General features: G+C 65.1%; 60 protein-coding genes (1 of these 60 running past the window's edge). 29 read left to right on the top strand and 31 right to left on the bottom strand.

What is annotated here, in order from left to right; genetic code table 11:
• Positions 1-734 carry the 5' portion of a LysR family transcriptional regulator gene (locus AUL31_RS07980; protein WP_060604147.1) on the bottom strand. The gene continues 223 nt to the left of window position 1, outside the view, so 734 of the gene's 957 nt are visible here — the first part of the coding sequence; the start codon lies at positions 732-734; the stop codon falls past the left edge of the window.
• 173 nt (positions 735-907) lie between these two features.
• On the opposite strand from AUL31_RS07980, the gene AUL31_RS07975 reads away from it, so the two are divergent.
• Positions 908-1,174, top strand: coding sequence for a DUF1127 domain-containing protein (locus AUL31_RS07975; protein WP_060604144.1), 267 nt, complete (start codon positions 908-910; stop codon positions 1,172-1,174).
• Positions 1,175-1,255: 81 nt separating this feature from the next.
• Here AUL31_RS07975 and AUL31_RS07970 read toward each other — a convergent pair whose 3' ends face one another.
• The 10 genes from AUL31_RS07970 to AUL31_RS07925 all read right to left on the bottom strand — a co-directional run bounded on the left by AUL31_RS07970 (position 1,256) and on the right by AUL31_RS07925 (position 11,720).
• Positions 1,256-2,293, bottom strand: coding sequence for an ABC transporter substrate-binding protein (locus tag AUL31_RS07970; RefSeq protein WP_060604141.1), 1,038 nt, complete (start codon positions 2,291-2,293; stop codon positions 1,256-1,258).
• A 25-nt stretch (positions 2,294-2,318) separates the two neighbouring features.
• Positions 2,319-3,110: an ABC transporter permease gene (locus tag AUL31_RS07965; RefSeq protein ID WP_060604137.1), complete on the bottom strand. Its 792-nt coding sequence runs from the start codon at positions 3,108-3,110 to the stop codon at positions 2,319-2,321.
• A complete protein-coding gene (locus tag AUL31_RS07960; protein ID WP_060605228.1) occupies positions 3,107-3,952 on the bottom strand; it encodes an ABC transporter ATP-binding protein in 846 nt (281 codons plus the stop codon). The genes AUL31_RS07965 and AUL31_RS07960 overlap by 4 nt, the downstream gene beginning before the upstream one ends.
• A gap of 108 nt (positions 3,953-4,060) precedes the next feature.
• Positions 4,061-4,993, bottom strand: coding sequence for a hydroxymethylglutaryl-CoA lyase (locus tag AUL31_RS07955; RefSeq protein ID WP_082646849.1), 933 nt, complete (start codon positions 4,991-4,993; stop codon positions 4,061-4,063).
• Entirely contained in the window at positions 4,990-6,210 is a 1,221-nt protein-coding gene (locus AUL31_RS07950; protein ID WP_060604134.1) for a CaiB/BaiF CoA transferase family protein, read from the bottom strand. The genes AUL31_RS07955 and AUL31_RS07950 overlap by 4 nt, the downstream gene beginning before the upstream one ends.
• A gap of 109 nt (positions 6,211-6,319) precedes the next feature.
• Positions 6,320-7,228, bottom strand: coding sequence for a LysR family transcriptional regulator (locus AUL31_RS07945; protein WP_060604132.1), 909 nt, complete (start codon positions 7,226-7,228; stop codon positions 6,320-6,322).
• 7 nt (positions 7,229-7,235) lie between these two features.
• Positions 7,236-8,552: a hemolysin family protein gene (locus AUL31_RS07940; protein ID WP_060604130.1), complete on the bottom strand. Its 1,317-nt coding sequence runs from the start codon at positions 8,550-8,552 to the stop codon at positions 7,236-7,238.
• Positions 8,553-8,659: 107 nt separating this feature from the next.
• Positions 8,660-9,433 (bottom strand): hypothetical protein, encoded by a 774-nt coding sequence (locus AUL31_RS07935; protein ID WP_060604127.1) that lies wholly within the window; start codon positions 9,431-9,433, stop codon positions 8,660-8,662.
• A gap of 68 nt (positions 9,434-9,501) precedes the next feature.
• Positions 9,502-10,875, bottom strand: coding sequence for a glutamate--cysteine ligase (locus AUL31_RS07930; protein WP_060604124.1), 1,374 nt, complete (start codon positions 10,873-10,875; stop codon positions 9,502-9,504).
• 101 nt (positions 10,876-10,976) lie between these two features.
• The gene (locus tag AUL31_RS07925; protein WP_060604121.1) at positions 10,977-11,720 is read right to left on the bottom strand and encodes a 16S rRNA (uracil(1498)-N(3))-methyltransferase; all 744 of its coding nucleotides are present in this window, start codon (positions 11,718-11,720) and stop codon (positions 10,977-10,979) included.
• 141 nt (positions 11,721-11,861) lie between these two features.
• On the opposite strand from AUL31_RS07925, the gene AUL31_RS07920 reads away from it, so the two are divergent.
• The gene (locus AUL31_RS07920) at positions 11,862-12,659 is read left to right on the top strand and encodes an SDR family oxidoreductase (RefSeq protein WP_060604117.1); all 798 of its coding nucleotides are present in this window, start codon (positions 11,862-11,864) and stop codon (positions 12,657-12,659) included.
• A 3-nt stretch (positions 12,660-12,662) separates the two neighbouring features.
• On the opposite strand, the gene AUL31_RS07915 is transcribed toward AUL31_RS07920, so the two are convergent.
• The 3 genes from AUL31_RS07915 to AUL31_RS07910 all read right to left on the bottom strand — a co-directional run bounded on the left by AUL31_RS07915 (position 12,663) and on the right by AUL31_RS07910 (position 13,869).
• Positions 12,663-12,971 (bottom strand): HigA family addiction module antitoxin, encoded by a 309-nt coding sequence (locus AUL31_RS07915; protein WP_060604113.1) that lies wholly within the window; start codon positions 12,969-12,971, stop codon positions 12,663-12,665.
• 142 nt (positions 12,972-13,113) lie between these two features.
• A complete protein-coding gene (locus tag AUL31_RS20475) occupies positions 13,114-13,290 on the bottom strand; it encodes a hypothetical protein (protein ID WP_192842516.1) in 177 nt (58 codons plus the stop codon).
• 30 nt (positions 13,291-13,320) lie between these two features.
• Positions 13,321-13,869 carry an O-acetyl-ADP-ribose deacetylase gene (locus AUL31_RS07910; RefSeq protein ID WP_060604108.1) on the bottom strand — a complete coding sequence of 183 codons (549 nt, stop codon included), beginning with the start codon at positions 13,867-13,869 and terminating at the stop codon, positions 13,321-13,323.
• 115 nt (positions 13,870-13,984) lie between these two features.
• Here AUL31_RS07910 and AUL31_RS07905 point away from each other — a divergent pair, with 115 nt between their 5' ends.
• The 3 genes from AUL31_RS07905 to glcF are packed head-to-tail and all read left to right on the top strand — an operon-like array spanning position 13,985 to position 18,049.
• Positions 13,985-15,478, top strand: coding sequence for an FAD-linked oxidase C-terminal domain-containing protein (locus AUL31_RS07905; protein WP_060604105.1), 1,494 nt, complete (start codon positions 13,985-13,987; stop codon positions 15,476-15,478).
• An 8-nt stretch (positions 15,479-15,486) separates the two neighbouring features.
• Positions 15,487-16,704, top strand: coding sequence for a glycolate oxidase subunit GlcE (glcE, locus tag AUL31_RS07900; RefSeq protein WP_060604101.1), 1,218 nt, complete (start codon positions 15,487-15,489; stop codon positions 16,702-16,704).
• Between the two features lie 4 nt (positions 16,705-16,708).
• A complete protein-coding gene (glcF, locus tag AUL31_RS07895) occupies positions 16,709-18,049 on the top strand; it encodes a glycolate oxidase subunit GlcF (protein WP_060604097.1) in 1,341 nt (446 codons plus the stop codon).
• A gap of 24 nt (positions 18,050-18,073) precedes the next feature.
• On the opposite strand, the gene AUL31_RS07890 is transcribed toward glcF, so the two are convergent.
• Both AUL31_RS07890 and AUL31_RS07885 read right to left on the bottom strand, forming a co-directional pair.
• A complete protein-coding gene (locus tag AUL31_RS07890) occupies positions 18,074-18,787 on the bottom strand; it encodes a L,D-transpeptidase (RefSeq protein WP_060604094.1) in 714 nt (237 codons plus the stop codon).
• Between the two features lie 199 nt (positions 18,788-18,986).
• Entirely contained in the window at positions 18,987-19,259 is a 273-nt protein-coding gene (locus AUL31_RS07885; protein ID WP_060604092.1) for a hypothetical protein, read from the bottom strand.
• 297 nt (positions 19,260-19,556) lie between these two features.
• Between AUL31_RS07885 and AUL31_RS07880 the strand changes: the two genes are divergently transcribed.
• The 5 genes from AUL31_RS07880 to AUL31_RS07865 all read left to right on the top strand — a co-directional run bounded on the left by AUL31_RS07880 (position 19,557) and on the right by AUL31_RS07865 (position 21,551).
• Positions 19,557-19,952, top strand: coding sequence for a hypothetical protein (locus AUL31_RS07880; protein WP_060604087.1), 396 nt, complete (start codon positions 19,557-19,559; stop codon positions 19,950-19,952).
• Complete coding sequence (locus AUL31_RS07875; protein WP_073469171.1) at positions 19,949-20,344, top strand: DoxX family protein; 396 nt, start codon at positions 19,949-19,951, stop codon at positions 20,342-20,344. Before AUL31_RS07880 ends, AUL31_RS07875 begins: the two co-directional genes overlap by 4 nt.
• Before the next feature lie 77 nt (positions 20,345-20,421).
• Positions 20,422-20,679 carry a type II toxin-antitoxin system Phd/YefM family antitoxin gene (locus AUL31_RS19960; RefSeq protein ID WP_073469173.1) on the top strand — a complete coding sequence of 86 codons (258 nt, stop codon included), beginning with the start codon at positions 20,422-20,424 and terminating at the stop codon, positions 20,677-20,679.
• Positions 20,676-21,056, top strand: a complete 381-nt coding sequence (locus AUL31_RS07870) for a type II toxin-antitoxin system VapC family toxin (RefSeq protein WP_060604081.1) — start codon at positions 20,676-20,678, stop codon at positions 21,054-21,056. The genes AUL31_RS19960 and AUL31_RS07870 overlap by 4 nt, the downstream gene beginning before the upstream one ends.
• Before the next feature lie 195 nt (positions 21,057-21,251).
• On the top strand, positions 21,252-21,551 hold the full coding sequence (locus tag AUL31_RS07865) for a hypothetical protein (protein ID WP_060604078.1): 300 nt from the start codon (positions 21,252-21,254) through the stop codon (positions 21,549-21,551).
• 34 nt (positions 21,552-21,585) lie between these two features.
• Here AUL31_RS07865 and AUL31_RS07860 read toward each other — a convergent pair whose 3' ends face one another.
• The 3 genes from AUL31_RS07860 to AUL31_RS07850 form a co-directional block, all read right to left on the bottom strand.
• Complete coding sequence (locus AUL31_RS07860) at positions 21,586-22,899, bottom strand: PQQ-dependent sugar dehydrogenase (protein ID WP_060604075.1); 1,314 nt, start codon at positions 22,897-22,899, stop codon at positions 21,586-21,588.
• Positions 22,896-23,333, bottom strand: coding sequence for a DUF2231 domain-containing protein (locus AUL31_RS07855; protein ID WP_060605222.1), 438 nt, complete (start codon positions 23,331-23,333; stop codon positions 22,896-22,898). Before AUL31_RS07855 ends, AUL31_RS07860 begins: the two co-directional genes overlap by 4 nt.
• A 144-nt stretch (positions 23,334-23,477) precedes the next feature.
• Complete coding sequence (locus AUL31_RS07850; RefSeq protein WP_060605219.1) at positions 23,478-24,410, bottom strand: AraC family transcriptional regulator; 933 nt, start codon at positions 24,408-24,410, stop codon at positions 23,478-23,480.
• Positions 24,411-24,513: 103 nt separating this feature from the next.
• On the opposite strand from AUL31_RS07850, the gene AUL31_RS07845 reads away from it, so the two are divergent.
• The 5 genes from AUL31_RS07845 to AUL31_RS20270 all read left to right on the top strand — a co-directional run bounded on the left by AUL31_RS07845 (position 24,514) and on the right by AUL31_RS20270 (position 30,583).
• Positions 24,514-25,269 carry an SDR family oxidoreductase gene (locus AUL31_RS07845; RefSeq protein ID WP_060604072.1) on the top strand — a complete coding sequence of 252 codons (756 nt, stop codon included), beginning with the start codon at positions 24,514-24,516 and terminating at the stop codon, positions 25,267-25,269.
• 72 nt (positions 25,270-25,341) lie between these two features.
• Positions 25,342-26,130 (top strand): DUF3667 domain-containing protein, encoded by a 789-nt coding sequence (locus tag AUL31_RS07840; protein ID WP_143190187.1) that lies wholly within the window; start codon positions 25,342-25,344, stop codon positions 26,128-26,130.
• Positions 26,131-26,159: 29 nt separating this feature from the next.
• Entirely contained in the window at positions 26,160-27,935 is a 1,776-nt protein-coding gene (locus AUL31_RS07835; protein ID WP_060604067.1) for a TPM domain-containing protein, read from the top strand.
• 126 nt (positions 27,936-28,061) lie between these two features.
• The gene (locus AUL31_RS07830; RefSeq protein ID WP_060604064.1) at positions 28,062-30,272 is read left to right on the top strand and encodes a TonB-dependent receptor; all 2,211 of its coding nucleotides are present in this window, start codon (positions 28,062-28,064) and stop codon (positions 30,270-30,272) included.
• 134 nt (positions 30,273-30,406) lie between these two features.
• Positions 30,407-30,583: a hypothetical protein gene (locus tag AUL31_RS20270; RefSeq protein ID WP_156417288.1), complete on the top strand. Its 177-nt coding sequence runs from the start codon at positions 30,407-30,409 to the stop codon at positions 30,581-30,583.
• A gap of 42 nt (positions 30,584-30,625) precedes the next feature.
• Here AUL31_RS20270 and AUL31_RS07825 read toward each other — a convergent pair whose 3' ends face one another.
• Complete coding sequence (locus tag AUL31_RS07825; protein ID WP_060604061.1) at positions 30,626-31,336, bottom strand: DUF1428 domain-containing protein; 711 nt, start codon at positions 31,334-31,336, stop codon at positions 30,626-30,628.
• A gap of 146 nt (positions 31,337-31,482) precedes the next feature.
• Here AUL31_RS07825 and AUL31_RS07820 point away from each other — a divergent pair, with 146 nt between their 5' ends.
• A complete protein-coding gene (locus AUL31_RS07820) occupies positions 31,483-32,307 on the top strand; it encodes a VOC family protein (RefSeq protein ID WP_060604058.1) in 825 nt (274 codons plus the stop codon).
• Here AUL31_RS07820 and AUL31_RS07815 read toward each other — a convergent pair.
• The 3 genes from AUL31_RS07815 to AUL31_RS07805 are packed head-to-tail and all read right to left on the bottom strand — an operon-like array spanning position 32,271 to position 34,103.
• Positions 32,271-32,846, bottom strand: a complete 576-nt coding sequence (locus AUL31_RS07815) for an AAA family ATPase (RefSeq protein WP_060604056.1) — start codon at positions 32,844-32,846, stop codon at positions 32,271-32,273. The two genes, AUL31_RS07820 and AUL31_RS07815, sit on opposite strands and share 37 nt — an antisense overlap.
• Positions 32,843-33,202 carry a YciI family protein gene (locus tag AUL31_RS07810; protein ID WP_060604053.1) on the bottom strand — a complete coding sequence of 120 codons (360 nt, stop codon included), beginning with the start codon at positions 33,200-33,202 and terminating at the stop codon, positions 32,843-32,845. Before AUL31_RS07810 ends, AUL31_RS07815 begins: the two co-directional genes overlap by 4 nt.
• A 28-nt stretch (positions 33,203-33,230) precedes the next feature.
• Positions 33,231-34,103, bottom strand: a complete 873-nt coding sequence (locus AUL31_RS07805; protein WP_060604050.1) for an alpha/beta hydrolase — start codon at positions 34,101-34,103, stop codon at positions 33,231-33,233.
• 318 nt (positions 34,104-34,421) lie between these two features.
• Here AUL31_RS07805 and AUL31_RS07800 point away from each other — a divergent pair, with 318 nt between their 5' ends.
• From AUL31_RS07800 to AUL31_RS07775, 6 genes are all read left to right on the top strand, one after another.
• A complete protein-coding gene (locus AUL31_RS07800; RefSeq protein ID WP_060605216.1) occupies positions 34,422-35,174 on the top strand; it encodes a GntR family transcriptional regulator in 753 nt (250 codons plus the stop codon).
• Positions 35,175-35,317: 143 nt separating this feature from the next.
• Complete coding sequence (locus AUL31_RS07795; protein ID WP_060604046.1) at positions 35,318-36,100, top strand: transporter substrate-binding domain-containing protein; 783 nt, start codon at positions 35,318-35,320, stop codon at positions 36,098-36,100.
• A gap of 67 nt (positions 36,101-36,167) precedes the next feature.
• Positions 36,168-36,842, top strand: coding sequence for an amino acid ABC transporter permease (locus AUL31_RS07790; protein ID WP_060604044.1), 675 nt, complete (start codon positions 36,168-36,170; stop codon positions 36,840-36,842).
• 19 nt (positions 36,843-36,861) lie between these two features.
• A complete protein-coding gene (locus AUL31_RS20265) occupies positions 36,862-38,079 on the top strand; it encodes a cysteine desulfurase-like protein (RefSeq protein WP_060604041.1) in 1,218 nt (405 codons plus the stop codon).
• A complete protein-coding gene (gene hydA, locus AUL31_RS07780) occupies positions 38,076-39,524 on the top strand; it encodes a dihydropyrimidinase (protein ID WP_060604038.1) in 1,449 nt (482 codons plus the stop codon). Before AUL31_RS20265 ends, hydA begins: the two co-directional genes overlap by 4 nt.
• A gap of 44 nt (positions 39,525-39,568) precedes the next feature.
• Entirely contained in the window at positions 39,569-41,104 is a 1,536-nt protein-coding gene (locus tag AUL31_RS07775; protein WP_060604034.1) for a cryptochrome/photolyase family protein, read from the top strand.
• Here the strand turns inward: AUL31_RS07775 and AUL31_RS07770 are convergent.
• Positions 41,098-41,670, bottom strand: a complete 573-nt coding sequence (locus tag AUL31_RS07770; RefSeq protein WP_060604030.1) for a TetR/AcrR family transcriptional regulator — start codon at positions 41,668-41,670, stop codon at positions 41,098-41,100. The genes AUL31_RS07775 and AUL31_RS07770 overlap by 7 nt on opposite strands.
• Positions 41,671-41,824: 154 nt before the next feature.
• Between AUL31_RS07770 and AUL31_RS07765 the strand changes: the two genes are divergently transcribed.
• Positions 41,825-42,223 carry a RidA family protein gene (locus AUL31_RS07765; protein WP_060604027.1) on the top strand — a complete coding sequence of 133 codons (399 nt, stop codon included), beginning with the start codon at positions 41,825-41,827 and terminating at the stop codon, positions 42,221-42,223.
• Positions 42,224-42,227: 4 nt separating this feature from the next.
• On the opposite strand, the gene AUL31_RS07760 is transcribed toward AUL31_RS07765, so the two are convergent.
• Together AUL31_RS07760 and AUL31_RS07755 are read right to left on the bottom strand one after the other, a co-directional pair.
• The gene (locus tag AUL31_RS07760) at positions 42,228-42,548 is read right to left on the bottom strand and encodes a hypothetical protein (protein ID WP_060604024.1); all 321 of its coding nucleotides are present in this window, start codon (positions 42,546-42,548) and stop codon (positions 42,228-42,230) included.
• Positions 42,549-42,591: 43 nt separating this feature from the next.
• Positions 42,592-43,305: a DUF2927 domain-containing protein gene (locus tag AUL31_RS07755; RefSeq protein ID WP_060604020.1), complete on the bottom strand. Its 714-nt coding sequence runs from the start codon at positions 43,303-43,305 to the stop codon at positions 42,592-42,594.
• Positions 43,306-43,490: 185 nt separating this feature from the next.
• Between AUL31_RS07755 and AUL31_RS07750 the strand changes: the two genes are divergently transcribed.
• From AUL31_RS07750 to hisG, 5 genes are all read left to right on the top strand, one after another.
• On the top strand, positions 43,491-44,144 hold the full coding sequence (locus tag AUL31_RS07750) for a DNA-3-methyladenine glycosylase I (RefSeq protein ID WP_060605212.1): 654 nt from the start codon (positions 43,491-43,493) through the stop codon (positions 44,142-44,144).
• Positions 44,145-44,219: 75 nt separating this feature from the next.
• Positions 44,220-44,522 carry an I78 family peptidase inhibitor gene (locus AUL31_RS07745; RefSeq protein WP_060604017.1) on the top strand — a complete coding sequence of 101 codons (303 nt, stop codon included), beginning with the start codon at positions 44,220-44,222 and terminating at the stop codon, positions 44,520-44,522.
• A gap of 109 nt (positions 44,523-44,631) precedes the next feature.
• Positions 44,632-46,155, top strand: a complete 1,524-nt coding sequence (gene hisS / locus AUL31_RS07740; RefSeq protein WP_060604014.1) for a histidine--tRNA ligase — start codon at positions 44,632-44,634, stop codon at positions 46,153-46,155.
• Positions 46,152-47,288: an ATP phosphoribosyltransferase regulatory subunit gene (locus tag AUL31_RS07735; protein WP_060604009.1), complete on the top strand. Its 1,137-nt coding sequence runs from the start codon at positions 46,152-46,154 to the stop codon at positions 47,286-47,288. The genes hisS and AUL31_RS07735 overlap by 4 nt, the downstream gene beginning before the upstream one ends.
• Positions 47,285-47,980: an ATP phosphoribosyltransferase gene (hisG, locus tag AUL31_RS07730; RefSeq protein ID WP_060605208.1), complete on the top strand. Its 696-nt coding sequence runs from the start codon at positions 47,285-47,287 to the stop codon at positions 47,978-47,980. The genes AUL31_RS07735 and hisG overlap by 4 nt, the downstream gene beginning before the upstream one ends.
• Before the next feature lie 669 nt (positions 47,981-48,649).
• On the opposite strand, the gene AUL31_RS07725 is transcribed toward hisG, so the two are convergent.
• From AUL31_RS07725 to groES, 5 genes are all read right to left on the bottom strand, one after another.
• Positions 48,650-49,021: a DoxX family protein gene (locus AUL31_RS07725; protein ID WP_060604006.1), complete on the bottom strand. Its 372-nt coding sequence runs from the start codon at positions 49,019-49,021 to the stop codon at positions 48,650-48,652.
• Between the two features lie 138 nt (positions 49,022-49,159).
• A complete protein-coding gene (fumC, locus tag AUL31_RS07720; RefSeq protein ID WP_060604003.1) occupies positions 49,160-50,554 on the bottom strand; it encodes a class II fumarate hydratase in 1,395 nt (464 codons plus the stop codon).
• Positions 50,555-50,725: 171 nt separating this feature from the next.
• On the bottom strand, positions 50,726-50,911 hold the full coding sequence (locus AUL31_RS07715; protein WP_060604000.1) for a CsbD family protein: 186 nt from the start codon (positions 50,909-50,911) through the stop codon (positions 50,726-50,728).
• A 168-nt stretch (positions 50,912-51,079) separates the two neighbouring features.
• Positions 51,080-52,717: a chaperonin GroEL gene (gene groL / locus AUL31_RS07710; RefSeq protein ID WP_060603997.1), complete on the bottom strand. Its 1,638-nt coding sequence runs from the start codon at positions 52,715-52,717 to the stop codon at positions 51,080-51,082.
• A gap of 73 nt (positions 52,718-52,790) precedes the next feature.
• Positions 52,791-53,087, bottom strand: a complete 297-nt coding sequence (gene groES, locus AUL31_RS07705) for a co-chaperone GroES (protein WP_060603993.1) — start codon at positions 53,085-53,087, stop codon at positions 52,791-52,793.
• Between the two features lie 311 nt (positions 53,088-53,398).
• Here groES and AUL31_RS07700 point away from each other — a divergent pair, with 311 nt between their 5' ends.
• The gene (locus AUL31_RS07700; protein WP_073469235.1) at positions 53,399-54,232 is read left to right on the top strand and encodes a TIGR01459 family HAD-type hydrolase; all 834 of its coding nucleotides are present in this window, start codon (positions 53,399-53,401) and stop codon (positions 54,230-54,232) included.
• The last annotated feature ends 13 nt before the right edge of the window (positions 54,233-54,245 follow it).

Here is a 54,245-nt window from a genome sequence, read left to right as displayed (position 1 = left end):
GTCAGAACGCGCATTCCGGGCCGCAAGGCGCATTCGGGCAGGACGCTGATTGCGAGTCCCGCCAGCACGGCCGACGTGACGATGGTTGCCGACCAGCTTGTAAACAGCACGCGGTGCTGCCGCCCCGCCTGCCGCAGGGCCTCGATGCCCTGCTTTCGCCAGACGCAGTCGGCGCGACCGATGGCCAGCGGCAGAACCTCTTCCAGGTGCACCGTATGGCAGGCCGACGTCACGAAGTGCAGCGGCTCGCGCCGGACGATCTCGGACCAGGCATGTGTCTTGGACGGGCAGACCAGCGCAACGTCCAGATGACCCTTTTCGACATGCTCGACGAGGCTGTTGGTCGTCTCGCAGGCGATCTGCAGTTCCACGCGCGGATTGGTCCGCACGAAGCGGCCCATGATCTCGGGCAAGAACCGCTCGGCGTAATCGTCCGGCAGGCCGATGCGGACATGGCCGGAGATGTGCTCTTCGTCGAAGGCGGTCAGCGTTTCCTGGCTCAGCGCCAGCATGCGCCGCGCATAGCTGAGAAGGCGTGCGCCATCGTCCGTCAGCTTCACGCTGCGGCCATTGCGCTCGAACAGCTCCTTTCCGAGACGGTCTTCCAGTCGGCGAACCTGCATCGATACGGCCGACTGCGTCTTGAAGACATCTTCGGCGGCGCGCGTGAAACTGCCGGTGTCGACGACGGCGATGAAGGTTCTTAGCTGGTCCAGATCGAGAGGCGTGGCCATGAACTCAACCCATCATTGATGATGATGGGTAGCATTACAAACATTCGTTGGCCTAATCAATGAGCCAGCCTTATCTCCAGATTGTCAGCCAGCGTAATCAGGCTCTGAACGGCGGGGAAAGCCCCTTTGCCGAACGGCTTCGGCTGGCTTCTCGACAGCGAAAGGGAACGAGAATGTCTATCACCCTGAAGGGTAGCGGCCGCGGCGAGTTCGTCGGTATCGCCTCCTCCGTGCGGGTTGGCTTCGCGGCCATCCCGGCCATACTGCGCTCCTGGCGCAACCGTCGGCACGCCTACCGGCTGTCCGAGATGCCGGACTATCTCCTCAGCGATCTCGGCATTCGCCGCGATGACGTGCATGAGGCATTGGGCGCGACCTGGCGGGAAGATCCGACCTTCAAACTCGCGGTAAAGGCGGCCCGGCGCCGGCGCGGACTTTGATGCAAAAACCACCGCCGGACACCGGCATCGCTACCGTAAGATGACCGCCACGGATCGACGAGATTCGTGGCGGTTCTGCGTTCAGGCCTTGAAGGCTTCCACGAACTGCGGAACGAAGGTCTGCTGGAAGGTGACGTCGGCGTTCGCCAGTTCCGGATCCAGCGTCTTCAACATCTCGAACAGGCTGTCGAAACCGTCCTGGCCGATGATGCCGTCCGGGCTGTACATGGCGCGCGAGTTCTCGAAAGCGGTCTTGTAGAATTCGCGATCACCGAACAGGTAATCCTCGGGCACGGTGTCGGCGACGTCGTCCGGGCTGGCGTCCCGCAGCCAGTGCAGCGACTTGACGAAAGCATTGACGATGCGCTGCGTGGTCACCGGGTTGGCGTCGATGAAGCTCTGCTGCAGGTAGACGGTGGCAGCCGGGTTGGTGCCGCCGAACAAGGCGCGAGTGCCTTCCTCGGTGCGCGTGTCCAACAGGATCTCGATATCGCCGTCCGCTTCCAGCCGTGCGATGACCGGGTCGAGATGCGACAGGCCGGCGATTTCGCCGCGCTTGACGGCCGCGACGCCGCTGGCTCCGCCGCCGATGCCGATGATGGACACGTCATTGGCCGTCAGCCCGTTCTTGATGAGGGCGTATTGCAGCAGCAGCGCGGTGGAAGAGCCGGGCGCCGTCACGCCCATCGCGCGTCCCTTCAGGTCTGCGATGCTCTTGACCTCTTCCGCAAGATCCTTGCGGATGCCGATGCAGATGCCGGGGAAGCGGCCGAGCTCGCACACGGCCTTGATGTCCTGGCCCTTGTCCTGCATGCGGATCGTATGCTCGTAGGCGCCCGTAACCACGTCGACCGAGCCGCCGACAAGCGCCTGCAGCGATTTGGCGCCGCCGCCGAAATCGTTGATGGAAACCGTCAGGCCTTCTTCCTCGAAGAAGCCGCGCCGTTCGGCGATGGTGAGCGGCAGATAATACAGCAGCGGCTTGCCGCCGACGCCCAGGGCCAGGCTGGCCTTTTCCGGTGTTGCGGAGGCATCCTGCGCATAGGCCGGCAGGCGCCCGAGAATGGATGTCAGGCCAAGTGCGGCGCTGCCCATCAGGACCGTTCTGCGTGTCGTCATGAAGAGTTCCTCCCTTTGTCGTTTGTTATGCGGTGGCAGAGGTTGCGGCCTGCGGACGCCAGACGAGAAGCCGATCCTCGACAAGGGTCACCAGCCAGTCGATCACCAGCACGAAAGCCATCAGCACGAACATTCCGGCGAAGACGCCCGTCACGTCGAAGACGCCTTCCGCCTGATGGATCAGGTAGCCGAGGCCGGCCGCCGAGCCGAGATATTCGCCGACGACCGCGCCCACCACGGCGAAACCGACGGCGGTATGCAGGCTGGAGAAGGTCCACGACAGGGCGGAGGGCAGATAGATGTGGCGCAGGAGCTGGCGCTCGTTCATGCCAAGCATGCGGGCATTGGCAAGCACGGTCTGGTTCACTTCCTTGACGCCCTGGTAGACGTTGAAGAACACGATGAAGAACACCAGCGTTACGCCGAGGGCCACCTTCGACCAGATGCCGAGGCCCAGCCACAGCATGAAGATCGGCGCCAGCACCACGCGGGGCAGGGCGTTGGCAGCCTTGACATAGGGGTCGAAGACGGCGGCCAGCATCGGCTTGCGGGCAAACCAGAAGCCGATGGCGATGCCGCCGACCGAGCCGATGATGAAGGCCAGCGTCGCTTCCAGAAGCGTGATGCCGAGGTGGTACCAGATGGTGCCGGCCGCGAACCACTCATAGATGCGCACCGCGACATCCACCGGCGTGGAAAAGAAGAAGCGCGCATTGGCCGGGTTGCCGAGGAGGGTGGTTGCGGTGAACAGGTGCCACACCAGGATGACCACCAGCGCAACGCCCACCTGTGCCGGCAGGAGCATGTATTTTTTCATGACCGAACCCCGCTCGTCTGCCGATAGCCCTTCAGCACCTCTTCCTTCAGCGCGTGCCAGATCTCGCGATGAATTTCGTGGAAGTTCTTGTCCAGCTTGATCTCGGAAATCTCGCGCGGGCGGGAAAGGGTGATGTCGTAGGAGCCCATGATGTGGGACTTCGGCCCGGCCGACATGATGACGACGCGGTCGGACAAGGCGATCGCTTCTTCCAGATCGTGCGTCACGAACAGCACGGCCTTGCGGTCCTGCGACCAGAGGTCCAGCAGGAGGTCGCCCATGATGACGCGCGTCTGCGCGTCGAGAGGGCCGAAGGGCTCGTCCATCAGCAGGAATTTGGGATTGCGGATCAGCACCTGCGCCAGGCCGACGCGCTTGCGCTGGCCACCGGACAGCATATGCGGATAACGGTCGGCGAAGGCCGCAAGGCCGACGCGCCCAAGCCACTGCGATGCCCGCTCGCGCGCTTCCTTGCGCGATGTGCCTGCGACTTCCAGCCCGATGGCGATATTGTCCAGCACCGTCTTCCACGGCATCAGCGAATCCTGCTGGAACAGGTAGCCGGCCCTGCCGTTCAAACCTTCCAGCGGGCGCCCGTCGATGCGCACCGTACCGGCCGAGGGCTTGAGAAGGCCGGCGACAGCGTTGAGCAGGGTGGACTTGCCGCAACCGGTGGGCCCGACGATGGACACGAATTCGCCGTCGCGCACGGAAAGGTCCGTGGCCGCCACCGCGTCGAACTTCAATCCATTGGCCAGCCTGAAGGAAATTTCGACTTTGTCCAGGTCGATGGCCGCATTGGCGGCCTTGACGGCTGGCGCGGCGCCAGGAACCGCGCTCACGGGCGCTGGCCCGCCGACGCGTGGGCGCGCCCGAACGTTTGGCATGCTTGCATTCTCTCCTCCCATTGCGAGCGCAACCTAAGATTTTTATGCGTTTCGCGGAATACGTCAGCCGGGAATGGTCGTTTCCATTTGGCGAACGACATGGCGGACCTGTCCGCCGGCCTGCGCGCCCGGTAGGGCAGCCGCGCGGTTGGCCAGCGGCACGAGTGCATCCAGCGTCACGCCAGTCGACACGCCCATGCGATCGAACATCGACACGAGATCTTCAGTTGCGACGTTGCCGGTGGCGCCGGGGGCAAAGGGGCAGCCGCCGAGGCCGCCCATGGCCGCATCGAACACCCGTACGCCCTCCTCGAAGGCGGCGAACACGTTGGCGACGCCGCGCCCGTAGGTGTCGTGGGCATGCAGGGCCCAGTGCCGGACATCCGGAAAGGCCGATCGCGCCTGCGCGAAAAGCTGGCGTACCTCGGCAGGCGCGGCGCGCCCGGTCGTATCGCACAGGCAGACTTCCGCGTCCGGCCGCATCGGCACCAGGCGTTCCAGCAGGGCCAGCACCTCGTCCGGCGCGACACGCCCATCGAAGGGGCAGTCCAGGCTGGTTGCGAGGTTGAGCCTGACAGGAATGTGCGCGGGCGTCGCCTGCATCAGCTCGGCGTAGGCATCGGCGGATTCCCCCGGGGACTGGCGTACATTGTTGCGATTATGCGCTTCCGATACCGAAAGCACGAAAGCGATCATCGGCGCTCCGGCTGCCAGCGCCTCAACCCCGCGCTTGTATGTCGGCACCAGAACCTGCGGCAAAAGCCCGCCAGCCGTCCCGATGCGTTGCAGAACCTCGGGCGTGTCGGCCATCTGCGGAACGGCCTTGGCGCTGACGAAGGAGCCGATCTCGATGCGGCGCAGGCCGGCCTTCGCCGCACCATCCACGAAGCCCAGCTTCTGCTCCGTGGGAATGAAGGGCCCGATGGGCTGGAACCCGTCGCGCGGTCCGACTTCGACGATCTCGACCTCGTGGATCGGTGCAAGAGCCTGTGTCACACGACTTTCCTTTCACGAAGGCCGGTTATTTCGTCGGCTGCAAAGCCGGCTTCAGCCAAAACCTCTTCGGTGTGCGCGCCGATGGCCGGGCCGGGCCAGCGGATGTCTCCCGGCGCTTCCGGAACATGCGGAACGATTCCGGCATGGAGCGTTGGCCCGATCAGCGGGTCGTCGACGCTGCGGACCATGCCGCGCGCCCGGTATTGCGGGTCTTCCGCAATGTCCGCCGCCGTATAGGCAAGGCTTGCGGGAATGTCGGCGGCGTCGAGCTCGGCCGCGGCGTCGGTGGCGTTGCGCGCCGATGTCCAGTTGGCGATGATGGCATCCAGCGCGTCGACATGCGCCAGGCGCGCCGAATTGTCGACGAAGCGTGGGTCGGCGGCCAGCTCCGGGCGGCCGATCGTGGTGGCAAGCCGGCGGAAGAGCGGGTCCGAATTCGCGGCGATCAGCAGCCATCCGCCATCCGCCGTCGGGTAGGCGCTGGTGGGCGCTGCCGTCTTGATGCGCGCGCCCTGCGGCTCGCGGATGGTGCCGAAGCTGCCATAGTCTGGCAGCATGCCCTCCATCATCGACAGGACCGATTCCGTCAGCGCCACGTCCAGCGTCAGGGATTGCGGCCTGGTGCGGCCGGCATCGCGCTGCCACAGCGCGGCCATCAGCCCGAATGCCGCATACAGGCCGGCAATGGAATCGCCGATGGAAATTCCGACGCGCGAGGGCGGCAGGTCGGTCTTTTCGGGCGGATGGTTGGTCAGATAGCGCAGGCCGCCCATCGCCTCGCCGATGACGCCGAACGACGCCTTGTCGCGGAACGGCCCTGTCTGGCCGAAGCCGGAAATGCGCGCGATGACGAGATTGGGGCGTACGGCGCGCAGGCTGGCCGCGTCGAGCCCGAACCGGTCGAGCTGGCCTGCCCGGAAATTTTCCACCAGGGCGTCCGAGCCGGCGGCCAGGCGCAGGACCACGTCGCGCGCTTCCGGCTTCTTCAGATCCAGCGTGATGCAGCGCTTGTTGCGCCCATGCATGGACCACCAGGGCGAATGCCCGTTCTTGTGCTGGCCCCACTGGCGGACCGGGTCGCCGCCCGGCGGCTCGATCTTGATGATGTCGGCGCCAAGATCCCCCAAGAGGCGGGTGCAGAAAGGCGCGGCGACGAAATGGCCAAGCTCGATCACTTTCAGCCCGGTCAGCGGACCGTGCCTCGGCGTATCTTCCATGATGTCCTCCCCGGCCCGTTGGGGCCGGAGGCAGGTTTGCAAGCTCGGCTGCCTGCGTTCCAGTCGCCTTGCGTCAACACGCGTTCGTCCCGCGCGAAGAAACGTCGGCTTACGCCCCGGCCAGGAGATGCTCGCGAAACAGGCGGACGGCGGGCGTCGCCTCGGCCGGGTCGCGGCAGACGAGCTTTAGTTCCCGGTGCGCCCATTCATCCGTCAGCGGAATGGCCTTCAGCCGCATGCCGGGGCCGATGACGGCGAAGACCCCGTCGGGGATGAGGCCGATGCCGATGCCGCTTTCCACCATGCGCAGCACGGCATCGAAGCCCGGTACGTGGAAACGCAGCTTCACGTCGCGCCCCGCCATCGCCGCGGCGATCTCGGAGCGGCGATAGATGGCGCTGTCCTGATGCAGCCCGATATGCTCGTATTCGAGCGTATCGGCAAAGCCGATTTCGGTGCGCCGCGCCAGCGGATGGTCGGCCCGCACGGCCAGCACCAGCCGGTCGCGGCGATAGGGGGCCGAATACAGGTCGCGGCTGTTCATCGTGGCGACGCAGAGGCCGATATCGCCGACGCCCTCTTCCACGCCGCGGATGACGGCGGCGCTGGTGCGCTCTTCCAGTTCGATGCGGATGCCCGGATGCGCCTTGTAGAAGCTCGACAGATCCTCGGGCAGGAACTCCACGATGGTGGAGATGTTGGCGAGTATCCGAACCTGACCCAGCATTCCGCCGGCGTGGTCCGCAAGCTCGGCCCCCATGCGCTCGACATTGGCAAGGATGGCGCGGGCGTGCCCCAGAAGGGCCTCTCCCGCCACGGTTGCGCTCATGCCGCGGGGATGGCGGGTAAACAGCACCGCGCCAAGAACCGCCTCAAGCTCGGCCAGCCGCTTGGACAGGGCGGATGGCGCGATGTTCTCGCGCTCGGCGGCGCGCGTCAGATGCTGCTCGTCACACACGGTCACGAACAGCCGAAGACTGGTCAGGTCGATGCGGCGGATAAGGTCGAGGGGAGCCAAGGCCGGCTCAGAATTCCGACATCTCGCCGCCCAGGGGATGCGCCGGCGCGTGCGTCGCCAGCACCTTGTCGATGCGGCGCCCGTCCATGTCGACGATCTCGAAGGTCCAGTCCTCATAGGACAGCACTTCGCCGACTTCGGGAATATGCCCGATTTCGTCCAGGATAAAGCCGGCCAGCGTCTCGTAGTCGCGATCCTTCGGGAAGGTAAGCTGCACCAGGGCGCGCTCGACATTGTCGACCGTCATGCCGGCGTCCACCAGCCACGAGCCGTCGGACCGCCGCGTCACGCCGTGCTCTTCCTCGATGCCCTCCGGCAGCGCGCCGGCGATGGAAGCGAGGATGTCGGTGGGCGTGACGACGCCTTCGAAGGAGCCGTACTCGTCCAGCACGACCGCCATGTGCGTGGAGGCGGACTGGAACCTGTCCAGAAGCTTCAGCACCGGCATCGCCTCGTTGACGTAGAGCGGCTCGCGCAGCGCGGCCCGCACGTCGATGCCGCCGGATTCGCGGAACTGGTCCAGAAGGTCCTTGGCCTGCACAACGCCGATGATGTCATCGGGGTTTTCCCCCGCCACCGGTATGCGGGAATGGCCGCTTGTCCGGATTTCGTCCAGCACGGCGTTCGGCTCGTCCTCGATGGACACCCAGAACACGTCGGGACGCGGCACCATGACGGAGCGGGCCGTCCTGTCGGCGATGCGCAGCACGCCCTCGATCATCTCCCGTTCCTTGGGTTCGAAGACGCCGCTCTGCGTGCCTTCGGCGATCATCGCCTTGACCTCTTCTTCCGTCACCGTGTTCTCGGCCATGCTGGACACGCCGACGAGGCGCGAGACGGTTTCGGTGGAAATGCGCAGGAACCAGACGATCGGCGCGCCGATCCGGGCCAGCAGCAGCATGAAGGGCGCGACGAAGGCGGCGATCCGCTCCGAATGGGTGAGGGCGAACCGCTTGGGGACCAGCTCGCCGAGGATCAACGACAGGTAGGTGATGATGACGACGACGACGGTGAAGGCCGTACCCTGCGCATAGGCGCCGACGACGGGCAGCGGATCCAGGATCTCGGCCAGCGGGCCGGCAAAGGCGGAGGCGCCGAAGGCGCCCGCGAAGATGCCGACGAGAGTGATGCCAACCTGCACCGTGGACAGGAAGCTCGTGGGATCGTCCACCAGCTTCAGGGCGCGGGCGGCGCCCTTGCTGCCCTCCTGCGCCATCTGCTGCAGGCGGCCGCGCCGTGCCGACACGACGGCCAGCTCGGACATGGCGAAAAAGCCATTCAGGAAAATAAGGAAGATGACGACGACTGCGTTGAAGACAAGCATTCGGCTCGGGGAACCTTTTCAGCGGGCGCGAGCGCCCAGGAGGGGCGCATGGCCCAGAGAAAGCGAAAGATGACACGCCGGCCGAACCGGCGTGGAAGGATAGGGGGTCATCGGCTCTTTCCCGGCCTGCGGGACGGCGGGTGCCGGTCGAAGACGGCCATCATGTCGCGCCAGTATCCGGCCTGCATCTCGCGGCCGTTGGCCATCATGTCGAAGGCCATGTCGATGGGTGTGCGCTGGCGCTCCGTCGCCGCCGGCTGCCGTGTCGCTTGCTCGGCCGCCGGGGCCTCGGCCGGCTGTGCGGCATCCACGGGGAAGGGCCATGGAAAGCCCTTGAACGCATCGGCGAAAAGACGCGTCATGGCGGCAGTGGGATCGGGGGCGGCGTCGCGGCCGGACGGGCGGCTGAAAGCCTCCATCGCATTGGCCGAGCGGCGCATCACCTCTGCCATCCAGACGCCGGCGGTATCGGAGGGCAGGGGCTGACGGTCGGGCCGGCCGGCGGCATTGTGCATGAACGCCTCGAGCGTCATGGCGGACAGCGTCGGCATCATCTTCATCAGCGTATCGGGCGCAAGCCCGCTGACCATGGACGCCTGGCGTGCGACCGCGTCGGCAAGCCCCGACGGCCCGAACAGGCCTTTCATGGCGGTGTTGCCGGCGGCGCGACTGTCGGTCGGCAGCAGGGAAACTTTCCCCATCATGTCGGCGAAAGCGGCCTGGTTGGCCTGCAGTCGGCGGAGGCCCAGCAGAAAGGCGGGCGCGAGGGCGTCCGTCGCCTCGCGCATTTCGTGCTCGCTCAGGCGAAACTGCGCCTGAAGCCCTTGCATCGCCTGCTGCATCTGGGCCGTGGCCGCAAGCCAGTCGGCAAAACCGTTCATCGTCCTTTTCCGCTCATCGGCCCTTAAGCATGGGGCCAAACGTCATCGCTGCCAAGAGGCAAGCGCACTCAATAGACCAAATGAGCGAAAACCTTGGCCATGGAGCGGTCCCATTGCGTTTCGTAAAGGCGCACCAGCTCCTCCGCCGATGTGGTGCCACGGGCCACGACTTCCTCAAGCGGCGCCAGGAAATGGCTTTCGTCGTTGCCTTCCTCGTTCATGCGGGCGCGGGCCTTGAGGCCCTTGCGCGCGATGGCCACCACCGCGCGCGAAAGCTCCAGCACGCTGGCGTCGCGGAACTCTGTCGCAAAGCCGGTTGTCGGCACCGCCTCGCGCAGGGCGGACACCTCTTCGAAGGTCCAGTCGGCGCACAGCGCCTCCGCCTCGGCCATGGCGGCCTCGTCGTAGAGAAGCCCCACCCACAGCGCCGGCAGGGCGCAGATGCGGCGCCACGGGCCGCCATCGGCCCCGCGCATTTCGATGAAGCGCTTCAGCCGGACATCCGGAAAGAGCGTCGAGAGATGGTTGGTCCAGTCGCCGAAATTGGGTGTCGCATCCGCGACGCGGCCCTTGAAGCCGCCGTCCAGGAATTGCCGGAAGGTAATGTCGGTGGCGTCGTGATAGACGCCGTCGCGCATGACGAAGTACATCGGCACATCGAGCGCCCATTCCACGTAGTGGCGATAGGTGAAGCCCGGCTCGAAGACGAAGGGCAGCAGGCCGGATCGCTGGTTGTCGACGTCGCGCCAGACATCCGAGCGCCAAGAGACGAGACCGTTGGGCTTTCCTTCGGTGAAGGGCGAATTGGCAAACAGCGCCGTGGCGACGGGTTGCAGCTTCATGCCGATCTGCATCTTGCGGCGCATGTCGGCTTCGTCGGCGAAGTCCAGATTGACCTGGATGGTGCAGGTGCGGAACATCATGTCCAGCCCGCGCGTGCCGACCTTCGGCATGTAGTTGCGCATGATGTCGTATCGCGACTTCGGCATGATGGGCGTTTCGGCCAGCGTCCAGGTGGGGCTGGACCCCATGCCGAGAAACTCGATGCCGAGATCCTTGGCCACCTTGCGCACATCCGATAGATGGGCATTCGATTCGCGGCAGGTCTGGTGGATGGTCTCCAGCGGCGCGCCCGACAGCTCGAACTGGCCGCCCGGCTCCAGCGAGATCGCCCCTTGGCCGGATGCGCCGGCAAGACCGATGATGCGGCCGTCGTCGGTGATGGCTTCCCAGCCGGACAGCGCCTGCATCCCCTCCAGAAGGCGCCGTATGCCGCGCTCTCCCTCATAGGGGACGGGGCCCAGAGTATCGGCATAGAAGCCGAACTTCTCGTGCTCGGTGCCGATGCGGAACTGCGCCTTGGGCTTTTCCCCGCCCTTCATATACAGGGTCAGGTCATCGACGCTGTCGATCGGCGTCAAATCGGTCGTGTCGCGCGCCATGGCTTTCCAGTCCGCTGTCCGCCGTCGGCGGTCGATGGTTACTCAGGCTGTCTATTGCCCGGACCGGCCCTGATGCAAGTACCCATCGCAACGCAGGGGCATCATGTCCGCCAGTCGCCCGCCGCCGCCTGCACCACGGCCATCGCCGCCACGGCCGCCGTATCGGCGCGCAGGATGCGCGGGCCAAGGGGGATGGCCGTCACGAAGGGCGCCTGCGTCAACATCGAACGCTCGTCGGCAGAGAAGCCGCCCTCGGGGCCGATCAGCAGCGCCAGCGGCTTGCCGGCCAGCGGCGACAGTATATCCAGCACCGCGGCCTCATCGGCCCGCTCGTCGCAGAAGATCAGCTGCCGGCCGGTGTCCCACTGTTCCAGGAGCTGGGGCAGCCGCACCATGTCGCGGCACTCTGCGACAGACAGGATGCCGCATTGCTCGGCCGCTTCGATGGCGTTGGCGCGCATGCGGTCGAGCTTGATGCGCGGTGCCTGGCAATGCTGCGTCATCACCGGTTGCAATACGCCGGCGCCCATCTCCACTGCCTTCTGCACCATGTAATCCAGGCGCGCGCTTTTCAGCGGCGCAAACAGATAGTGCAGGTCGGGCTTCGGCGTCTGCGGCCGGGTCAAGCGCTCCACCGCAAGCTCGAGTTTCTTCTTGGAAACGGGGGCCAGGCGGGCCAGCCATTCGCCGTCGCGGCCGTTGAACAGCAGCACCGTATCGCCCGCGCCGAGCCGCATGACGTTCATTAGATAGTTCGCGTGTTCCGGCGTCGCGGCCAGCACCGCGCCCTCGCCGAGGGCGTCTTCGACATGAAGGCGCGGAGCCCTGAAATCATAGTCCGGCATGGCCACCTCCAGAACTCTTGTCGCAGGCAGAAACCGAATCGCCGCCCGTCACGTTTCCATGCGCACATAAGGGCTGCGTCGGAACCGGTTCAATCGCAAACGCAGTCGCCTTCACGGTCGAGCCTCAAGGAGACGGATTTCATGGACCTCGGAATCAGTGGGCGGGTCGCCATCATCACCGGCGGCTCGGGTGGCATCGGCTTTGCCACGGCCAAGCTTCTGGCGCTCGAAGGGGTCAAGCTGGTCCTGTCCGACAGGCAGCAAGCCGATGTCGACGACGCGGCCGGCATTATCGGGGGCGATGCGATGGCCGTTGCGGCCGATGTTACCAGCCAGGCCGATGTGGACGCACTGGTGTCGCGGACCATCGAAACCTTCGGCACGGTCGACATCGTGGTTCATACGTCCGGCATCACCGGCGGCAAGGGCGATCCGCTGGAGTTGAGCGACGAGGAGTACCAGGAAGCCTGGGCGGTCGACTTCATGTCGGCCGTGCGCATCGGCCGGGCGGCGATCCCGCAGATGCGGCAGGGCGGTTGGGGCCGGTTCGTGTGCATCACCTCGGAAAATGCCGTCCAGCCCTATTGGGAAGAGGCCACCTACAACGCCGCCAAGGCCGCGCTGGCCGCCTTCATCAAGGGGCTGTCCTACAAGGAGGCCGCAAACGGTGTTCTGTGCAACACGGTTGCGCCCGCCTTCATCGAAACGCCGATGACCGACGGCATGATGAAGAAGCGCGCGGAAGAGATGAACATCACCTTCGACGAGGCGGTGCGCACCTTCCTGGACGAGGAGCGCCCCGGCATCGTCCAGAAGCGGCGTGGCAAGCCGGAAGAGGTGGCCGCAGCCATCGCCCTTCTGGTGTCGGACCGGGCGTCCTTCATCAACGGCGCCAATCTGCGTGTCGATGGCGGGTCGGTGCTGGCGGTCCAGAGCTAGCGGTTAACCCAGCAGCTCCCGGCCTTCGCCAGGGACACGCGTCGGAAGCGCCGCAATCTCGCTTCCGACGGCATTCTCGGCCACGCGGATATCATATGAGCTCTGCAGGTTGAGCCAGAATTGCGCGCTTGTCCCGAACCAATGTCCAAGTCGCAGTGCGGTATCACCGGAGATTCCGCGCTGCCCCTTGATGATCTGCGTAATCCGGTTTGTCGGAACATTGAGTTGCCGCGACAACTCACTCGCCGACACTCCGAGTTCGTTCAATTCGTCGGCGAGTATTTCGCCTGGGTGTATCGTTAGACGCGCCATAATGCTGTTTTCTGGTAATCGACAATCTCGATCCACGTCAGCCTGAATCGAGACAAGGTTCAAGCCCTGCTGCGACGCGATCGACCACTAAGCCGCGTCTCGACGATAGCTCCGCCCCGCCACAGGGGCAGGGGCGGGGTGGTTACTCGACGCTTTTGGGCGGTACAGGGTCGGATGCCGGAAAGGTATCGTCCAGCGCGTTGTCCAGGCAGGCTTCCTCGCCGTCGCTGACCTTGGATGGGGTTTCGCGCTCCACCTTGTCGCTGCGGAAGCGGTTTTCCTCTTCCGTCTCGCGCTCCACGCGGTTGACTTCGCTCATGTCGCACTCCCTCTGGAATAAGGCTTTGGGTCAGGAACGGCCGTTGGACGCGCCCGTTCCCGCCGCCAACGCCGCACCCAGCCTGTCGGCGTCCGCCTGCGAGAAGGCGCAGAGCACGATGCGGGTGAAGCCGCCGCTGTTCGCAGCTTCCAGGCAGGCCTCTACGGCAATCCCGGCAGCGTCGTCCTTGGGGTAGCCGTAAATGCCCGTCGAGATGGACGGAAACGCGATGCTGCGCACCCCGTTCTGCCGGGCCAGCGTAAAGGAGTTGCGATAGGCGTTGGCCAATAGTTGCGGCTCGCCTTGGCCGCCGCCATGCCAAACCGGCCCAACGGTGTGCACCACACGGCGCGCCGGCAGCCGATAGCCGAAGGTGATGCGGGCCTCGCCCGTGGGGCAGCCGCCGATGCTGCGGCATTCTTCCAGAAGCTCGGGCCCGGCGGCGCGGTGGATGGCGCCGTCCACCCCGCCGCCGCCCAGGAGGCTCTCATTCGCCGCGTTGACGATGGCATCCACCGAGAGTTGCGTAATATCCCCGATAAGGACCTCGATGTCGGTTCCGTTGCGTGTCGTCTTCATGACCTTCTCCCTTGTGCTTCCTCACATGCTCGGCACTGCGGCAAGCGTGGACTTGCTCTCGGTCCTTCTTTAGGTGCATTCCAGGGTAGTGGAGAAATGGGAGGTCGGGAGCGTCATGACCATAGCCATGCCGAAGCCGGACCGGGAGGTCCTGTCGCGACGGGAGGCCATCGTGGCCGCGCTGCGGGCCATCGTGCCGGGCGAGGGCGTCGTCGACGCGACCAACGAGATGCGCGTCTTCGAGACCGATGCGCTGACGGCCTATCGCCAGTTGCCGCTTGTGGTGGTGCTGCCGGACACGGTGGAGCAGGTGGCCGCCGTGCTGAAATATTGCCATGCGGAGGGCATCAAGGTTGTGCCGCGCGGCTCCGGCACCTCGCTGTCCGGCGGGGCGTTGCCGCTGGAAGACGGCGTGCTGCTGGTTCTGTCGCGGTTCAACCGCATCCTGGACGTGGATTTCGACAATCGCTGCGCCGTCGTGCAGCCGGGCGTCACCAATCTTGGCATTACCCGCGCGGTCGAGCATGCCGGCTTCTACTACGCGCCGGACCCGTCTTCGCAGATCGCCTGTTCCATCGGCGGCAATGTCGCCGAAAACTCGGGCGGGGTGCATTGCCTGAAATACGGGCTGACCGCCAACAACCTCCTGGGGATCGAGTTCGTGACCATCGAGGGCGAGGTGATCCGCCTTGGCGGCAAGCATCTCGACAGCGAGGGCTATGACCTGATCGGCCTGATGACGGGCTCCGAGGGCCTGTTGGGCGTGGTCACCGAAGTGACGGTGCGCATATTGCAGGCGCCGGAAACGGCGCGCGCCGTGCTGATCGGCTTTCCTACCAGCGAAGAGGCGGGCGCTGCCGTTGCCGCCATCATCGCCAAGGGCATCATCCCCGGCGGCATGGAGATGATGGACCGGCCGGCCATCCACGCGGCGGAAGATTTCGTCCATGCCGGCTATCCGCTGGACGTGGAGGCGCTGCTGATCGTCGAGTTGGATGGCCCCGAGGCGGAATGCAGCCACCTGCTGAAAGAGGTGGAAGCCATCGCCCGGGCCAATGGCGCCACCACGGCGCGCGTGTCGCAATCGGCGGAAGAGCGCGCCGCCTTCTGGGCCGGGCGCAAGGCGGCCTTCCCCGCCGTGGGGCGCATTTCGCCCGACTATCTGTGCATGGACGGCACCATCCCGCGCAAGGAACTGCCGCGCGTGCTGGCCGGCATGAAGGCGCTTTCGGAAAAGTACCGGCTGCGCGTCGCCAATGTGTTCCATGCCGGCGACGGCAATCTGCACCCGCTGATATTGTACGATGCATCCACGGACGACGAGTTGCAGCGCGCCGAGGATTTCGGCGCCGACATCCTGCGCCTGTGCGTGGAGGTGGGCGGCGTCCTGACGGGCGAGCATGGCGTGGGCATAGAAAAGCGCGACCTGATGCCCGAAATGTTCGGCGAAGACGATCTGCGCCACCAGCAGCGCGTCAAATGCGCCTTCGACGACAAGCATCTCCTTAACCCCGGCAAGGTCTTTCCCGTGCTGCACCGCTGCGCCGAACTGGGCCGCATGCATGTGCACCGGGGCCAGGTGCCCTTTCCCGACCTGCCGAGATTCTGACAGAGCCCATGCTGAACACGCAACGCAAGATCATTCGTCCCGACACGGCCGAAGCCGTGCGCGATGCCGTGCAGGCCGCCTTGGCCGATGCCGCGCCGCTGGCGGTGGAAGGCACCGGCAGCAAGGCCGCCATCGGCAAGCCGGTGCAGGCGGCGGCGACGCTGTCCACGGCCGCATTGTCCGGCATAACCCTTTACGAGCCGGAAGAGCTGGTCCTGTCGGCCAGGGCCGGCACGCCCATGGCCGAGATCGAGGCTGCCTTGCAGGCGCGCGGGCAGCGGCTGGAGTTCGAGCCCATCGATTACGGGCCGCTGCTGGGCCAGCCGGCCGGAGAGGGCACGCTGGGCGGCACCATTTCGTGCAACCTTTCGGGCCCGCGCCGCATCAAGCAGGGCGCGGCGCGCGACCATATATTGGGGATCGCCGCCGTTTCCGGCCGGGGCGAAATCTACCGCGCCGGCGGGCGCGTGGTGAAGAACGTGACGGGCTACGACCTGTCGAAGGGCATGACGGGGGCCTGGGGCACGCTCTCCATCCTGACCGACATAACCATCAAGGTGATGCCGGACGCGGAAACCGAAACGACGCTGGTTCTGCGCAACCTGCAGGACGATGAGGCCGCGGGCGCGCTGTCGGCTGCCATGGGCTCTTCGGCCGAGGCGTCCGGCGCGGCGCATCTGCCCTACGGGGTTGCGGCCGGCGTTCTGGATGGGCGCTTCGGCAAGCAGGCGGCGACATTGGTGCGGCTGGAAGGCTTCGGCCCATCCGTTGCAGCGCGCGCCGGGCACCTGGCCCAGGCGATGGGGCGTGTCGGCGCCGTGGAGCGGCTGGAGCGGGACGAATCCCGGTTGCTGTGGCGGCAGGTGCGCGATGTGGCGCCCTTTGCCGGGCCCGATCACCGCGCCGTGTGGCGGCTGTCCGTGACGCCGACGCGCGGACCGGAGATCGTCATGGCGCTGCGCATGCACATGGCGGCGGATGCATTGTACGATTGGCAATGCGGGCTGATTTTCCTGCGGCTCGAACATGGGGTGGAAGCGGAGCGGATCCGCGCCGTGATCGCGCAGCATGGCGGCGGCCATGCGACACTGGTGCGGGCCGGGCTGGACGAGCGCTTGTCCACGCCCGTCTTCCAGCCGCAGCCGCCGGCGCTTGCGGCGCTGTCGCAAAGGCTGCGCGCCCAGTTCGACCCGCAATCCATTCTCAACCCCGGCAGGATGGGCTGACGCCATGCAGACACATTTTTCTCTGTCGCAGCTTGCCAACCCCGATGTCGCGCATTCGGAAGAGATCATCCGCAAGTGCGTGCATTGCGGCTTCTGCACCGCGACGTGCCCCACCTATGTGACGCTGGGGAACGAGCTCGACAGTCCGCGCGGGCGCATCTACCTGATCAAGGATATGCTGGAAAACGGCCGCCCGGCCGATACGCAGATCGTCACCCATATCGACCGCTGCCTGTCCTGCCTGTCCTGCATGACGACCTGCCCTTCGGGCGTCAATTACATGCATCTGGTGGACCATGCCCGCGCCCATATCGAGGAAACCTACCGCCGCCCGCTGCCCGACAGGCTCATCCGCGCCATGCTGGCCAAGGTGCTGCCCTATCCCGCGCGCTTCCGCGCCGCGCTGAAGCTGGCCGCCCTTGGCCGGCCTTTTGCGCCGCTGCTGGACAAGGCGGGGCCGCTGCGCCCGCTGGCCGCCATGCTGCGCCTTGCGCCGACATCGGTGCCTGCTGCCGCGCCCGGCCAGGCCCCGGGCATGCGGGCCGAAGGTGTGGCCAGCGGCCCGGCGCACGGCAAGCGCGTGGCGCTGCTGTCGGGCTGCGCGCAATCGGTGCTGGACCCCGGCATCAACGCCGCCACCACGCGCCTTCTGAACCGGCTGGGCGTCGAGGTGGTGATACCGCGCGGCGAGGGCTGCTGCGGATCGCTGACGCACCATATGGGCCGCGAGGACGAGGCGCTGGCCTCCGCCCGCCGCAATGTGGATGCGTGGACGCGCGCCATGGACGAGGGCGGGCTGCACGCCATCATCGTGACCACATCGGGCTGCGGCACGACCATCAAGGATTACGGCCACATGCTGCGGCTGGACCCGGCCTATGCCGACAAGGCAAAGGCCGTTTCCGCACTGGCGAAGGACGTGACGGAGTTTCTATCCACGCTCGACCTGCCGGCCCCGGCGAGGCCCGGCGGCGCGGTGGTGGCCTATCACTCGGCCTGCTCGATGCAGCACGGCCAGCGCATCACCAGGGCGCCGAAAGAGCTGCTCGCCAAGGCCGGCTTTATCGTGCGCGATGTGCCGGAAGGGCATTTGTGCTGCGGCTCGGCCGGCACCTACAACATGCTCCAGCCGGAGATTTCGGCGCAGCTGCGCGAGCGCAAGGTGCGCAATATCGAAAGCGTCGCGCCGGACCTGATAGCAACCGGCAATATCGGCTGCATGACGCAGATCGGCTCGGGCACGGGCATCCCGATCCTGCATACGGTGGAATTGCTGGATTGGGCCTATGGCGGCGCGCGGCCGGCAAAGCTGGCCGGCCAGCCTGCGGCCGTGGCGGCGGAGTAGGCCCCGCCGCCTGATCTGCTTGCGTCAGCCGCCGAAGATGTTGGCCAGGAAGCCGGGCTGCTTGTACCGGCCCACGGCCTTTTCGGTGTAGACGGCGTCGCGGCCCGCGCCGCCGGGGCCGATCACCACCACCTTGGTGCCGGGCGATACGTTTTCGTAAAGGTGGCTGACATCCTCGTTCATCATGCGGATGCAGCCGGACGACATGTTCTGGCCGATGGTCCAGGGCTGGTTGGTGCCATGGATGCGGAACAGCGAATCCTTGCCGCCGCGATACAGGTACAGCGCCCGCGCGCCCAGCGGGTTGTTGGGGCCGCCTTCCATGTAGGCCGGCAGGATGCGGCCCTTGGCGCGCTCGCGCTCGCGCATGCGGGCAGGGGGCGTCCAGCCCGGCCACTCGGCCTTGCGGCCGACGCTCATCGCTCCGCCCCAGGAAAACCCTTCCTTGCCGACGCCCACGCCGTAGCGGGTGGCCTTGCCGTCGGCATGGACGTGGTAAAGGAACTTGCGGTCGGTATCGATGATGATCGTGCCGACCTTCTCACGCGTGGATATCAGCACCGGCGTGCGTGCAAAGCGCTTGTCCGGCGCGGGCATGGCGCGGGTTTCGCGCGTGCCCTGTGTCCAGCGCTGCTCGGTATGGTCGTAGTAACGGGTGGTCTGTGCTGCGGCCGGCAGGGCGCTGCCCAGGGCGGCAAGCGAAACCAGAACGGCCCCGGCAAGGCGAAGATTCTTCATCTGCAATCCCCCATGGAAGGGGCAGGCACGCCCCGTGAGGGACAAGAATAGGACGATCAACTTATAGTTGCTTTGCCGAGTTTGGATTTCGGCGGAATTGCGACAGGCTGTTGCCGGCAGGGCACATTGCGCCAAGGGGCCCGCGATATTTTTTGGCGAGGGGGCGGAAGCGCGGACGAAACCGCCCCACCGCCAACCTCTAGTAGTAGTTCACTTCCCAATCCGCGAGGGCGTGCTGGATGCACTCCCTTGCGAGCTCAAGCCGCATCCGGTTGAGTTGCGACTGGCGGATCTGCCAGCGCCGCTGAGCTGCTGTCTTCACCAGCTTGCGCGCGACGAAAAGCAGGTCTTCGGGAACGATTCTGTGGGCAATGCCCGTGAATGCATCCACCGGCAGGAGATAGCCGTCTTCCGTCTCGATGAGACGTCCGGGGATAAGCCTCCATTCGCCGGTTTTGAACCGGACGTGCATCAGCCTTCCGCAGGCGCAAGGATTGATGCAGACGGTGGAGGAAATATGTTAGAGGCTGGATTAGCCATGATGCTCTGAACTCCATGAATGAGCGTTATGGTTAGGCCCGGTGTGGGAGGGGCTAACTCCCCATCGGGCCGATTGATTTATAAAACATAAGATATCGTCTTGGAAAGCGAGAAGTTGCGATGACACCATGTCGCAACCCGTTGGCGGCTGCCGCGTTATGCGGTGGCCCCTGTTGGGGTGGCCTTTGTACGGGTCGGTGATTCGAGTTTTTCGGGGATGGAAGAACCAGTGAAGACGCTTCTGCCTTTTGCCTTGCTCGCAACGCTGGCGCTTGCCGCCTGCGGCGACGACCAGAACAACAACGCGGCCGGCACGCCGCCGCCCCCGCCTGCGGCCACCACGGAGACTGCGCCACCGCCGCCGGCACGGTCGGAAGCCGGACAGGAAGCGCGTGAGGCAGGCCAGGCGATCGAGGATGCGGCCCGGCAGTCGGGCGATGCCATCGGCGCGGCTGCCCGCGACCTGCAGGAGCGCGCCGGCCCGGCCATGGAGCGCGCCCGCCAGGAGGGTGCCGAGGCGCTTGAGAATGCCAAGCAGGGCATCAACAATCTGACGCGCAGCGCGGCGTGCCAGACGGCGCGCGCCGCCAATGACGCCGAGGGCATCGCGGCCAACTGCGGATGACGATGCTGCCGGAAACGGCATGGCGGAAGGCGGCGCGGCTTTTGCTCGCCGCCTTTTTCGCGTTGGCGGGCATCGCGCATTTCGCCTTCGCTGATGCGCTGGCGCGGATCGTCCCGCCGTTCATTCCTGCGCCTGTCCTGGTCGTGCAACTCACCGGGCTTGCCGAACTTGCCGGCGCCATCGGCCTTATGACGGGGCGCTTCCGCCGCGCGGCGGGCATCGCGCTTGCGCTTTATTGCCTGTGCGTCTGGCCGGCGAATTTCTACCACGCGCTTCTCGACTGGCGCAGCGGCACCGGCCTGCCGATGGCGTACCATGCCATCCGCTTACCTCTCCAACCGCTCCTCATCGCGTGGTGTCTTTGGGTTGGTGGGAGTGTGCGGGGGAGGTGATCTTGTTTTAGACCATCGGATAGTCTAAATTCGGATACAAACAAAAACACATCTGGTTTGGATCGGAGTGAAGTCACATGCTGGTATCTGTCACGGATGCGAAAGGGCAATTGACCGAGCTCGTTCGGCGTGCCGAAGCAGGAGTAGAGGTTGTCCTGACCCGGCATGGCCACCCAGCCGTGCGGCTGGTTCCTGTCACCGTAGCGGCGGACGGCGATACCCGACGCAAGTTGCTCGAAAGTGTTCGAGAATCCGCAGCCGCGAAGGCAGTCGGAGGCCCGAGCGCGGCTCGCAGCCAGGATTTTCTGTACGGCGATGATGGATTGCCAGAATGATCGCGGTCGATACCTCTGCTTTGATGGCCATCATTTTAAATGAGCCTGACGCGGATGGCTGTATTTCCGCGCTAAAGACTGATGGCGAACTGCTGATCTCAGCGGGCACGGTAGCCGAGGCTTTAATCGTCGCTGCTCGACGCAATGTCGGCGAAGAAATGCAGCGTCTCATCGATAGGCTTGGCTTCGAGGTTGTCGGCGTAACGTCGGCATCGGCGCGCCGAATCGCGAATGCTTATGGAGTATGGGGCAAAGGCGTTCACCCCGCAGGGCTGAATTTCGGCGACTGCTTCGCTTACGAAGTCGCAAAGGAGCATGGGTGCCCGTTGCTGTATGTCGGCGACGACTTTGCGCGTACCGATATCGATAAAGCGTAAGATGGCGTACCATGTCCTCGCTGACGATGGTCGTTAGGCGCGCGCGATGCTGCCGTGTCCCAGTTTTCTGCCGCTTTATCACCTGGTCCGCTTGAGACATACCTGAAGCCTTGCGGATTTCGCTTGCGATCGGATCACTTCCAGCCACAAATCTTCGTGGTGCCGAGTTCCACATCCATCGTGAGGCAGGGAACCATGAGCAAGCAAGAGAACCCCGAACTGGCTGGCCTGGTCCAGCGCGTTCAAGGTAGCCTGGACGCATTCCGCGAGGCAGCCAGCGACATCTACAATCGACGCAGTTCAAACGACGAGCCGCTACCGGTGCACGTCACCGTGCAGTCTCGCGTCACGCTGACGGAGCCTGACGAAGAGACGATGCGGATCCGGCCCTACTGCTACGCGCACCACTATGTGGGCGGCCATTTCATGGACGGCACGCCCTACTACGTCGTGGAGACCGTTTGCATCGAGGTGCAGGGAATGGCTGAAACATAAGAGACCTGCGCACGGCGGCGCGGAGAACTTCCCATCAGCGCGACGCCTGCTCCTGCGGGTTCTGAGACACACGCCAGATCGTGTTGGACAGGTCGTCGGCGATCAGCAAGATCCGCTTGGTCGGATCGAAGGTCACGCCCACCGGGCGGCCTCGCGTCTCGCCCCCTTCGATGTGGAAGCCGGTCGCGAAGTCCACAGGGTCGCCCGCCGGCTGGCCCTGTTCGAACGGCACCCACGTGACCTTGTATCCCGACGGGTCCTGACGGTTCCAGCTTCCATGTTCGCCGATGAAGGCACCCTGGGCGAAGTCTCCGCCAAAGCCGTTATCCGTCGTGAACGACAGTCCCAGCGCCGCAACGTGCGAGCCGAGCGCGTAATCCGGCGCAATGGCCGTATCGACAAGTTCGGGCTTCTGCGGATGAACGCGCGGATCGAGGTTCTTGCCCCAGTAGCTGTATGGCCAGCCATAGAACGCGCCATCGCGCACCGATGTCAGATAATCCGGCACCAATTGCGGCCCGAGCTCGTCGCGCTCGTTCACCACGGCCCATAGGCTGTTGGTCGTCGGCTCGATCGCCAATGCCGTCGGGTTGCGGATGCCACGGGCAATCGTGCGGGTTGCACCGGTCAGGCGATCGATCTCCCAGACGACGGCCCGTTCTTCCTCCACGTCCATGCCGCGCTCGCCGACATTGCTGTTGGAGCCGATACCGACATAAAGCTTCGAGCCGTCAGCACTGGCCGCGAGCGACTTCGTCCAATGGTGATTGATTGCCGAAGGCAGCTTGGCCACTTCCTCGCCCGGCGCGGTAATCTCCGTCTGCCCCTCCTGGTAGGGAAAGCGCATCAGCGCGTCCTGATTGGCTACGTAGACGGCACCGTCGACGAAGGCCAAACCGTAGGGCGCGTTGAGATTGTCGATGAAAACGGTTCTGATTTCCGGCGTGCCGTCATTATTGGCATCGCGCAGCAGGGTGATGCGGTTGCCGCTCTGAACCTGCGTATTGCCCTGCTTCTTGATGTAGCCGGCGATCACGTCCTTTGGCCGAAGCGCGGGCGCATTGCCGCCGCGCCCCTCTGCAACCAGAATGTCGCCATTGGGCAGAACGAGCATCTGCCTGGGGATCAGAAGGTCGCTCGCCAGTGCATTGATGGTGAACCCTTCCGGAACGGTCGGAACCTCTCCGTTCCACCCGGCGGGCTCGGCGATTTTCATCGGCGGGATCAGCGTTTCGTTCACCGCCGGCAGATCGGGCGTCGCGCCGACCTGGTTGAGGGAGGGGTCGCTTTCGCTGCAGCCCGTCAGCGCCAGTGCGGCAACGGCAGTCATCAGGAATGTACGGGTCATCGGGCTGCTTCCAAGCGTGCGGTTCGGGAAAAAAACATCCAGCCTGCAATGAGCGCGAGGATGGTGGTGGCAGCCGACAGGACAACGCCCATAGTGCCGACGGAGCTCCAAGCATCCCGGGCATGATGGAACGCGTTGACGAGGCCGAGAACCCACATGAGTGCGACGACTGCTAAGTAGAGAAGGCGGCTGCCGCTGTCAGCGCGGCGTAGCTTGAAGAGCCAGTCGACAAGCGCCCAGGCGGCTACCAGGCCACCGAACACGAGGGCCCCGGCAATCGCCCAGCTTGCAAAGTTGGTCCACTGGATTTCGGCGGTGTTGAGGTAGGCAATGTCCGCAGCGAGCGCCGTCGCGAAAAGGGCTACCGGGAAGCTGAGCAGGATGCCGTGTACGGCCCCCGAAAAGGACCTCCTGCCGTCGATAGTATGGGTCATGCGCAACTCCGGTGCTTTCGCCTGAAACAAACCGGCAATCGATCCGTTCCAAGGGGTGCGACGCTGCGCGGCACCGTTTGCGTGGCCGGATAAGCAATCGATGACGAATAGCCGACAGACGGGGCCGTGATATGGGGCGCGCCGCTAGCCCATGGGCTGGATGTCTGCGCCGTCTGCCATTCCATGCACGGTCCTGCGGGCGTAGGTTCTGGGCGTTGCGCCGACCTCCCGCGAAAAGGCCACGCTGAACGTGCTTTGCGAGCTGTAGCCGACGCGTTGGGCAACGTCGCCAACGGCCGGGCTGTCGGCGCCACGCAGCAGATCCTTGGCCAGCGCCATGCGCCATTTCAGCAGATAGTCCATCGGCGCAACGCCGACCTCGCGCCGGAAGCGGTCGTAGAAGCTGGATCGCGATAACGCCGCCTCGCGGGCCAGCTCGCCCACCGTCCAGGGCCGGGCAGGTTCGCCGTGCATCCGGCGCAGGGCCGGCGCCAGCCTTTCATCCGACAGGCCGCGCAGAAGGCCGGGGGCAGGGGATGACAGCTTCGTCGTCCGAAACGCTTCGATCAGCAGCACCTGCAGCAGATGCCCCAGAACCACCTCGCGGCCCGGCCTTTTGCCGCGCGCCTCCGCGTTCAACAGCTCGACCAGCATGGTCAGCCGCCGCTCTCCGCGCACGATGACCAGATCGGGAAGCAGCGAGACGAGCAGCGCCGAATCGTCGGAGCCGAAGGTGCAGGTGCCGACCAGCATGCGCGCGTCGGGCGTGCCCTCCGGCCCGATGCGGAACATGCCGGGGCCGAGTTCCAGCGGCTCTGTCGTGCGCCCGCTCTCGGGCGGAATGCGGCTGGTGACCTGCAACGCGTCCGTCGCGGGCAGAAGAACGAAATCGCCCGCATGCAGCCGCTCGGGCGCGCGGTCACCGGCCGTCAGGGTAACCTCGCCCTCCAGCAGGGCAGCATAAAACGGCTTGTCGTGCGGCGGGCGCACCGCCCAGCTACCGCGCGCCGTGACCATCTTGGCGTAGGACGCGGCCGGTTTGAGAAGGGCGATCACCTCGGCGAGCGGATCGATCACGGGTTGGACGATCTCCAATTTCTTGCGGACGATGGAACGTAGAACGTCCGGCGTGCAACGTCTATCTCCACCCTCAGTCAACGCAAGGACAGAGAGAAAGCCCATGCAAACCGTATTCATCACCGGTAGCTCCACCGGGTTCGGCCGCGAGATCGCCCTGCGCTTCCTGAACGAGGGCTGGAACGTCGTCGCCACGATGCGCAACCCTGCAGCCAGCACGCTGCCCGAATCCGACAGGCTGCGCGTCCTGCCGCTGGATGTGACGGATGCCGGCAGCATCCGCGATGCGGTGGCCAAGGCCGGCACGATCGACGTTCTCGTCAACAATGCCGGCATCGGCTGGCTGAATGCCGTTGAGGGCACGCCGCTGGACATGGCGCGCCACATTTTCGAAACCAACACCCTCGGAACCATCGCGACGATGCAGGCGGTGCTGCCCGCCATGCGCGAGCGGCGCTCCGGGGTGATCGTCAATGTCAGCTCCAGCACCACGCTTGCGCCGATGGCGCTTCTGTCGGTCTACGCCGCAAGCAAGGCGGCGGTGAATATGCTGACGCAATCGGCCGCGCTGGAGCTGGCCGAGTTCGGCATCCGGGCGCGCGTCGTGCTGCCGGGGGCGGCGCCCACCACCAGCTTCGGCAACAGCGCCCGGGCGCTGATCGGCCAGAATGGCGGTTTTCCGGAAGCGTATGGAGATTTCGTCGGCAAGACGATGGAGGCCATGCAGCAGCATGCGGCGGGCCCCGTCACCACGGCGGAGGATGTTGCAGAGGCCGTGCTGCGCGCCGCGACCGACCCCGATTGCCCCATGATGCTGCCGGCCGGTGCCGATGCGAAAGCGCTGGCAGCCAAGGGCTGACACTCATATCCAGCAGTACCACTGGCGCTTTCGCCTTGCCGCGCCCCGCCGGGCGCGGCATCTTTGCAACCTGTGAGCGATGAGTTGCCGGCGGGCGGTGCGCTGAAAGACAGTTATTTCGAGGCCGATGTCTGCCGCAATTGCGGGGCGGCATTGACGGGCCCCTATTGCCAGGCCTGCGGGCAGAAGAAGGCCGACCGCTTTGGCCGCGCCCATCTGAAGGACGAGATCTGGCAGAAGCTGCGCTGGTTCGAGGCGGAGATGCTGAAGGCCGCCTTCAACGTGTCGCTGCGGCCGGGCAAGGTCGCGCGGGATTATGTGCTGGGTCAGCGCAAGGCGCATGTGCACCCGCTGAAACTGCTTCTGGCCGCCATCGTCATCCTGCTCATTGTCATCGCGCAGACAGGCTATCTGGAATCCGGCGATACCCGCCTGTCCAGGGCGCTGGAGCTGGTGCGCGCCTGGTCGAAATGGTCGTTCTCGCTCGGCATCGTCGCGGTGCTGATCGCCTCCAACCTCGTCTTCTGGCGACGGCAGGGCTTCAACTTCTTCGAGCATCTGGTGCTGGCGACCTATGTGCAGTTCGTCATCATCGTCGCCAACATCATCAACCTGTCGCCCCTGTTGCTGCGCTCCGGGCCGGACCTGGTGGCGCGGCACCGTCAGTTGACGGGCCTCTACATGGATTGGGTGGAGGCGGGCATCGTCTTCCTGGCCTTCGGGCAGTTCTTTGCCGTCGACTGGCGGCGACAATGGTGGTGGCCGGCCATCGGCGCGGCCGTCTTCTATGTCGCCAAGGAAGGGCTGCTCTATCTGTATGCCCGCGCGGTGATCCGTATCGTCATCGCGCAACTTCGGTGATTGGTCGCTTTCGCGTGGGAGGACGCCTTATGAAGACCCTGTTTGCCTGCGGGCTCGTTGCCGGCCTAGCTGCCACGATGTCCAGCACAGAGGCCGCGCCGAGAAGCACCTTTCCGACGAAGGCGGACAGGGAAATCTGCGATCCCATCTTTGCCCGTCTGGCCGAAATGGAGCAGGGCGTGCTGATGGCACAAGCGCCGGAACCGGCGCCGCCGCAGCAATCCACCCCGGCCGGGGAAGACGATGCCGCCGGCTTGAGCGAGGGGGAACTGGCAACAGAGCTCAGCGCCATGCTGCAGGCTTGCTCGTACGAGGGCAAGGCACTGGCGGTCGACCCGAAGGCGCTGACCGCGCCGGAGCAGCCGGGCGGGGTAGAGGCCGTGGGCGCCATCATGCGCTTTACCGGCCTGCCGCAGAATTTCCGCATCATGGAGGGCGATGTGCCCAATGCGGCGGCGATGATCGTGCTGGGGCCGGACGGCATCCCGCAACGGGTGATCGCCTATAATGCCGGCTTCATGGAAGAGGTGCGCACCGCCACGCGCGACAATAACTGGTCGCCTTTGTCGATCATGGCGCATGAGATCGGCCATCATCTCTCGGGCCATACGATGGTGCCGGGCGGCAGCCAGCCGCCGACCGAGCTGGAGGCCGACACATTCTCCGGCTTCGTGCTGTTCAAGATGGGCGCGGCGCTGCCCGACGCGCAGATCGCCATCCGGGCGCTGATCCCCGAGGCGGACGGGCCGACCCATCCGGGCCGGGCCAAGCGGCTTGCCGCAATCGAGGCGGGGTGGACGCGCTCCTGCGAGCAGCAGGGCGGGCCGTGCGACGGTGCGGCCGATGTGGCAGTGGCCGCCGTGGAGGTTGCGCCGGCAGCGGCGTCGCCGAGCCCGGCGCCGCAGGCCGCACAGGCCGGCATGCCGGATATCCCCGGCGCGGGCCAGATCATGATGCCGGATGAGGCCCGCCGCATGCGCGAGGCCGATGCCGGCCGCCAGTCGCAGATAGACCGGATGCCGCGCCTGAGCGCGGAGGCGACGCCTGCCAAGTTCGACCGGTTCGTCTATGACGAGATCGGCATATTCGGGCCGTCCATCCGCGACAGGCTGCAGGATACGGCCTTCCGCTTTGCCGCTGCGGCCAATGTCGAAATCGTCACCATCGTGGCGCGCGATCTGCAGGGGCGCACGGCCGACGAGTATGCGCTGGATGCCATGCGGCAACTGCGCGTGGGCAAGCTGAATGTCGGCAACGGGGCCGTGCTGGTGGTGGCCCCGGAGGCGGGGCAGGCCGGCGTGGCGCTCGGCCCCGGCCTGCTGGTGCAGTACGATACGGTGGAGCCGCTGCGCACCTATCTGCAATCCTATATCGATCTCGTCGCCGCCGGTGCGCAGCCCCGTGCCGCCAGCCAGATGCTGGCGGATGCCGCATACCGCATCATGCGCGATGCCCGCGCGCTGGAATGGGACGTGCGCTATGGCACGCTGGATGCCATGACGGAGCAGGCCGGGTCCACCGCGCGCCGGCTGGTGGCCGTGGATGCCACCATCGTTTCGACCGCGCCGGACCGAAGCGACACGACGCTCGGCATCAACGAGCCGATGACGCGCCACACCGGCCCGGCGCTGCATGCGCGCACGCCAGGCGGGCAGGACCTTATCTTCTACGTCAACCCGAACGTGCCGGCCCTGATGCCGGTGCCGCTGCAGGAAGGGCAGCGCTACCGCTTCATCGCCCGCAACAGCCTGTTGATCCAGGATACGCCGCAGCTCGACCTGATCAGCTACGATCTTCTCCAATAGGAGTAGGAAAAGCCCTGATCACGAAAACATGAACGGACAAGTCATAATTTAGAGGCGTTCTTCGTTGAGCGCCGCAATCCCGCCATCGTAAGCCCGATCCGAAGGTTGGTCGCAGAGGGTTTGGCGATGTCGAAGCAAGGCGCATTTTTCCGCTATCTGGCGGGCGGGGCGTGCATCCTGGCGCTGGCGCATGGCACGTCCGCCCATGCACAGCAGATCGACTCCGTGCTGTTGGACGAGGTTGTCGTGCAGGGCGGCGGGCAGGGCGGCAACGGCCTGCCGGCTACCGGAACGGTGGGCCAGCCGCCCGCGCCCTATGCCGGCGGGCAGGTGGGGTCCGGCGCCCGGCTGGGCATGCTGGGCAACCGCAGCTTCATGGAAACGCCCTTCAACGTAACCGGCTACACCGACAAGCTGATCCGCGACCAGCAGGCGCGCACGCTGGCGGATGTGGTGTTGAACGACCCATCGGTGCGCAACGATGCCCCGGCCTTCAGCGAGCGCGACGCGTTCTTTATCCGCGGCTTCTCGGTCACCAATCTCGATACCGCCTATGACGGGTTGTTCTATATCGCCAATCCCCGGCGCAGCTATCTGGAGGGGATCGAGCGGGTCGAGATCCTGAAAGGCCCCTCCACCCTTCTCAACGGTGGCGTCGGCCGGGTGGGCGGCACCATCAACCTCGTGCCGAAGCGCGCGGGCGATACGCCGCTGACACGGCTCACCACCACCTATATCAGCGACTCGCAGATCTGGCCGCATTTCGATATCGGCCGGCGCTACGGCCCGACGGGAGAGTGGGGCATCCGCGTCAACGGATCGTACCGCGCGGGCGATACCACGCTGGATCGCAACGACATCCAGCTCGGCGTCGGCGCGGTGGGGCTGGACTATCGGGGCGAGCGCCTGCGCGCCTCTCTCGATCTCAATTATTCCAACCAGCAAATCGATGCACCGACATCGCTGTTCAACGGCGCGGTGCCGGGCATCACCATTCCGCGCGCGCCGGACGGCAGCATCAACACCGCCAACTCGTTCGAATATATCGACAGCGTGCACCAGATGGCGGCCGGGCGCATCGAATACGACATTTTCGACAACACAACGCTGTATATCGCCGGTGGCGCAAGCCGCTACCGGGAAGACTTCCTGACCTCGTCCTACCTGATCCAGGACGAGAACGGCGATGCCACCGCCACGCTGGCCATCCAGCCGCAGAAGATCCAGGGCTTCACCGGAGAGGTTGGGGCGCGGTCGGCGTTCGAAACCGGGGCCGTGGGCCACCAGTTGAACGTCTCGGCCTCGCAGGCGCTGAACGAAAACTACCGTGGCGGCTTTCCGCGCGTCGTGCTGCCGAGCTTCCCGACCAATATCTACGATCCGACCTTCTTCGTCGGCAGCCCCATCGATACGAGCGCATTCCCGCGCGCCAGCGGCCGGCCGAAATTTGCCGATCTGCAGCTCACCAGCATCGCGCTCACCGATACGCTGTCCATGTTCGACGACCGCTTCCAACTGACGCTGGGCGGGCGCTACCAGGATATCCGCTCGCGCGGCTTCTCCACCGTGCCGGGTCCGACGCTGGGCGAGCGCAACTATTACTACAGCGATTCCCGCCTGAGCCCGGCCGTAGCCGCGCTGGTGCGCGTAACCGACAGCCTGTCCGTCTACGGCAACTATGTGGAGTCGCTGACGGAAGGGCCCATCGCCCCGGCCACCGCCGCCAATGCCAACGAAATCTTCGCGCCGGTGGTGAACGACCAGAAGGAAGTGGGCGTCAAATACGATTTCGGCTTCATGGCCGTAACCGCATCGCTATTCGAGATTACCCAGGCCAGCGGCTTCACCGATCCGGTCACGCGGATCTTTTCGGTGGGGGGGCGGCAGGTCAATCGCGGGCTGGAGCTGAATGTCTTCGGCGAGGTGGCGGATGGCGTGCGGCTGCTGGGCGGCGTCACGCTGATCGAGGCCGAGCTGGAGCGCACTGCGGGCGGCCGCTTCGACGGCAACGACGTGCCGGGCGTCGCCAATGTCGCCATCAACCTCTACGGCGAATACGATATCGACTGGCTGACGCCGGGCCTGACGCTGACAGGCCGCGTCATCCATACCGGCAGCACCTGGTACGATCAGGCGAACACGCAGAAGATCGACGATTGGACACGCGTCGATGCCGGCCTGCGCTATGCCTTCACCGGCCCTTACGACAAGCCGGTGGAACTGCGCGCCAATGTGGAGAACCTGTTCGGCGAGGATTACTGGGCCTCGTCGGCGCGCGGCTTCCTGGCGGCGGGCGCATCGCGCACCTTCACGGTTTCAGCCGCAATCGAGTTCTAGTCGGGAACGCCGGAAAGTGGCATAAATAAGAGGCGTCAAGTCGTCGACCTGTAGCATTGTGGTTATCTGACAGTAAGCTACCTTCAGTCTCGTACTATTTGGAATTTATCGAGACAACTTTGTTGGAGGATACAATGCGTGAACTGACCTTGCAGGAATTCGAGATTGTCAGCGGCGGCGAAGGTGGCACCCTGCGTGAGCCGATTACCAACCCGCAGTCGGAACTCGGCAATTCGATCAATGACGTTGCACGCGGGCTCAACGATTTCGGCTCGTGGCTCGGCATCGCCGTTTACGAACTGATCCACTGATATTTACGGGCCGTCCGATACAGGGCGGCCCGCCTTTGCGTCTCAGCGGCTGACAACCTCGAAGCCGCCATAGATCATCCGCTTGCCGTCGAATGGCATGGGATTGTCGTCCCCGCTGTTTTCCATGTCGGCGAAGACAGCTTTCAAGCCGCTGTCCCGCGTGGCCTTGTCGGGCCACTCGATCCAGGAAAAGCAGACCGTCTCTTCCGGCTTCACCTGCACGGCACGCTGCAGGTCGGTCACCTTGCCGGCCGGCACGTCGAGGCCCCAGCATTCGACATGGCGTGTCGCGCCATTGTTCAAGAAAATCGGCGCGGCCTTGCGGCAATGGTCGATGAACTCCTCTTTGCGGTCGGTCGGCACCGCCAGCAGGAAGCCGTCGACATAGCCGAAATTGCCGCCGGGCCCTTCGTCCACCACCGGGTCGAAGCCGCCGAAGATCATCCGCTTGCCGTCGAAGGCCATGTCGGACATGTCCATGCGCGGGTCTTCCATCATCTTCGCTTCGCCGGCGTCACGCGTCGCCTTGTCGGGCCACTCGATCCAGCCGAAGCCAACAAGCTCGCCCTCCTTTGCATCCACCGACCGGTAAAAATCCGTCAGCTTGCCGTGGGGTACGTCGTCGCCGACCGCATCCACCACGGAATGCGCGCCGAATTCCCGGAAGAAGGGCGCCGCCTGGCGGGCCTGCTCGATGAAGCGTTCGCGCTTGCCGGCCATGACGGGCAGCACGCATCCGACGATATAGGGCATGGTCGTTTCCTCTTATGGTTGGGCATGTCCGGTAGCCTGTCGACGTTCGCGACCGTCAGCCGTTTTTATGTTGATATCAACTCATATTCGGCCTGTCAATCCGGATGCCGCCCGGCTATCCCCGTGGGTAGAGAAGGAGAGCATGGATGCCCCGCAGGATCGACCACCTCGTCGTCACCGTCCGCGATCTGGATGCGGCGGGCGATTTCTATCACCGGCTTGGCTTTATGGTGGGCGCGCGCAACCGGCATCCCTGGGGCACCGAGAACCGGCTGGTGCAGTTTCGCTCGTCCTTCATCGAGCTGATCACCGTGGGGACGGACGAAGGGGCGATCCCGCCGCATGCGCCCGGCCGGTTCAGCTTCGGCGCCTATGTGCGCGATGCGCTCCGGCAGCGGCAGGGGCTGGCGATGCTGGTGCTGGACAGCGCCGATGCGAAGGCCGATGCGGCCCGCTTCGCCAAGGCCGGTATCGGCGATTTCGAGCCGTTTTTCTTCGAGCGCAAGGGCAGGCGTCCGGATGGCAGCGAAACGCATGTCGCTTTCACGCTGGCCTTCGCGGTCGATGCGGCCGCACCCGATGCCGGCTTCTTCGTCTGCCAGCAGCATTATCCGGAAAACTTCTGGAACCCGCAGTTCCAGGCCCACCCCAATGGCGGGCGCAATATTGCAGGCGTAACGCTTGCCGCCGCCCATCCGCCTGCGCACGAAGCCTTCCTTGCCGCCTTTACCGGCGGCGTGCCGCAGGGCGATGGCGTCTTCCCGCTGGATGGCGGCCGGATCGATGTCGTGCCGGCCGAGCAGGGGGACGGTGCCCGCTTCACGGCATTTGCCGTTGCCGTGCCGGACATCGATGCGCAGGCAGACCGCCTCGGCGCGGCCGGTATCGCGTTCGAACGTGCGGGCGACAGGCTGACCATTCCGGCCGAGACCGCCTACGGCGTCGAAATCCGCTTCGAGCGGGCAGAGTAAGGTGACAGGCAGTCCAAGACAAAGTCGGCCCTGTCGGCGACGCCCGCTTTCGGCAGGATGATGGCCTCGTAGCCAAGGTCGACATAGGCGGCCAGGAGGCGGTCATACTCGGCGGTCGCATCGTCGAACCCGTGCCGACGCTCCGGGTCGTGGACATAGATCTCAGGCCAGGGCGGCGTCAGGAAAACCTGCGGATGGTAGCTCTCATGGTCGGCAAGGGTTTGCCTTGAAGGATACCCTGTCGCATGTTCCAGCGCCACGGCCGCATCGACAAGGCTGCGGTCAAAGAAGACCGGATCTGGCACATGCGCGGCGGCTTTGCGGTCCTCGGCCGCCAATGCCACAGCCTTGACAGCGAAGGCGGCAAGATCGACCCATGGCAGTGCCGCGCCGCTGCCTTGCGCTTCGCGCTGCACGATCCTGCGGCCGGGCTCCGGAACGGTGGCAAAACCGCGCTGCGACAGTTCCGCCAGCAGGCTGGACTTGCCGCCACCCGAACAGCCGGACAGGACGACATGCCGTCCGCCAGTATCGCTCACTCGAAATCCGCCATTTCGTAAAGCGGGCGGATTTCCAGATCGCTGGGCCCTGGCATCGGGTTGGGGCATCGCTGCGCCCATTCCATCGCCTCGTCCATATCGCGCACCTGCCACAGCCAGAAGCCGGCGACGAGTTCGTTTGTCTGGGCAAATGGCCCGTCGCTCACCGTACGCGCGGTGCCGTCGAAATGGATGCGCTTGCCCTGCGACGAGGGCTTGAGCCCGTCTCCCGTCACCATGATGCCGGCGGCGATCAATTGTCTGTTGAAGTCTTCCATCGCCTCCAGCAATTGCGCAGAGGGCATGGTGCCCGCTTCCGAGTCCGCACTGGCCTTTACGATCACCATCACGCGCATCGTTTCCTCCTGTCGGTCTTGCTTTGCCTTACTCGTGGTCCTGCAGGAATGTGAACACCGCTTCGCGCATTGCCTTGTCGGAAACGGGAAGTGCCGTAACAAAAGCCGAGATGGGACCGAGATGATCGACCCCATCGAAAAGGCGCAGCGTTACCGTGCCGCCCGCGCGCTTTATGGCGCGCGCCATCGAAACCGAATTGTCCGGCGCCACCGTAGTGTCGGCGGTGCCATGGATCAGGAGTGTCGGCGGTCCGTTGCCGTCGGCGTAGTTGACGGGCTGGCTGCGCTGGCGCAGCGCTGGCGGGAAGATGCGCTTGTAGCGCTCGTCCGTCAACGGCAGGAAGTCGTAAGGGCCGGCCAGGCCCACAAACGCGGAAATGCGCTCTCGCGATGAGCCCGCAGCCGCAAGGTAGCTTTGATCGAAAGCCAGCAGTGCCGCAATCTCGGCGCCGGCCGAGTGACCCATCAGCGCCATGGGATGCGGCCCGGCCGGCAGCCCGTCGGCGCCGGCCCGCACCCTGTCTTCGATGGCCGCGAATGCGCTTGCCGCATCCTCGACGAATGCAGGGAAGGTAACCTGCGGATACAGCCTGTATTCGGGGATGGCGACGACATATCCCTGCGCCGTCAGCGCCTGTCCGACGAAGCGGTAGATGTTCTTGGAACCGGTGTCCCACGATCCGCCATGGATGAATACCACCAGCGGCGTTGCCGCTGTTGCGCCGTCGGGCACATAGAGATCGTATGTCTGGCGTGGATCCGGCCCGTACGCGATGTCTTTCGAAACGCTGTAACCCGCCCGGCTGGTGATCAGGTCGACCACCTGGCTCGCGCAGCCTGTCAACAAGACGGCAATGCCCGCAACCAGGGAGGCCGCGCCGAAACGGCGGGCAAGTCTCATGCGCGGAAGGTCCGGTTACATGCGTCCGATCTGCCGTATCCCATCGCAGCACTCCGTTGAAATGCCGATGTCCAGGCCGGCGCCCGGGTGGAACTGGCGTAGCGCTGCGACTTTTCAAACGCGTGGCCGCGCGGCGATCCGTCGCCGCCGTTCTGCCGCACGGCTGGTAGCAAGAAAATAGGCCGTCCGAAATGTACGGGAAACAACTATCGGACTGCATGCGATTGATGCAGGAGCATGTATCTTGTGCAAACTGTGTCCGCCGGCTTCTATGGATGCTACAGAGCCTTATCCCGCCACCAAGCCGAACAGACGCCGATGGATGCTTCCAACCGTACACTCGTCATATGCCGCGCAATCCGCCGCGCGATCCTGGAACAGGCGCTCGCGCCGGGCGACAAGCTGCCGGAGGACACGCTCGGCGAACGTTTCGGCGTCAGTCGCACCATCGCGCGGCATGCGCTGGGGCAACTTGCTTCGGAGGGCCTGGTGGAGTTGCGGCGCAACCGCATCGCCATCGTGGCGACGCCGTCCTTCGAGGAGGCGCGAGACGAGTTCAACATCCGGCGGGAGCTGGAGCGGCTGGTGGTGCACGCTCTGTGCGGCAACCTGAACCCCGATCAGGTCGAGGCTCTGAAGGCCCATGTCCGCGAAGAGGAAAAGGCGCGCGGCGGACCGGAAGCCAACTCCATCCGCCTTGCGACGGAGTTTCACGTGATGCTGGCGGACATGACCGGAAAGCCCACCCTGACCCGGTTTGTCCGCGAGATCGCCTACCGATCCAGCCTGTCGCTGGCCACCTTCGGGCGGCCGCATTCTTCCGAGTGCGCCGTCTCGGAGCATCGCGCCATCATCGATGCGCTGGTGTCGGACGATGCGGATGCCGCCGCGCGGCTGATGGCGCACCATCTGGACGAGGTCGCGTCCAGGGCCTTTCTGAAGACGCCTGCCGCGCGCGTCAGCCTCATGGACGTGCTGCGGCCGTATGCCGAGGCCGAACGGGTGGCCGCGCCGGGCCGGAAGGCGCGTCGCGCGGACGAGCAAACCGACCGATCTTCGCCAGGCAGTTGAATTTTCGCTTGGACTTTCGCTCAACTCGACGTACAGATTGGTGTATGAAGTGCATGCAGTTAAAGTGCACGATTGTTGAGCATTCTGTGCCCAAGACTTAGGCGGATGCTCGGCGTCGTTCCTCAGCCACGCAAGGAGCCGTCATGATCCGCAAGTCAATCGCCGCATTTGCCCTTATCGCCGCCATCGCCAGCCCGGCCGTCGCCAAGACGCTGACGGTCGGCGCCAATGTCGGCAACGTGCCGTGGGAGTTCCAGAACGAGCAGTCCGAGGTCGTCGGCTTCGAAGTCGACCTGGTCCAGGAAGTGGCCCGGCGCCTTGGCTATGACGAGGTGAAGATCGAGAACATCCCCTTCAACGGCTTGTTCTCGGCCGTCCAGTCCGGCCGCATCGATGCGGCCATCTCGTCCATCACCATCACCGCCAAGCGGCTGGAATCGGTGTCCTTCGCACAGCCCTACTACGATAGCGACCAGTCGCTCTCGGTGCTGGAATCCTCGGGCATCACGGGCCTTTCCGGCCTGTCCGGCAAGGTGGTCGGGGTCGATACCGGCTCCACCGGCGACATGTGGGCAACGGAACACCAGGCCGAATACGGCATCTCCGACATCCGCCGTTTCGAGGGGCTTTCGCCGGCGATGCTCGATCTCGCGGCCGGCCGTATCGACGGCTACGTCTCCGATATTCCGGCGGTCGAATACTACATCAAGGACAAGCCGCAATACGCCGTCGTCGAGCGCATCCGTACGGGCGAGCAATATTCCATCATGTTCGCCAAGGATTCGCCGCTTGCCGCAGAGGCGACGAAGGCGATCGGCGAAATGAAGAGCGACGGCTTCATGGCCAAGCTGCACGAGACGTGGTTCGGCTCGGCGCCCGACGCCGCAACGTCGACCGTCGTGAATGCCGAGATGCCGAAGCTCTGAGGTTGCATTTCAACCCTGCCGGCAGCGCGCCGCGCTTCCGGCATCCCCGTCCAGCGGAAGACCGGTGATGGATCTCGTCAGCACATTCTTCAACATCGATGTCCTGATCCGGTATTTTCCGCTGCTGTTGCAGGGGCTGGGCCGTACGGTTCTGCTGGGGCTTCTGTCCATTGTGTTCGGCCTTATCGGCGGCCTGCTGCTGGCGCTGGTGCGCCTGTATGCGGCCCGGCCGTTTCGCATCCTGGCCATCGCTTACATAGACGTCTTCCGCGCCTTGCCTGTGCTGGTCTGGCTGGTGATCGTCTATTATGCGCTGCCATTCGTCGGCATCCGCTTTTCGCCCTTCGTCGCGGCCTGCTTTGCGCTGGCGACGGTGTCTGCCGCCTATGCGGCCGAAATCTTCCGCGCGGGTATCGAGGCGGTGCCGCGCGGCCAGTTCGAGGCGGCGGATGCCCTGGGGCTCCACGCCTATCGCCGGATGCGCCATGTCGTGCTGCCACAGGCGATCCGCGTCGTCATTCCGCCGCTGACCAACAATTCCATCAACGTCATGAAGGATACGGCGCTGGCCTCGGTGGTGGCACTGCCGGACCTTCTGAAGCAGGCGACACAGGCGCAGGCCCTTGCCGCCAATCCGACGCCGCTCATCGGCGCGGCCATCCTCTACCTCGTCATCCTGCTGCCCATGGTGCGGCTCGTCGCGAAATACGAGCAGCGCAGCGCACGGCAGGGGCGTCACTGACAGAAAGCCAGGCACTGCAATGTCCCTCGACATCGATTACGTCCGCGCGCAGTTTCCCGCTTTGGCGGGGGAGTGGGCATTCATGGACAATGCCGGCGGCAGCCAGGTGCCGCGCCGGGTAGCGGAGCGCGTATCCGACTATCTGCTGACCTCCAATGTGCAGACCGGCGCCAGCTATGCGCCGAGCCGACGGTCGATGGAGCGCGTGTCGCAGACGCGCGACGCCTTCGCCCGGTTCATGAACTGCGATCCCGGCGAGATCGTCGAGGGGCCGAACACCACGATCCTGCTGCGCTTCCTGTCCGAGGCGATGACGGGACGGCTGCAGCCGGGCGACGAGATCATCCTGACGAATGTCGACCACGAGGCCAATATCGGCCCATGGCTCAAGCATGCGGAACGGGGCGTGATCATCAAATGGTGGCGCTGCGACCCGGACACCTTCGAGCTGGACCTCGCGGCGCTGAAGGGCCTGATCGGCGAGCGGACACGGCTGGTCTGCGTCACCCATGCCTCCAACATCCTCGGCACGATCAACCCGATCGCCGAGATCGCCGACATCGTCCACGCGGCCGGGGCCGAGCTCGTCGTCGATGCGGTCGCCTATGCCCCGCACCGCGCCATCGACGTGAAAGCCCTGAAGGCGGATTACTATGTCTTCAGCGTCTACAAGGTATTCGGGCCCCATCATGCGGTGATGTACGGCCGGCGCGACCGGCTGGAGGCGCTGGACAACATCTACCACTACTTCTTCGACAAGAGCCGGGTGCCGCATAAGCTGGAGCCGGGCAACATCAATTACGAATGCGCCTGGGGTGCGATTGGCGCCGTGGATTATGTCGAGGAGATTGGCCGCATGGCCGGCGCCGCCGACGGGCGCGCTGCGATAGAGGCAGGCTTCGACGCCATTGCCGAACAGGAGCGCGCTTTGACCGCCCGGCTGATCGACTATCTGTCGTCGCGCAATTCGGTGCGCGTCATCGGCAGGACATCGACCGCCATCGCCGACCGCGTCTCCACCGTTTCCTTCGTCGTCGGCGCGGAAAGCTCGAAGCGGATCGTGGACGCGGTCGATGCGGCGCATATCGGCATCCGCAACGGCGATTTCTATGCGCGCCGCATCGTGGAAGAGCATGGCCTGATGGCGCAGGACGGCGTCGTGCGCGTATCGATGGTCCACTACAATACGCTGGACGAGGTGGACAGGTTGATCGCCGCGCTGGAGCCGACACTGTGACGCTGGATCTCGTCATCCGCAACGGAACGGTGGCGACCGCGTCCGACGTCTTCCGTGCAGATATCGGCATCCGCGACGGGCGCATCGCCCTGATCGGGGAGGGGCTCGGCGCCGCCGGCGAGGAGATCGACGCAGGCGGGCGCTATGTGCTGCCCGGCGGCATCGACAGTCATGTCCATATCGCCCAGCCGTCCGGCGACGGCATAGTGATGGCCGACGATTTCGAAAGCGGAACCCTGTCGGCCCTGTTCGGCGGCAATACGACCATCCTGCCCTTCTGCCTGCAGCAGAAGGGCCATTCGCTGCGCGCGGCGCTTGCCGACTACCATGCCCTGGCGGAAGGGCGCTGCTATACGGACGTCTCCTTCCACCTGATCGTGTCCGACCCGTCCGCCTCGGTGCTGGGGCAGGAGCTGCCGGCGCTGGTGGCCGATGGCTATACGTCCTTCAAGGTGTTCATGACCTATGAGGGATTGCGGCTCAACGATGCCGAAATCCTGGCCACGATGGATACGGCGCGGCGCACCGGCGCGCTGGTGATGGTCCATTGCGAGAACGAGGATGCGATCCGCTATCTGATCGGCCTGCATGAAGCCAGGGGCGACGTCGCCCCCCGTGCCCATGCCTCGACGCGGCCCGCCGCGGTCGAGCGGGAGGCCACGCACCGTGCCCTGTCGCTGGCGGAGATCACCGACGTTCCCGTCGTCATCGTGCACGTGTCGAACGGCCAGGCCATGGACGAGATCGCCAGGGCGCGGGCGCGCGGCCTGAAGGTGGTGGGCGAAACCTGCCCGCAATATCTGATGCTGACGGCAGCAGACCTCGATGGAATGGATTGGGAGGGCGCCAAATTCGTCTGCTCGCCGCCGCCGCGCGACCGCGAAAGCCAGGATGCCTGCTGGCGCGGCGTGGAAACGGGGGTGTTCGACCTGTTCTCGTCCGATCACTGCCCGTTTCGCTACGACGACCCCATGGGCAAGCTCAACCCTCGTGGGCGAACCAGCTTCCGCCATATCCCCAACGGCATACCCGGCGTGGAGACGCGGTTACCGATCCTGTTTTCCGAAGGCGTCATGAAGGGGCGGATCGACCTGCCGCGTTTCGTGGCCTTGTCGTCGACCAACCATGCAAAGACGTATGGCCTGTCGCGCAAGGGCGCGATCGCGGTGGGCATGGATGCCGACATCGCCATCTGGAACCCGGACGAAGTCCGTACGATCCGCCATGCCGAGTTGCATGACGGCTCGGACTATACGCCCTACGAGGGAGTAGAGGTGCGCGGCTGGCCGACGACGACCATTCTAGGTGGCCGGGTCATGGTCCGTGACGGGGCGCTTGTCGGCGGCATCGGCACCGGCCGCTACGTCCCGCGCGATCTGTCCGGCCTTGCGGGTGGTATGGAGCGTCGCAGGGCCCTTGCTGCGGCGGCCGTGCACGACATCTAGCGCGTTCCCGCCCGTGCAATGGGCCCGGATGAAGCGGTCTGCCCATGCCTCGACTTCGACCCGTTCTCGGCGATCAGCTCAGCCGCAGCCTGTCCAGCCTGTCCGATCTGCAGAGGGGCGACGTCGTACTGATGGCCGAAGTCGCCGACGAGGCGACCTATGTGCGCCACCATCAGCGCAAGATCGCCTTCCTGTTTTCGGCGATGCGCCATTTCGCGGCCGATCTCGGCGCGGAGGGCGTATCGGTGGACTATGTCACGCTCGACGCTGCGGGCAACAGCGGCAGTTTCACCGGAGAGGTGCAGCGCGCCCTTGCGCGCCATGCGCTGGACGGCGTGGTCGTTACCGAGGCCGGCGAATGGCGCGTGCAGCAGATGCTGGAGGGTTGGCAGGATACGCTCGGCGTGCCTGTCGACATCCGGCCGGATGACCGCTTCCTGTGCCCTCGGGACGATTTCGACGCCATGGCGGGTGACGGCCGGGCGCTGTTGATGGAGAATTTCTACCGCCGGATGCGGCGCCATACCGGCTATCTGATGGATGGCGAACATCCGGTCGGCGGGCGCTGGAATTACGATGCCGAAAACCGCGAGCCGATGCCCGCAGGCATGGCGATGCCCGACAGGCCGACCTATCCGCCCGATGCGACGACCGAAGAGGTGCTGGCCCTCGTGCGCGAGCGGTTCGGCAATCATTTCGGGCGGCTGGATGCCTTCGATTATCCGGTTACGCGCAAGCAGGCGAAAGGCTACCTGCGCTGGTTCGTGCAGGAGGCGCTTCCATCGTTCGGCTCTTATCAGGATGCGATGGTGGAAGGGCAGCCGCTGCTGTTCCACTCGCATTTGTCCGCCCTCATCAATTGCGGCCTGCTATTGCCGGCAGAGTGTTGCGAGGCGGCGCTGGCCGCCTACGGAAAGGGCGACGCGCCGTTGAATGCCGTCGAGGGGTTCGTGCGGCAGATCATCGGCTGGCGTGAGTTCATCCGAGGCATCTACTGGCGCGAGATGCCCTCTTATGCCGCGCGCAACGCACTGGGGGCACACCGGCCCTTGCCCGACTTCTTCTGGACGGGCGCTACCGAATTGAACTGCATGGCGCAGTGCATCGGCGAAACGCGTGACAATGCCTATGCCCACCATATCCAGCGGCTCATGGTGCTCGGCAATTTCTGCCTGCTCGCGGGGCTCGATCCGCGTCAGGTGCAGGAGTGGTACCTCGTCGTCTATCACGACGCCTATGAGTGGGTGGAAATGCCCAATGTCGTCGGCATGATCCTGCATGCCGACGATGGGCTCTTCGCGACCAAGCCCTATGCGGCCTCTGGCAACTACATCAACCGCATGTCCGATTACTGCGAAAACTGCCGCTACGACGTTAAGCAGCGCACCGGCGATGACGCGTGCCCCTTCAACTATCTCTATTGGGATTTCATGGCGCGCAACGCCGGGCGCCTGCGCGACAACCGACGCATGACGCGCACCTATGCGACGCTGGACCGGATGGACAAGACCGTCGTGGCCGATATGCGGGCCAGCGCCAGAACCTTCCTGGCGGCGCTGCCGTCATCGGGCGATTACTGAGGCGGCCGCGCCAGGAAACCCGATGCCATCAGCCGGAATGCCTCGACCGCCTTGGGCAGCGTCTGCCTCGGGGTCGCGCTTGCGGCAACCCAGAGCGCGGCGTTCAGCGCCGCCCCGTTCAACAGCCGTGCCGCCGCTTCCACATCCACCGGCCGCATCGTGCCATCGTCGATCAGCCGCGCCACCGTGGCAAGCGTTACCTCAAGGCAGGCGCTCTGGCTCGGCCATTGGGACGGGTCGCCCAGAAAGGCCGGTCCATCCAGAAGCACGATGCGGCGGATCTCCGGATCGAGGGCCATCGAAATATAGGCCGCACCCTCTGCCATGAGCCCTTCCCAGGCGGATGGCGCAGCTTCGCCCGCCCGTTGCGCCCGCGCGGCCATCTCGCCGTCGACCTCGGCGACGACGGCGGCAAGAAGACCCTTCTTGTCGCCGAAGCCATGGTAGAGCGCGCCGCGCGTCAGGCCCGCCTCTGCCGTAAGCTCATCCATGGACGCCTTGGCGAAGCCATGCCCGGCAAAGGCGCGCCTGGCTGCGGCGATCAGCTTTCGCCGGTTTTCTTCCATCCTATCCGCACGCCGCCGGCCTGCCATCATACCCACCCCAAACTCACATACGAAACGTATCTGACTTGACATACGCCACGTATGTCATCACATTCGACATACGCCGCGTATCTAGAAGATAGTGGCTCACCGCGATCGTTGAAAGGACAAATCCATGAGCGCGCGAATCCCCGTTTATCCCGCAAGGCCAAACCCGCTGAATGAGGAGCATGCCTATTCCCCGGCCGTGCGGCACGGCGACCTTCTGTTCGTTGCAGGGCAGGTGGGCGTACGTCCGGATGGCACGCCGGAACCCGATTTCGAGGCGCAGGTGCGCCTGGCCTTCGAAAATCTCAAGGCAGTGCTGGAAGCGGCCGGCTCCACCTTCGACGATATACTGGATGTGACCAGCTATCATACGGACCCGGAACAGCAGTTCGGCACAATCCTGCCGATCAAGGCCGAGTACTTTCCCGAAAAGCCCTATCCGACATGGTCGGCCTTCGGCGTTACATGGCTTGCCGGCTATGATTTCGAAATCAAGGTCGTGGCGCGCATTCCGGCGCAAGGCTGAAGATTCAGTCCTTGGTGACGATGATGGGCGGGGGCCCGCCGCGCCCGTCATCGTAACTGCCCACCGGGCGCGTCACGCCGTCATTGCCGACGATGCCTATGGGCACGCCGCGCCGCAGAATGACATGGCCGCCACTATAGGGTGTCACGAGCCGGGGCCTTGTATAGCCGGGAAAGACCCCGCTGCCGGGCGATAATTGCAGGGTGCGCTCGCTGGCGACCCTGTCTGGCAGCACAAGCCTCTGGCGTTCGCCGGCGTGGGCAGCCGTGCCGCCGGCAAGGGCAGCCAGCATCACGACCAGTCTGGCGGGTATGGCGAAGCGCATGCGCCAATCGTAACCGCAAATGGTAGCCGGGAGGTGAACGACGTCAGCGCGTGGCGCGCCGCGCGTCGCGGGCAAGTGTCGGCAGCAGCGGCCGCGCCGCGTTCAGGCTCGTGCCGGGGCGCAGGCGCGGATCGTACAGCATCGTCATCATGATGCGGTCGTAGCGCGTCAGCACGGTGTGCGTCGACGTATCGTTGAAGACACTGGAGGGCGCGTCGGGATTGTCGTCTAGCGGACCCAGCCCCTGAAGGATTTCCTCTATCAGGCAGCGTTGGAACAGGCGTTCGCCCCTGTCGGAAACGATGACGGCATCCGAGCGTTCGATGCCGCGCCGCCCGTAACTGGCGCGCACGATGCAATTGCCCGGCACCCGCATGAAGGGGTTGCGATGCACCTTGCGGGCGGTGGAGACGTAATCCGCCTGATCGACGACATGGACGACGAAGTCGGCGCGCTCGTTGCCCTCTGCCATCCGCGTTTCCAGCCCCGGGATGTCGCGGCCGATACGGCGCACGAAAGCCTCCACCTCGGCCCGCCTGTCCTGTCGGGCGGTATTCTCGACCCGAAAGCGCACGGGCCCCGTAAACTTCTTGACGAAGCCGGCATTGCTGAAACGGCCGAGGATCTCGGCGTTGAAGACGATGCGCTCGAAGCCGACGATAAGCTCGGCATCGTCCGGAAGGTCCGCCGCCTTCAGGCCGGACAGCGGAACCAGGATCGCGGCGATGAGGGCGATTGCCCGTAGATGGAACGTCATGAAAGCGGTGCCCCCATGGCGTGCCCAAGCGGTACGCCATGGCAACGACTTCTGGCGTATGCAAGCCATCTGTCGCAACTGCCTGCACGTGTGTTTGAAGCGACAACGGACGATGCGTTGCGTAAATGCCGCGTTGCACGCAGCGGTCCGTTTCCATGGCGGGCATGTCGCATTATCGTCGGGCCATGAGCGACGATTCGAACAGGCTTGCGGACGGGCTGGTCCTCTCGGCAGATGGCAAGGCCCGCTGTTTCTGGCAGGCGGGTTTGCCGGAATACGAGGCTTACCACGACCGCGAATGGGGCCGTCCGGTGGGCAGCGACACCGCCCTTTATGAAAAGCTGTGCCTCGAAGGGTTCCAGGCCGGCCTTTCGTGGATCACCGTGCTGCGCAAGCGTGATGCCTTCCGCGAGCTGTTCGAGGGCTTCGACGTGGAGCGCGTGGCGGCTTTCACCCCGGCCGATGTCGACCGCATCGTGCAGGACCCGCGCATCATCCGCCACCGGGGCAAGATCCAGGCGACAATTGCCAATGCGCGCGCGGTCATCCGCCTGCGGCAGGAAGAGGGCAGGTCGCTGGCGGCGTTTCTCTGGGCCTTCGAGCCGCCGGCATCGGACAGGCCGTCTGTCATGACGCTGGACTGGCTGCGCAACAATGCCGTTACGCCCGCCTCGAAGGCGATGTCGAGCGCCCTGCGCAAGCGCGGCTTCAACTTCGTCGGACCGACGACGTGCTACGCGTTCATGCAATCGATGGGGTTCGTCAACGACCACATCGAAGGGTGCTGCTGCCGTGCCGCCTGCGAGGCCGAGCGCACCGCCTTCGTCCGTCCGCGCTGACCGCAAGCGCGGCTGGACGAGCGGCGGTGTCCGCTTACATGTGTCGGAGCCAACAGAGACGGGATCGATCATCCGATGACGACGAAACGGGTAACCGCCCTTGCGCTGACGCTTGCCGCAGCTTCGCTTGCCGCCTGCCAGACCGGCACCGGAGCGGGGAGTGACGGCGCGCCACAGGCAATGTGCCGGCCCGATGCGGCCGCGGCGCTGGTGGGCATGGACCGGCTGACCGATGACGAGGCCATGCAAAGGACGGGGGCGAGCATCGTGCGGCAGATCGCGCCGGGCCAGGGTGTGACGATGGACTATCGCCAGAACCGGGTGACGGTCGAGACAGACCCGCGAACCGGTAAGATCGTGCGGGCGGCCTGCGGCTAGGGCATAACCTTATCCCGTGGGGGCGGCGCGCTTCTTGTGCTGTCAGGTCCGATCCAGTAGACCCCGGCCTATCAGTCAAAACTGACTTATATGCCGAGGCCTAAGACCGATGTCCGCCAAGCAGAACCGGGTGAAGGCGCGCCAGCCGCGCGGCTTCGTCGACCGCAGCGCCAGCGACCTGCGTGCGCAGGACGCAATGCTTGCCACGATCCGCGACGTGTATGAGCGTTATGGATTCGAGCCGGTGGAGACTCCATTCTTCGAATACACCGATGCGCTGGGCAAGTTCCTGCCGGATAGCGACCGGCCCAACGAAGGCGTCTTCTCGCTGCAGGACGACGACGAGGAGTGGCTGTCGCTCCGCTACGACCTGACCGCGCCTCTCGCCCGCTACGTGGCCGAGAATTTCGAGGATCTGCCGAAGCCCTATCGCAGCTATCGCGCCGGCTACGTGTTCCGCAACGAAAAGGCCGGGCCGGGCCGTTTCCGGCAGTTCATGCAGTTCGATGCCGATATCGTCGGCGCGCCATCCGTATCGGCCGATGCGGAAATGGCGATGATGATGTCCGACACGATGGAAGCGCTGGGCATCGCGCGCGGCCAGTATGTGATCCGCGTCAACAATCGCAAGGTCCTGGACGGCATCCTGGATGCCATCGGCCTTGGCGGCGACGGAGCCCGTCGGCTGACCGTGCTGCGCGCGCTCGACAAGTTCGACAAATTCGGTGTGGACGGCGTGCGCCAGCTTCTGGGTGCCGGCCGCCTCGACGACGGTGGCGGCAAGGGCGATTTCACCAAGGGGGCGGAGCTCGACGCATCGGCGATCGAGCGTGTTCTATCGATCTTTTCCTTCGCCGACGCAGGCGGGGCCGCCCGCATCGCAGGTGTGCGGGACGCCTTCGGCGACAATGAGCGCGTCGTGGATGGGCTTGACGAGCTGGAAACCATCCGTTCGCTGGCCGAGGCCGCGGGCTATGGCGACGACCGGGTGTCGATAGACCCGTCCGTCGTGCGCGGCCTGGAATATTATACCGGGCCCGTGTTCGAGGCCGAGCTCCTGTTCGACGTCACCAACGAGAAGGGCCAGAAGGTCCAGTTCGGGTCGGTGGGCGGTGGCGGCCGCTATGACGGGCTCGTCGCCCGCTTCATGAGCCAGCCCGTTCCGGCGACGGGTTTTTCCATCGGCGTTTCCCGCCTCATGACGGCCTTGAAGAATCTCGGCCGCCTCGGTGTGGCCGAGCGTCCCGGACCGGTCGTCGTCACCGTGATGGACCGCGACAGGATGGCGGATTATCAGCGCCTGGCCGGCCTGCTGCGTGCGGGGCTGAACGGCCCGGGCCAGCCTGTCGTGCCGGTCGAGGTATTCCAGGGAAATCCGAAGCAGTTCGGCAAGCAGCTTCAATATGCGGACCGCCGCTCCGCCCCGCTTGCGATCATTCAGGGCGGCGATGAAAAGGCGTCCGGCGTCGTGCAGATCAAGGATCTGATCGAGGGCAAGCGTCTTTCTGCCGAGATCGAGGACAATGCCACCTGGCGGGCTGCCCGGCCGGCGCAGGTGACCGTGCCCGAGGCCGAACTGGTGGACACCGTCCGCCGTATGCTGGCCGAGCAGGCGGCGGATCGCGGGGAATGAGCACGGCGCTCGCAGCACTGGAGCGGTCGCTGCCGACGCAGTTCGTGCAGCGTGGCGCCGTGATGATGGACGTGCCGATCCTGCAGCCCTCCGACCCGTATCTGGATACGGCCGGTGAGGCGCTGCGTCGGCGCATCTTCCTGACCAAGGGCGAGGATGGGCGCGGGCTTTGCCTTCGCCCCGACTTCACCATTCCGGTCTGCCTGGCGCATATCGCCCAAGGGGCCGGCCTGCCGCGCCGCTATGCCTATTGCGGAACGATCTTCCGCCAGAGCGGCGACGGTCCGTCGGAGTATCCGCAGGCCGGGATCGAGGATCTCGGCGATGCCGACCGCGCCGCCGCCGATGGCCGTACGATCGCCGATGCGCTCGGCGTTCTGGCCGATTGCGGCATCGACCTGACGATTGTGGAAACCACGGTCGGGGACCAGGCCCTTTTCGAACAGTTCCTGTCGTCGCTCGGCCTGCCGTCCGGCTGGCAGCGCCGGCTTATCCGCACCTTCGGGCACGATACGCTGCTGCGCCAGGCACTGGAATCGCTTGCCACCGGCGGTAGCCGCGCGTCCATCGACAGTCTGTCGCCGGAGCTCTACGAGCTGGCGCTGGCCCGCGATCTGGCAAAGCTGTCGGACAATATCCGTGACAGGATGGAAGAGGGCGGTCTGCCCCTTCACAGGGGGCGCACCCCGGCCGAGATCGCCGGACGTCTGATCGAAAAGGTTGCCGTTGCGGAAACCCGGCTGGACCGCACGGTGCTCGAGCGTCTGCGCGCCTTTCTGTCCATCGATTGTCCGCTGGATCGCAGCGTCGACGCTTTGGAAATGCTCTGCCGGGAAAGCGGAACCGATCTCGGGCACTCCCTCGGCGCCTTCAAGGCGCGTGGGGAAGCCCTGGCCCGCGCCGGCGTGGACCTGGCCGGGCTGCGTTACCGCGCAGCCTTCGGGCGCGCTCTGGATTACTATACCGGAATGGTCTTCGAGGTATCCGCCAAGGGGCAGGACGGGCCGCTGGTCGGCGGAGGCCGGTACGACAGGCTGGTCTCCTATCTCGGCGCGCGGGAGACGATCCCGGCCGTGGGCTTTGCGCTGTGGCCGGGCCGGATGGCGTCGATTGCATCGGGGGTGCGGGCATGAGCGTCACCCTCGCGATTCCGTCCAAGGGGCGGCTCAAGGATCTGACGATCGAGGCGCTGGCTGCCAGGCGGATCTTCGTTCGGCCGGGCGAGGATGCACGGTCCTACCGCACGCGTGTGGAGGGATGCGACGGGCTGGAGGTCATCCTTCTTTCAGCATCCGAGATCGCGCGGGAACTGCGCGACGGCGCGATCCATTTCGGCGTGACGGGAGAAGACCTGCTGCGCGAGACGCTGCCCGATTTCGGCGATCGCCTGTCCATCGTCGCCCGGCTGGGCTTCGGCCATGCCGACGTGGTCGTGGCCGTTCCGGATAGCTGGGTGGACGTATCCACCATGGAAGACCTGAACGATGTGGCCGGTGGCTTCCGCGCGGTGCACGGCCACCGCATGCGGATCGCCACCAAGTACTGGCGTCTGACGCAAAGCTTCTTCACGCGCAATCACGGCATCCAGACCTACCGGATCGTCGAGAGCCTGGGCGCGACGGAAGGGGCTCCGGCAGCCGGTTCCGCCGATATCATCGTGGACATCACCTCGACCGGCTCGACATTGACCGCCAACCGGCTGCGCGTCCTGTCCGACGGGCTTATCCTGTCGTCACAGGCCTGCCTGGCAAGGGCAACTGTCGCCGATGTGACGCGCGAGGACCAGGCGACCATCGACGACGTGCTCGCGCGCTTCGACGGGTGATTGCGCCGTCTGGTTGGTTGAATTGGTCTTCGCTAGGCCTTATACACAAGGAGTGAGGCCGGGTGCTGTCACACCCGACCCCGTTTCACTTAATGATACCAGAACTGCACCCGGAGCCGGATACGCCAACCGCTCCGGGTTTTTCTATCTCAAGCGTGATCGTCAACGGCGAAACCATTGCTTCTCACTGCTGTTCGAGGGCAAGCCTGCTGCCACAGCCGCGGTGGCTTATCCTCCGCGGTCGGCGCCGGGCTGGCGCGGCGTCTGCTGCTGCGCCCTCCAACAGGACGCGTATAGACGCGCCCCTGCAGGCCCGTCCAACAACGCCTGATTGCGATCTGTCCGAGCGCCAGAGCCGTGTCTCTCGCCTGTCGACGACGTGCTTACGCGCTTCGACGGGTGGTGCGCCGTCTGGTTGGTTGAACTGGTTTTCGTAAGGCCCTATGTTCAGGAAGTGAGGTCGGATACTGTAACACCCGACCTCGTTTCGCTTAGAGCATCGTGAAATGAACCCGGAGCCGGATACGCCAACCGCTCCGGGTCTTTTCTATCTCAAGCGTGATCGTCAACGGCAAAACCATTGCTTCTCACCGCGCCCTCCAACAGGACGCGTATAGACGCGCCCCTGCAGGCCCGTCCAACAACGCCGGATTGCGATCTGCCCGTGCGCTAGAGCCGGTTCGTTTCCTTGTCGATGGACGGTGCGTAGGCGCCGAACGTCGCCAGGTACAGGAAGCCGCCGGCCAGCGCGAAGTTTTTCAGGATGGCGCTGGAATCGCCCCAGTGGCCGATGAAGGCCGTGACGATGCAGAAAGCCGCCAGCAGCCATGCCGCGATGCGGGTCTGGAAACCGACGATGACCATGAGGCCGAACACCAGCTCAAACAGGCCGACGATGTAGGCCATGGCCAGCGGCGCCGGGACGCCGAGACTGCCGAGATAGCCGGCAAAGCCTGCCGCGCCCATCAGCTTGCCGAAGCCGGCCGGCACGAAGATGAGGCCGAGCAGAATGCGCCCGATCAACAATACGGTGGTGTTCATGCGGCTGTCCCCCCATTTGGCCCGCAATACAAGGGTGAGGGTGCAGCAACTTGCGGGCAACGTAAAGTGCTTGATCGCTCAAGCGACATCGCCGGCAGAGCGGGACGAGGGGCGCCAAGGCGCCCCCCGGTGCAGTGTTTATTCGCCAGGGCGTGTCATGGCGGCGGGATCGACGATGCGGTCGTATTCCTCTGCCGTGACGTGGCCGGAGGCGATCGCCTCTTCGCGCAGCGTCGTGCCCTTCTTGTGCGCCGTCTTGGCAATGCCGGCGGCATTGTCGTAGCCGATCGTGGGCGCAAGGGCCGTCACCAGCATCAGGCTCTGCTCCATCAAAGCCTTGATGCGATCCGTGTTGGCCTTGATGCCGTCCACGCAGTGTTCGCGGAAGGAATCCATGCCATCGGCCAGAAGCCGGATCGAAGACAGGACGGCGTTGGCGATGACCGGCTTGAAGACGTTCAACTCGAAGTGGCCCTGGCTGGACGCCACGGTGACGGTCGTCTCATGGCCGAAGACCTCGGTCGCGACCATGGTCAGCGCCTCGGCCTGCGTCGGGTTGACCTTGCCGGGCATGATCGACGAGCCGGGCTCGTTTTCAGGCAACGACAACTCGCCGAGACCGGAGCGCGGACCCGAACCGAGAAAGCGGATATCGTTGGCGATCTTGAACAGGTCTGTCGCCAGGGCATTGAGCGCGCCATGGAAGAAGGCGAGTGCGCCGTGCGAGGCCAGCGCCTCGAACTTGTTGTCGGCGGTGCGGAACGGCAGTCCGGTCAGCCGCGCGATTTCTGCGGCGATCTTGACGTCGAATCCGACCGGCGAGTTGAGGCCCGTGCCGACGGCCGTGCCGCCCTGCGCAAGGGCGTAGACGCCCTCCATCGCCTGCTCGACGCGGCGGCGCGAAAGCGAAAGCGCGGCGGCGTAGCCGGAAAACTCCTGTCCCAGCGTGATCGGCGTCGCATCCTGGGTGTGCGTGCGACCGATCTTGATGATGTCGGCGAACTCTTTCGCCTTCCTGTCGAGCGCATCGTGCAGCGCGTCGATGGCAGGCAGGATGCGGTTGGTGGCTTCGACGACGACGGCAACGTGCATCGCCGTCGGGAACACGTCGTTGGAGGACTGCCCCATATTGACGTGATCGTTCGGGTGGACGGGCTTTTTCGAGCCGAGCTCCCCGCCCATCATTTCGATGGCGCGGTTGGAGATGACCTCGTTGACGTTCATGTTCGTCTGCGTGCCGGAGCCGGTCTGATAGACGACGAGCGGAAAATGATCGTCCAGCTTGCCGGAGATGACCTCATCGGCCGCCTTGACGATGGCGTCGGCGAGGGTGCCGTCGAGCTTGCCCATATCGGCGTTGACGCGTGCCGCGGCCTTCTTGACGGTCGCGAGCGCATGAATGAGCGGCAGGGGCTGACGGTCGGTGCCGATCCGGAAATTATTGAGCGAGCGCTCCGTCTGAGCGCCCCAGTAGCGGTCGGTCGCTACCTCTATGGCTCCGATGGAATCGGTTTCGCGCCGCGTCTTCGTCATTACCCTTGGCTCCCGAAGGTTTCATGAATTGTGGGAAGGGTATGCGCCATGAGGCCGCGCTAGTCGAGGCACGATTGTTGCGTTGCGGCGGTAAAATCGTTTGAAGAGACAGCAACGAAAAAGGCCGCCACGCGGGTGCGTGACGGCCTGGCAGAATAGGCGGGAAGGCGGTCAGCGCCCGACCTGATCCTTCACCGCATCCTTGACCTTGCCGTAATTCTTCTGGGTCTTGCCCTCAGCCTGGTCTGCAAGGCCTTCGGCCTGCAGGCGATCGTTTCCGACGGCCTTGCCCGCGGCTTCCTTGACCTTGCCGGCCAATTCCTTGGCGCCGCCCTTGACTTCGTTCTTGTCGACCATCTGTCACTCCTGTTTGCTTCCGGCGGAGCGCCGGATTTCGGATTAGAAACGGAGGAACCGGAAACCTGTTCCGGCCTACAGATTACAAATTAGTCATCTTGCACCAATCGACACAAAAAAGAGGCCCGGCTGGCCGGACCCCTCTGTCGTTTCGGTGGAAGGCTGGACTTAGAAGTCCATGCCGCCCATGCCGCCGCCGCCCGGCATCGAGGGCATTGCCGACTTGTCCTTCGGCAGCTCGGCAACGAGCGCCTCGGTGGTTACCAGCAGGCCGGCAACGGATGCCGCGTCCTGCAGGGCCGTGCGGACAACCTTGGTCGGGTCGATGATGCCGGCCTGGACGAGGTCGACATAGGTCTCGGTGTAGGCGTCGAAGCCGAAGGCTCCATCCTGCTCGAGAACCTTGTTGACGACGACGGAGCCTTCGACACCGGCGTTCTCGGCGATCTGGCGTGCCGGAGCCTCGAGGGCGCGGAGCACGATCTTGATGCCGGCCTTGATGTCCGGGTTGGCGTCGCTGAGAGCCTCGACGGCCTTCTTGGCGCGCAGCAGGGCCGTACCACCACCGGGGACGATGCCCTCTTCGACAGCGGCGCGGGTTGCGTTGAGCGCGTCGTCGACGCGGTCCTTGCGCTCCTTGACCTCGACTTCCGTCGCACCGCCGACGCGGATGACGGCAACGCCGCCGGCCAGCTTGGCAAGGCGCTCCTGGAGCTTCTCACGGTCGTAGTCCGAGGTGGTCTCCTCGATCTGCGCCTTGATCTGCGCAACGCGGCCCTGGATCTCGTCCTTGGTGCCGGCGCCGTCGACGATCGTCGTGTTCTCCTTGGTGATCTGGACCTTCTCGGCGGTGCCGAGCATGTCCAGCGTCACGTTCTCGAGCTTGATGCCGAGATCTTCGGAGATGACCTGGCCACCGGTCAGGATGGCGATGTCTTCCAGCATGGCCTTGCGGCGGTCACCGAAGCCCGGAGCCTTGACGGCAGCGATCTTGAGGCCGCCACGCAGCTTGTTGACGACTAGCGTGGCCAGGGCCTCGCCTTCGACGTCCTCGGCAACGATGAGCAGCGGGCGCGACGACTGCACGACCGACTCCAGAACCGGCAGCATGGCCTGCAGGTTGGAGAGCTTCTTCTCGTGGATGAGGATGTAGGGCTTGTCCAGCTCGGCGACCATCTTCTCGGCGTTGGTCACGAAGTAGGGGGACAGGTAGCCGCGGTCGAACTGCATGCCTTCGACGGTCTCGAGCTCGAACTCGAGCGCCTTGGACTCCTCGACGGTGATGACACCCTCGTTGCCGACCTTCTGCATCGCCTCGGCGATCTTCTCGCCGACGACCTTGTCGCCATTGGCGGAAATCGTGCCGACCTGGGCGACTTCGGCCGAGGTGGAGATCTTCTTGGAGCGGGACTTCAGGTCCTCGACGGCGGCCGCCACGGCCATGTCGATGCCGCGCTTCAGGTCCATCGGGTTGATGCCGGCGGCAACAGCCTTGGCGCCTTCCTTGACGATGGACTGCGCGAGAACCGTAGCGGTCGTCGTGCCGTCACCGGCCTTGTCGTTGGTCTTGGAAGCGACTTCGCGGACCAGCTGGGCACCGAGGTTCTCGAACTTGTCCTCGAGCTCGATCTCCTTGGCCACCGACACGCCGTCCTTGGTGATGCGCGGAGCGCCGAAGGACTTCTCGATGACGACGTTGCGGCCCTTGGGGCCGAGCGTCACCTTGACCGCGTTGGCGAGAATGTCGACGCCGCGCAGAAGCTTGTCGCGCGCATCGCCGGAGAACTTTACTTCTTTGGCTGCCATTGTCTCTCTCTCCTCGGCGCGCCTTCAAGGCCGCGCCGTTTCAGATTGTCTGGGAAATGCGATGCCGGAAGGGTTAGCCGACGATCCCGAGGATGTCGGATTCCTTCATGATGAGCAGGTCTTCGCCGCCGATCTTGATCTCGGTGCCCGACCACTTGCCGAACAGGACCCGGTCACCGGCCTTGACGTCCGGCGCAACGACCTTGCCCGCTTCGTCGCGCGCACCGGCGCCAACGGCGATGACTTCGCCTTCCTGGGGCTTTTCCTTGGCCGAGTCGGGGATGATGATGCCACCGGCGGTCTTGTTCTCGGACTCCACGCGGCGCACGACGACGCGGTCATGCAGAGGACGGAAGTTCACGTTAGCCATATCGTCGAACCTTCACTTAAATGGGGCGGGCCGAAACCCTTCGGCATTCCGGCCCGGATGGATTGGCACTCACCGCTGGAGAGTGCTAACGGCGACGAGATAGGTGCGGGGCGGCTCGATTGTCAAGGAATGGCTGTCGGCCCGGACCAAGAATTTTTGCGATCGTCCGTGCTGCGCTGCCGCAAGATCGGCCCCTAGGGGTTCGCGCCGAGGTTGACGCGGCGGGATCGGAAACGTACGCCATCACCCATCGGCCGGCATATAGGCATGCCGGCATTGCTGAAACAGGATGCGGAATGGATTCGGGACCGATGATCCCCAGGAGAATCGACCGGCTGTCGACGATCGCCGGTTCCTACGATGTCATCTTCTGCGATGTGTGGGGTGTCGTCCACGATGGCGAGGTGAAGTCGCCGCAGGCGGAGGCAGCCCTTCTGGATGCCAGGCGTGCGGGCTGCCGCGTCGTGCTTCTGACGAATTCGCCAAGGCCGGGCGAGGGGGTGCGCGCGCAGCTCGACGCATTGCACGTCACGCGGGATGCCTATGATACGATCGTCACCTCGGGCGATGCCACGCGGGCGCTGATCGACGAGGGGCCGAACACCATCTTCCATATCGGCGCCCAGCGGGACCTGGACCTTTATGCAGGCCTTGACGTGCAGCTGGTGCCGGAGCCGGAGGCGGAGGCCGTCGTGGTGACGGGCCTGTTCGACGACGAGGTGGAAACACCGGCCGACTACGCCGACATGCTGGCGCGGCTTGCCGCACGCAATCTGCCGATGATCTGCGCCAACCCCGACATCGTCGTGCATCGCGGCCCGCGCCTGATCTATTGTGCCGGCGCCCTTGCCGCCGAGTACGAGAAGCTCGGCGGAACGGTGCACCTGGCCGGCAAGCCGCACCGCCCGATCTACGAAGTCGCGGCCCGCGCGGCGGAACTGGCGGGCGGGCGTCTTCTGTGCATCGGCGACGGGCTCTACACCGATATTCGCGGCGCGAACGCCTATGGCGGCGACGCGCTCCTGGTGGAAAAAGGCATCCACGAGCAGGATCTCGCGCCCTTCCAGGCCGATATGCCGGCCCTGGCCGAAGAGCTGACGCGGCGGCGCCTGCAGGCGCAATACGTGACGGGCTCGCTCGCATGACAGGGCCCGGGCG

The organism is Aureimonas altamirensis, assembly GCF_001463885.1.
GTDB classification, from domain to species: domain Bacteria; phylum Pseudomonadota; class Alphaproteobacteria; order Rhizobiales; family Rhizobiaceae; genus Aureimonas; species Aureimonas altamirensis.
This window is presented reverse-complemented; position numbering and strand designations above follow the sequence as displayed.

What these genes read in the sequence shown, in the direction of transcription:
- AUL31_RS07975 (WP_060604144.1), top strand. Translation starts at nt 908, where the DNA reads ATGTCTATCACCCTGAAGGGTAGCGGCCGCGGCGAGTTCGTCGGTATC.
- AUL31_RS07970 (WP_060604141.1), bottom strand. Translation starts at nt 2,293, where the DNA reads ATGACGACACGCAGAACGGTCCTGATGGGCAGCGCCGCACTTGGCCTG.
- AUL31_RS07965 (WP_060604137.1), bottom strand. Translation starts at nt 3,110, where the DNA reads ATGAAAAAATACATGCTCCTGCCGGCACAGGTGGGCGTTGCGCTGGTG.
- AUL31_RS07950 (WP_060604134.1), bottom strand. Translation starts at nt 6,210, where the DNA reads ATGGAAGATACGCCGAGGCACGGTCCGCTGACCGGGCTGAAAGTGATC.
- AUL31_RS07940 (WP_060604130.1), bottom strand. Translation starts at nt 8,552, where the DNA reads ATGCTTGTCTTCAACGCAGTCGTCGTCATCTTCCTTATTTTCCTGAAT.
- AUL31_RS07935 (WP_060604127.1), bottom strand. Translation starts at nt 9,433, where the DNA reads ATGAACGGTTTTGCCGACTGGCTTGCGGCCACGGCCCAGATGCAGCAG.
- AUL31_RS07930 (WP_060604124.1), bottom strand. Translation starts at nt 10,875, where the DNA reads ATGGCGCGCGACACGACCGATTTGACGCCGATCGACAGCGTCGATGAC.
- AUL31_RS07925 (WP_060604121.1), bottom strand. Translation starts at nt 11,720, where the DNA reads ATGCCGGACTATGATTTCAGGGCTCCGCGCCTTCATGTCGAAGACGCC.
- AUL31_RS07920 (WP_060604117.1), top strand. Translation starts at nt 11,862, where the DNA reads ATGGACCTCGGAATCAGTGGGCGGGTCGCCATCATCACCGGCGGCTCG.
- AUL31_RS07915 (WP_060604113.1), bottom strand. Translation starts at nt 12,971, where the DNA reads ATGGCGCGTCTAACGATACACCCAGGCGAAATACTCGCCGACGAATTG.
- AUL31_RS20475 (WP_192842516.1), bottom strand. Translation starts at nt 13,290, where the DNA reads ATGAGCGAAGTCAACCGCGTGGAGCGCGAGACGGAAGAGGAAAACCGC.
- AUL31_RS07910 (WP_060604108.1), bottom strand. Translation starts at nt 13,869, where the DNA reads ATGAAGACGACACGCAACGGAACCGACATCGAGGTCCTTATCGGGGAT.
- AUL31_RS07905 (WP_060604105.1), top strand. Translation starts at nt 13,985, where the DNA reads ATGACCATAGCCATGCCGAAGCCGGACCGGGAGGTCCTGTCGCGACGG.
- glcE (WP_060604101.1), top strand. Translation starts at nt 15,487, where the DNA reads ATGCTGAACACGCAACGCAAGATCATTCGTCCCGACACGGCCGAAGCC.
- glcF (WP_060604097.1), top strand. Translation starts at nt 16,709, where the DNA reads ATGCAGACACATTTTTCTCTGTCGCAGCTTGCCAACCCCGATGTCGCG.
- AUL31_RS07890 (WP_060604094.1), bottom strand. Translation starts at nt 18,787, where the DNA reads ATGAAGAATCTTCGCCTTGCCGGGGCCGTTCTGGTTTCGCTTGCCGCC.
- AUL31_RS07885 (WP_060604092.1), bottom strand. Translation starts at nt 19,259, where the DNA reads ATGCACGTCCGGTTCAAAACCGGCGAATGGAGGCTTATCCCCGGACGT.
- AUL31_RS07875 (WP_073469171.1), top strand. Translation starts at nt 19,949, where the DNA reads ATGACGATGCTGCCGGAAACGGCATGGCGGAAGGCGGCGCGGCTTTTG.
- AUL31_RS19960 (WP_073469173.1), top strand. Translation starts at nt 20,422, where the DNA reads ATGCTGGTATCTGTCACGGATGCGAAAGGGCAATTGACCGAGCTCGTT.
- AUL31_RS07870 (WP_060604081.1), top strand. Translation starts at nt 20,676, where the DNA reads ATGATCGCGGTCGATACCTCTGCTTTGATGGCCATCATTTTAAATGAG.
- AUL31_RS07865 (WP_060604078.1), top strand. Translation starts at nt 21,252, where the DNA reads ATGAGCAAGCAAGAGAACCCCGAACTGGCTGGCCTGGTCCAGCGCGTT.
- AUL31_RS07860 (WP_060604075.1), bottom strand. Translation starts at nt 22,899, where the DNA reads ATGACCCGTACATTCCTGATGACTGCCGTTGCCGCACTGGCGCTGACG.
- AUL31_RS07855 (WP_060605222.1), bottom strand. Translation starts at nt 23,333, where the DNA reads ATGACCCATACTATCGACGGCAGGAGGTCCTTTTCGGGGGCCGTACAC.
- AUL31_RS07845 (WP_060604072.1), top strand. Translation starts at nt 24,514, where the DNA reads ATGCAAACCGTATTCATCACCGGTAGCTCCACCGGGTTCGGCCGCGAG.
- AUL31_RS07835 (WP_060604067.1), top strand. Translation starts at nt 26,160, where the DNA reads ATGAAGACCCTGTTTGCCTGCGGGCTCGTTGCCGGCCTAGCTGCCACG.
- AUL31_RS07830 (WP_060604064.1), top strand. Translation starts at nt 28,062, where the DNA reads ATGTCGAAGCAAGGCGCATTTTTCCGCTATCTGGCGGGCGGGGCGTGC.
- AUL31_RS20270 (WP_156417288.1), top strand. Translation starts at nt 30,407, where the DNA reads ATGCGTGAACTGACCTTGCAGGAATTCGAGATTGTCAGCGGCGGCGAA.
- AUL31_RS07825 (WP_060604061.1), bottom strand. Translation starts at nt 31,336, where the DNA reads ATGCCCTATATCGTCGGATGCGTGCTGCCCGTCATGGCCGGCAAGCGC.
- AUL31_RS07820 (WP_060604058.1), top strand. Translation starts at nt 31,483, where the DNA reads ATGCCCCGCAGGATCGACCACCTCGTCGTCACCGTCCGCGATCTGGAT.
- AUL31_RS07810 (WP_060604053.1), bottom strand. Translation starts at nt 33,202, where the DNA reads ATGCGCGTGATGGTGATCGTAAAGGCCAGTGCGGACTCGGAAGCGGGC.
- AUL31_RS07805 (WP_060604050.1), bottom strand. Translation starts at nt 34,103, where the DNA reads ATGAGACTTGCCCGCCGTTTCGGCGCGGCCTCCCTGGTTGCGGGCATT.
- AUL31_RS07800 (WP_060605216.1), top strand. Translation starts at nt 34,422, where the DNA reads ATGGATGCTTCCAACCGTACACTCGTCATATGCCGCGCAATCCGCCGC.
- AUL31_RS07795 (WP_060604046.1), top strand. Translation starts at nt 35,318, where the DNA reads ATGATCCGCAAGTCAATCGCCGCATTTGCCCTTATCGCCGCCATCGCC.
- AUL31_RS07790 (WP_060604044.1), top strand. Translation starts at nt 36,168, where the DNA reads ATGGATCTCGTCAGCACATTCTTCAACATCGATGTCCTGATCCGGTAT.
- AUL31_RS20265 (WP_060604041.1), top strand. Translation starts at nt 36,862, where the DNA reads ATGTCCCTCGACATCGATTACGTCCGCGCGCAGTTTCCCGCTTTGGCG.
- AUL31_RS07775 (WP_060604034.1), top strand. Translation starts at nt 39,569, where the DNA reads ATGCCTCGACTTCGACCCGTTCTCGGCGATCAGCTCAGCCGCAGCCTG.
- AUL31_RS07770 (WP_060604030.1), bottom strand. Translation starts at nt 41,670, where the DNA reads ATGGAAGAAAACCGGCGAAAGCTGATCGCCGCAGCCAGGCGCGCCTTT.
- AUL31_RS07765 (WP_060604027.1), top strand. Translation starts at nt 41,825, where the DNA reads ATGAGCGCGCGAATCCCCGTTTATCCCGCAAGGCCAAACCCGCTGAAT.
- AUL31_RS07760 (WP_060604024.1), bottom strand. Translation starts at nt 42,548, where the DNA reads ATGCGCTTCGCCATACCCGCCAGACTGGTCGTGATGCTGGCTGCCCTT.
- AUL31_RS07755 (WP_060604020.1), bottom strand. Translation starts at nt 43,305, where the DNA reads ATGACGTTCCATCTACGGGCAATCGCCCTCATCGCCGCGATCCTGGTT.
- AUL31_RS07750 (WP_060605212.1), top strand. Translation starts at nt 43,491, where the DNA reads ATGAGCGACGATTCGAACAGGCTTGCGGACGGGCTGGTCCTCTCGGCA.
- AUL31_RS07745 (WP_060604017.1), top strand. Translation starts at nt 44,220, where the DNA reads ATGACGACGAAACGGGTAACCGCCCTTGCGCTGACGCTTGCCGCAGCT.
- hisS (WP_060604014.1), top strand. Translation starts at nt 44,632, where the DNA reads ATGTCCGCCAAGCAGAACCGGGTGAAGGCGCGCCAGCCGCGCGGCTTC.
- AUL31_RS07735 (WP_060604009.1), top strand. Translation starts at nt 46,152, where the DNA reads ATGAGCACGGCGCTCGCAGCACTGGAGCGGTCGCTGCCGACGCAGTTC.
- hisG (WP_060605208.1), top strand. Translation starts at nt 47,285, where the DNA reads ATGAGCGTCACCCTCGCGATTCCGTCCAAGGGGCGGCTCAAGGATCTG.
- AUL31_RS07725 (WP_060604006.1), bottom strand. Translation starts at nt 49,021, where the DNA reads ATGAACACCACCGTATTGTTGATCGGGCGCATTCTGCTCGGCCTCATC.
- fumC (WP_060604003.1), bottom strand. Translation starts at nt 50,554, where the DNA reads ATGACGAAGACGCGGCGCGAAACCGATTCCATCGGAGCCATAGAGGTA.
- AUL31_RS07715 (WP_060604000.1), bottom strand. Translation starts at nt 50,911, where the DNA reads ATGGTCGACAAGAACGAAGTCAAGGGCGGCGCCAAGGAATTGGCCGGC.
- groL (WP_060603997.1), bottom strand. Translation starts at nt 52,717, where the DNA reads ATGGCAGCCAAAGAAGTAAAGTTCTCCGGCGATGCGCGCGACAAGCTT.
- groES (WP_060603993.1), bottom strand. Translation starts at nt 53,087, where the DNA reads ATGGCTAACGTGAACTTCCGTCCTCTGCATGACCGCGTCGTCGTGCGC.
- AUL31_RS07700 (WP_073469235.1), top strand. Translation starts at nt 53,399, where the DNA reads ATGATCCCCAGGAGAATCGACCGGCTGTCGACGATCGCCGGTTCCTAC.